Source organism: Rhizobium phaseoli (assembly GCF_003985125.1).
GTDB lineage: Bacteria > Pseudomonadota > Alphaproteobacteria > Rhizobiales > Rhizobiaceae > Rhizobium > Rhizobium phaseoli.
On the sequence record NZ_ML133579.1, the window covers coordinates 56,260 to 113,930 of the forward strand.

Here is a 57,671-nt window from a genome sequence, read left to right on the forward strand (position 1 = left end):
ACGACGGCCGATTCCAGGAAGATGAAGGATTCCGGCGAGACGAAACCCTGGCGCGCGGCGAAGAACGAGCCAGCGAAGCCCCCGAACATCGCACCCGTTGCAAAGGCCGTGAGCTTGGTCGTCACCGTGTTGATGCCGAGCGAACGGCAGGCGATCTCGTCTTCGCGCAGCGCTTCCCAGGCACGCCCGATCGGCATGCGGCGCAGCCGGATGGTGACGTAGGCCGTCAGCATGCAGAGTGCCAGGATGAGATAGAAGAGGAAGATCTTGTAATAGGCGGACGACATCGGCAGGTGGAAAAGCTTGGCAAAGCCGCCGGCTGTCGCGTCGAAGGGGATGCCGAACAGCGTCGCCTTCGGAATGCTCGAGATACCGAACGTCCCCTTGGTCACGTCAGTCCAGTTGATGAGGACGAGACGGATGATCTCGCCGAAGGCAAGCGTGACGATTGCGAGGTAGTCACCGCGCAGGCGCAGCACCGGAAAGCCGAGTATGACGCCCCAGAGCGCCGCCAAGGTGCCGGAAAGCGGCAGCAGCACCCAGAAGGACAGGCCGAAGTAGCTCGACAGCAGCGCGTAGGAATAGGCGCCGACCGCATAGAAGGCGACGTAACCGAGATCGAGCAGGCCGGCGAGACCGACGACGATGTTCAGCCCCCAGGCGAGCATCACGTAGATCAGGATCTGGATGCCGAAATTGTCGACCCATTTGAGCGAGCCCTGAGCACCGACGAGCGCCACGATCACGACAGGATAGAGCACCAGCGCGAGCAGCGCGAACTTCAGGAAATGGCGATGGAAGAAGTTCTTCTCGGTCGAGATGTCGAGATCGCCTTCTCGTGCCTTCCTAAGCTTGCGGCGGTCGATGTTCGGCTTGATGAAAACGACCATGAGGAAACGGCCGATCGCGGCGACAGCGACGAAGATTGCAAGCAATCCCCAGCGCTGCACGATGATCAACTCGTTGTTGATGTTCTGGTCGGTCTTCAGACCGACATAGAGGACGAACATGCCGAGTGACAGGACGGCGGCGAAAAGGGCTTCGGTAAGGCCTTTGCGGACAAGTCCGGCGTCGGGCTTGCCTGCAGAATTCTCGATGTTTGCCATGACGTTATACCTTCTCGACTTCCGGCCGTCCGAGGATACCCGTCGGCTTGAAGATCAGCACGAAAGCGAGGATGGCGAAGGTCGCCACATCCTTGTACGCGATGGTGAAATAGGCCGACCACAGCGATTCGATCAGGCCGATCATCAGCCCGCCGAGAACGGCGCCCGGCAGCGAACCGATGCCGCCGAGAACGGCCGCAGTGAATGCCTTCACGCCCGGCGTGAACCCGTCGGCGAACGACGCGACACCATAATACATCAGATACATCGTGCCGGCGACGGCAGCCAGCGCCGCACCCATGACGAAGGTGATCGAGATCGTCTGGTCGACGTTGACGCCGAGAAGCGCCGCCATCTTGCGATCCTGCTCGGTGGCGCGCTGGGCGCGGCCGAGAGCGGTATGGTTGACGATATACCAGAAGATCGTCAGCAGCACCGCGGTGATCACGATGATGATGATCTGCTTCAGCGATACCGAGATGTTGCCGAACTGGTAGACCGAACTCACCATCGGCGGGATCGGCTTATTGCGCGGACCTTGCGTCACCTGGATGAAATTGGACAGCACGATCGACATGCCGATCGCGGTAATCAGCGGCGCCAGGCGGAATGAACCGCGCAAAGGCCGATATGCGACGCGCTCGATCGTCCAATTCCACAAACTCGTCATCAGCATCGCGACGACAAGCATCGCCAGCAGCAGAATTGCCACCGGGAGACCTGCGAAGATGGATGTGAGGACGAGGAAGACGATAAGAGCGGCGAAACCACCGAGCATGAAGATGTCGCCATGGGCGAAATTGATCATGCCGATAATGCCATAAACCATCGTATAGCCGATAGCCACAAGGCCATAGATGGATCCGAGCGTCAGCCCGTTGAAGAGCTGCTGGACGAAATACTCCATATGTCGTTTTCCCCTGGATGCGAGCCGAATATGCTGCATCTCTTTTTGGTTCTTCGGTCGCCCGTTTCAGGCAACCTCATGACCGCAATGCATAGCGGTTTCGCTGCAAATGTGAAGACAAAAAGGATTTTCTCCGGCAGATTCTTGTTCGAACAGGGCTAAATGGCGCATTTTGCACCAAAATCCACAGAAAATCGGCGAAGCACGTCCTGTTTTTAGCCAAAAACCGGCGTCGAATTAACCATCCGATGATTTCGTCTTGAAATTTCGTGAAGACCTTGCGGCGTAAGCTATTCCACAGAATTGGAAGATGGAGCAAATTCGGACCCGAAGCGCGCCGCTTTTGCGAATCCCATTCCAGTGAACGGGCTGCCAACTTCGTCTGACAAGACCGAAAGCTTATGGTAGCATCGCAGACTGCGTTATCGGGGTGCGGAGCGCGGGGCGAAACACCATATTAGATTGAGTATGGTGACAGGGATGGTTTGCGGACGAGCGACAAGGGATGCTCGCCGCGCGGCGAACGGCAAAGGACAATGCTGAGGACATTCGAAAGGGCGGCGCTCGAAGCCGGCAAGGCCATCATAGCGGTCTTGCGCGAAGGCTTTCCCGTCGCCATGAAGGCGGATGCAAGTCCGGTCACGGTCGCCGACGAGGAGGCCGAACGCATCATCCTTGCGCATCTTGCCCGAGACTTTCCCGAAATACCCGTTGTGGCGGAAGAGTCGGTCGCCGCCGGCCGGGTGCCTGACATCAGCGGTCGGGGCTTCTTCCTGGTCGACCCTCTCGACGGCACGCGGGAATTCGTCGACGGGCGGCAGGAATTCACCGTCAACATCGCATATATCGAGAACAGCGCTCCGATGGCCGGGATCGTCTACGCGCCGGCACTCGGGCTTGCCTTCTCGGGAGAACGCGGCCACGCCGAAAGACTCGTGGTGACGGAGGATTTCACCGTCGGCGCACGCAGTGCAATCACCGTGCGCGAACAACCGGCCGACCGGCTGGCGCTCGCGAGCCTTCGCCACAACAGCCCGGAGACCGGAACCTTTCTCGCCGACCATGCGATTTCCAAGTGCACCAACATCGGTTCGTCGTTGAAATTTTGCCTGCTGGCTGAAGGCAAGGCCGACGTCTACCCCCGTTTCACCCGCACGATGGAATGGGACACGGCGGCCGGCGATGCAGTGCTTCGCGCCGCCGGCGGTTCGACCGTGACGCTCGACGGAGCGCCGCTGACCTACGGCAAGACCGGAACGGCGGCTGATTTCGATTTCGCCAACCCGAACTTCATTTCCTGGGGCGGCAGGAAACGCGTCCTCGAACCCGCGTGACCGCCCGCAAGGACCGCTGAAAGCGCCGCAGGCAGATTTCTTCACCGCGACAAGGTTGGTGCTTTCTCGGCCCCCTCCCCCGTGCCGACTATCTCAGCTCCGCCGGCCATCGACTGATTCGCTTGGCCGGGTGACAGAGGTGATTCTGTGGGAATCGCCCGCTTCCCCACACCTTCTACCTGCAAAACCTCGTCGATCCCGCCTTGGTTTTGTCACATTTTGGCACTGTTAGATAACCAGCCGACCGTTCTCGCGGAAAAATTTCGCCCCGGTTTCTATTAAGAATTGGCGCTTTTGGGCGATGCGGTACGTGCCGAAAAGGCACGTCCGGAGCACCCCGGAAGCCCCTGTCAAAGGCCTAAAAACCTTGATGAAATTCCAATTCTTAACGAAATATCATGAGTTTGCCTCAACTTAACGCAAGTGCGAAAGATTTATTGCGATGCGATATTTCTCTGGACACCATTACACAATTGTCGCATTTTTCCGTTTTAGTAGGGTTACCAACACCTGAGTGCAGCCCTGGTGACAGGGTAAACCATTGATCGCCTATTGCCGCCGCGCCCCTCGAAGACAACAGAGTACGATCCTTGAGCATCACGGAACTAAACAACACCATTTCGACAGAGTCCTTCCGGCCGAGCCGCCGCCAGCAGCCGAGCCTGAAGATCCAGACCCCTGTAATCCACAGCGATGCGCCGCAGGCGCCGTGGGTGGATCTTGTCCTGAAGCGGGCGTTCGACATTGTTTCGTCGTTGAGCGCCCTCCTCGTCCTTGCGCCTTTGCTTCTCCTCGTCGCCCTCTTGATCAAGCTGGACAGCCCTGGACCGGTGCTGTTCAAGCAAACCCGTTGGGGTAGGAACTGCAAGGCCATCAAAGTCTACAAGTTCCGCTCCATGCGGACCGATCTCTGCGATGTCTCGGGCGTTGCTCAGACGGTGAAGAATGACCCGCGCGTTACCCGCATCGGCGCCATCCTGCGCCGTACGAACATCGACGAATTGCCGCAGCTGTTGAACGTGCTGTTGGGCGACATGTCGGTCGTCGGTCCGCGCTGCCACGCGATCGGCATGCGCGCGGGTGGCATGCTGTACGAAGAGCTTGTGCCGGAATACCACCAGCGCCACGCAATGCGTCCGGGCATGACGGGTCTGGCCCAGATGCGCGGCCTGCGCGGCCCGACCGATCGTCCGGCCAAAGCCCGCGCCCGCATTGCCAGCGACCTCTATTACGTCGGAAATTTCTCGATTTTGATGGATATGCGCATCATTGTCGGAACCGTCCTGTCGGAACTGGCCGGCGGAAAAGGCTTCTAGGCTTTTTGTGAGAAAGGACCGGCTGCTCGGAGCAGCCGGTACCGGAATGCTCGGGCCGTTGCCTGCAGGTGGTCGAGCGAATCGAGCTTACCATGCGCTCCTTCCGGATATCCCCGCGATCCGTTCGACGACAGATCGAGAAGAATCGCGTCGCGCCCCCTCTCTTGCCGTCAGCCAACTCAGCGCCGCGCGTCTCCTCTGCGGCGCGAAGAACGCTGCGGCACTTTGGGTAACCTACGCATCCGATTTGCCGGCGGAGAGCCTGGGGCCATAGAGCGTCGCCATTTACCGGCTGCGCTACCGCGTGGACCGCTGCCCGACAAAGGTGAAAATGTATTGTTTCAGGTCACCATCATACGATGCGAAGGCGACCGCATTCGTCACCGCATCCTGGAAGAACATGTCGAGATGGCGATTTCCTGATCGGCCGCCCTCCTCGTAAATGCGCCCTCCGTACGGCAGATCGGCAGGATCGTCCGCTTCATTACCATCCCGGCCTGCAGCAATAAAAGAGGTCGGCGATCTCCTAAGCTGGCGAGGTTTTGCGGTGGCTCGTGTGCGTCGCATGAATCAAATTTGCTGCGACGCGCATTGGAAATCGAAGCCTGTAAGCCCCCCCGTCGTCAAAGCGCGCTTCATCTTTCTGACCTCGCCTGACCGCTTACGGTTCGGCCTCGCTGCCGGTGACGAGAAGCTCGTGCCGAGATGTCGCTGAAGGCAGCTTGGCTCACGGCAGGGACAGGAAGCGTCAAAATCATACGAATTGGACCGATGCAGCAAGATCGGCGATGAAGACTTGCGGGGCAGACACTCATTCATCCGCCACTCCCGGGCATCTAAATTTGTTATCAAAGTCTTACGGTGGGCTTAGGCAATTTTTAAATGTGGCAGGCTAGAGTGGCGCTCGTGGTCTTGCGTTGTGTAGAGAGTCCAATGACCGAAATGATACGTCCCCGAGTGAAATATGTCATCGGCCCCGATGGCAGCCCCCTGACTATCGCGGACCTTCCGCCGCCGAATACGCGGCGCTGGGTGATCCGCCGGAAGGCAGAGGTTGTCGCGGCTGTTCGCGGTGGCCTGTTGAGCTTGGAAGAGGCCTGCGAGCGTTACACGCTTACGGTCGAAGAGTTCCTGTCCTGGCAGTCATCGATCAACAGCCATGGCCTCGCCGGCCTGCGCACCACGCGCATTCAGCAGTATCGCCACTGATCGCACCCATCATCGACGATCATTTCGGGCCGGACGCATCTCCCGTCAGGGAGTGCAGAAGGCCCGAAATCATTGACGAGGCCGCATAGCACCACAGGCCAGGCTGTGTGAAAGCATTCGCCAGCCCCCTCGTCTTCGCCGCCGCAATGACGATCGCGACCAGCAGCACGTCCATCATTGACCACTTGGACAGATGCGGCACGACGCGATGATAAAAGAAACTGCCGGCCCCGCCGCCGGCACCTGTCGCTTCAGCAGCGATCCCAACCATCTTCAGAATGGGCAGCACGATCGAGACCAATGCGACGATCGCCGCCAGCGGCCCATCCCCGCCCTGCCAGAGCGAGACGACGATGTCGACAAGCGACGAGGTCCGATCGAAGAAATACAATGTCTCGAAATGGACCAGCGGCAAGAGCAGGCCGAGCGCCAGGAGGAACGGCGCCGCCACGAGAAGAACGGGGCGGATCATCGGAAGCGCCTTCATCCACGCGAACCTCGCACCGATCCGACCCTTTTTCATGAACACTCCGTCTCCTCCGGGAATTGTCTCGCCGGCTTGGCATGATCGCCACGCCGTGTCACCGTCGCCGGCGACAATATCCCCATCCCTTGCGAGGAAAGACAATGGACATTCGAAACGAGGAAAGCGCCTCCGGCGGCCGTTATGCGGCCGAGGTAGAGGGGCATGAGGCGGAGATGACCTATTCGCGCACATCGCCGAAGCTCGTGATCATCGATCACACCGCCGTTCCCGATGCCCTGCGCGGCAAAGGCGTCGGCCAGGCATTGGCGTTGCACGCCGTGGAGGCCGCCCGCACCGGCGGCTGGAAGATTATTCCGCTCTGCCCCTTTTTCAAGGCGCAGGCGCAGCACCACCCGGAATGGCGCGATGTCGTGAACTGATTGCTATTGCTTTCTTGGCTGGCGCCGCGCGTCTTTTCAAACGCGCGGAGGATGCCACGACTTCCGCGCATCTTGGCGCCGATGCGCCAGTCGGGCGATAGGGAGATGGAAACGGCAAACACCAAAAGCCATGTATGACGGACCAGCGCGCCCATCATACATGGCTTCTCTGTGGCGATCCCCGGGGCGCCGAACCCGGCGCCCGACGTTTTCTCTTACGCCCTGGCTCGGGCGCCGCTGTCACGTTCTTCCAGCGCCGACGCCCTTGCATATTCCGCCTGCATCTCCTCAAGCGCCAATTCCAGCGCCTCTTCCTGCATTTTCAATTCCTTGATCGAAACCTGCAGGTTGTCGGCCCGCTGACGCGCGGCCTTGGCGAAGGTCGGATAAGCAAAGTGATTCGGGTCTGATATACCGGACTTCTTTTCCTCGACGACGATCTGGCTCTCCAGATCCTTCGTCATCCGTTCGAATTCGGACATCATCATCTGCAACTGCTGCAATTGACGTCGTTTTTCGTTCACCTGAAACTCTTTCAGGCGAACGAGACTTTCTCGCGACTTCATACGCATTACTCCCGTGATGCGAGACCCCGGCTCAACTTGAAACCGCCCTGCGCGCCGCTTTGACACGGTTTGCTGAAAAATTTCCTGCGATATTAACAAAAACCTACCGCTGGTAACCTTTCGTTTACGGGCATCGTTAATGATAGGCCCGATGATTTAAGGGTCGGTAAATGCCGCGGCATGAAGTTCGAACCTTTTCATTGGCGAGTCGGATGAATCACTTAGCGCTGTTTCCTAATGTTAAAATTGAGGAAAGCCTTTTTGAGATTCCTATTGGAAAACAGAGAAATGGAAAAATTATTTAATAAATTCGATACTCCTTGCCAGAGTGAATCAGAATTTGTTAACCATTTCGTGGCAGCTTCCAAATCACGTAGCTTGTTCGGTAGCGTGTAGGGGGCCAGACCACCTTTCGGCGGCGGTAAAGGGGATAATTATGCGGGTACTTCTCATCGAGGACGACAGCGCTACGGCGCAGAGCATCGAGTTGATGCTGAAATCAGAGAGTTTCAATGTTTATACCACCGATCTCGGTGAAGAAGGCGTCGATCTGGGAAAGCTGTATGATTATGATATCATCCTTCTCGATCTGAACCTGCCCGACATGTCCGGATATGAAGTGCTCCGCACTCTCCGGCTGTCGAAGGTCAAGACACCAATTCTCATTCTGTCGGGTATGGCCGGTATCGAAGACAAGGTTCGCGGCCTCGGCTTCGGCGCCGACGACTACATGACCAAGCCGTTCCACAAGGACGAGCTCGTCGCCCGCATCCACGCCATCGTCCGCCGCTCCAAGGGCCATGCCCAGTCGGTGATCATGACCGGCGAACTGATCGTCAATCTCGATGCCAAGACCGTCGAAGTCGGCGGCCAGCGTGTCCACTTGACGGGCAAGGAATATCAGATGCTGGAGTTGCTTTCGCTGCGCAAGGGCACCACGCTGACCAAGGAAATGTTCCTCAACCATCTTTACGGCGGCATGGACGAGCCGGAACTGAAGATCATCGACGTCTTCATCTGCAAGCTGCGCAAGAAACTCGCCAACGCCGCCGGCGGCGCCAACTACATCGAGACCGTCTGGGGCCGTGGTTACGTTCTCCGCGAGCCGGACGGCACCGAATATGCGGAAACCGCCTGAGCTTCCGACGCTTCCGATCCCCCTTATCGGATGACGAAATCCCGCCCTTTCGGCGGGATTTTTCGTTTTGGGCTGGCAACGTGAATGAAAGGGCCTGAGACCTTGCTCGACCTGAAGTCGGTCCTCTCGGTGAGGGAAGCGAAATCGCAGCGTCAACGGGCATCCGCACTTTTTGGCGGAACGCTCCGGGATTGGATGATGTCGGCGGAATGCGCCTGCCGTCAGGCAGCGATCGCGCGGTTCCCGAAAACGGCGGTCAGGATCTTGCGATCGAAGGGTTTGAGCAGGAAATCCGTGGCGCCGGCCCGTTTGCCGGCCATCAGTTTCTTCAGATCCGCTTCGATGACGCAGTAATAGATCTTGACGTCCTTGCCCCCGTCCATGGCGCGGATGGCGGCAATGAGGTCGAGCGCGCCTTCCATGCCGGAATCGACGATTAGATATTCGGGCAGTTCCGCCTGGCAGCGCTGCAGCGCCTCGCTGGCATTGGAAGCCTCGCTGACGAGAAAGTCGAGTTCGGAGAGAATGCGCTTGCCGACCTTGCGAACGATGTCCGAATTATCGGTGATCATGAACCTTTGCATGGTCGCTCCTTTTCCCCCGCATTCGTCGCAACGGTGGGCCTCTTACAACCTTAGAGAATAGGTCCATCAGGCTAAGGAATCGTTACCGGATGGCTGAACACGCCTCTCGCGGAGCGAATTCAGTCAGCGGCAATCACCGCCTTGAACACCAATTCGTCCGGGCTTGCGCTGTGATCGAGCGTCATTCCGCACTCTTCAGCCAGCAGCACGGTGTAATAGGGCTGTATCGAATGGGCGTCGATTGCCTCCTCGATCGTGCCGGTCGATATCTCGACGAATTTCGGCGGCAAGCGCATCATCTTGCCCTTGGCCGTCAGCGTGAACTTGGCGTCGAATTCGGGATTTTCGAGCGTCACCTCGAGCACGCCGCCGCGCGGAATGGAGGAATAGGCGACGAGGAAGAGATTAAGCAGCAGCTTGACCCGGTTCTTGGCAACGATGGCGCGCGGTCCGTTCCAGATCACCTCGGTTTTCTTCTCCGCCAGCGCAAAATCCTTGGCGGCCCGCTCGGCCTCGCCGGTATCGATCGAGGCACCGACCGAACCGGAAGCGCCAAAGGCGAGGCGCGCGAATTTCAGCCGGACGGAAGCATTGAGCGCGCTGGTGCGGATCAGGTCCATCGCATCGGAATCGGCGCCGCCTTCATCCAGCAGTTCCAGACCGTTGTTGATCGCACCGACGGGCGAGATGACGTCGTGGCAAACGCGGCTGCAGAGGAGCGCGGCCAGATCCGGGCCGGACAGGGTAAGGTTCGGGTTCTTGGACATCATCGTCTCCTGAAGGGCGGCAATCTCATCGCGCCCGTAATATGCGTCATCTAAATTGCGCGAAGTTTGCGATCGTATTCGGTGCCATAATGACACCATATTTGGTAAACCGATTGTTAAGATCATCGGCGCAAAATGCAGCAATTGACGCGAGCGGTTGTCCGCTCCCGACCAACGACGAACGGATGACACCATGCGCCCTCGATTTCCGCACCGATTCATCGGCTTCTGCAGGTTGCTCTCGGCCCTCGTCTTCTCCTCGATGATGGTCGCCGGGCCGGCCGCCGCTCAGAACAACGGTCAGTATACGATGCAGGAAATCATCGATACCGGCCACTCCTTCTTCGGCTCCGCCAGCGGCGGTCTTGCCAAGGTGGTGGAAAGCGCCTTCCAGAAATACGGCCTGCCGAACGGCTATATTCTCGGACAGGAAGGCGGCGGCGCCTTCATCGCCGGTCTCACCTATGGCGAAGGCCAGCTGAACACCAAGAATGCCGGCGAGCATCCGCTCTACTGGCAGGGCCCCTCGCTCGGCATCGACTATGGCGGGCAGGGCTCGCGCGTCATGATGCTGGTCTACGATCTGCCCTCCATCGATGGCATCTATGCCCGTTTCGGCGGCGTCAGCGGCTCGGCCTATGTGATTGCCGGCTTCGGCATGACGGTGCTGAAGAACAACGACGTGCTGGTCGTGCCGATCCGCACCGGCGTCGGCGCCCGACTTGGCGTCAATGTCGGTTATCTCAAGATCACCCAGGCGCCGACCTGGAACCCCTTCTGAAGCCGCAGGACCGTTGGAAACTGCCGCCACCCGCATCGGCGGCCTTGCCCCGATGCGCCATGCATGCTTAATCATGACGGATGACCCGGAATAGGACGCCGAACGCGCAATCGGTTTTCGGATGTCACGTTCCGGCCAACGGAGAACGGGATTGAGATCTTAGGCCGACTGGGCTGAAATCCTGTTCTAGTATCAACGTCGAATCGATGGCCCCGCCGTGATCGAATACGCTCTCTTGTTCGGACTGGGCTTCCTGACCGCGGCCTTCCTCGTCTTTCTGATTTCGCCGGCCGTGCACCGCCGCATCGTCTGGTATACCGAAAACCGGCTGAAAGCGACGATGCCGCTGAGCCCGCAAGAGGTCCGCGCCCAGAAAGACATGGTGCGTGCCCTGTATGCCGCCGAAAACGCGCGCACCACCCAGGACCTTCTGCGTGAACGCGAAAAATCCCTCTCGCTTCAGCTGCGCCACGATGCCCTTGCCGTCGATGCCGGCAGGCTTGCCGCCGATATCGCTGACTTGCAGGCCCAGATCGGCGAGATGCATGTCGAGGCGGCCGAGCAGCGCTCGCGCCTGCGTAAGGACGAGAACTATATCAGCCAGTTGAAGACCAATCTGCATATTGCCGAACAATCCGCTGCCAACAAGGAGAGCGAACTGGCGGCAATGCGGACGCGGCTGAGCAAGCTCAGCGAACAAACCGACAGCCTGAGGATCGACCTGGCCGCGCGCGACACAGAGGCGGAAAGCCTGAAATTCCGCGCCAACGCACTGCGTGACGAACGCGACACATTACGCCAGGATGTCGCCCTGCTGCAGAAGCGGGCCAAGGATGCCGAGCAGAAACTGACGCAGCAGCAGCATATGGTAATCCGTCTGGAAGATAAGGCCGCGCGTGAGAGCGCTTCCGCCGCAGAGAAGGAAACCCTGCTCGCCCGCCGTCAGCAGGAAGTCGCCAAGCTGAAGGAGCAGTTGAAAGCCGCCAATGCCGAGATCCGCAAGATCAACCGGGTGCTGCGCGAGGCCGGCCTGGCCAAAATGGCGGCGGACCTGCCGGCGGAACTGACAGCTGAAGACACAATCGCGCCCATGCTCGATACCGCCGCGCTGACGGCTGAGATGGGCGAGGATGCCCGCAAGCGCAGCGCCGCCCTTGCCGAGCGTCTGCAGAAGGCAAAGTCCGTCCCCGGACGTGATGGTGCGATCCGCGAAGAGATCGCCTCGATCGCCGCCAATATGGTGGCCCTGACCGCACTCAACGAAGGCCCCTCCTCGCCGATCCGCACGCTGCTGCCGGATGCCGGGACCAAGAACCCGAACGACCGTGTCAGCCTTGCCGACAGGGCGGCCGCCATCATCGCCAATCCGGTGCGTTAAAGCATGTCGCGCAAAAGCGGGCGGCGGCTTTGCGATAACTTCATGCGAGAAAATAAAGACCTAAAGCGCGGGGAACGAATCTGAAAGATCGCGACGTGCTTTAGGGTCAGATCCGTCCCATGGCCGAGGCCATCGAAAACAAGGCGATTCCCGTCGCCGTCGCCGCGTTAAGGCTATCGAGCTCGTCCGATTGCGGGATGCGCGCGCTTTGAAAGCGGGCAAGCAGCGCCTCCGGCAAGCCCTCCCCCTCCGTGCCGACGACGAGTGCCATGCGTGCGGCAGCCGGAATGGCGCGAATGTCCGTTTTCCCATGCGGTGAAAGCGTCCAGATGGCAAAGCCCCGTTCGGCAAGCGCCAGGAGCAGATCCAGTGCCTTGCCGCCACGCCGGTGTGGAACGCGCAGCACCGATCCGACGGAGACACGCAGGGCTTTGCGATAAAGAGGGTCACAGGAAGTTTCGTCGAGCAGGACGGCGTCTGCCCGGAAGGCGGCGGCGTTGCGGAACATCGAGCCGGCATTGTCGTGATTGGAAATGCCGCAGCCGACGAGGACCAGCGCCCTCTCCGGCAGGGCGTCAACGAGTGCTGCCCCGTCACGCTCCTCCCGCCGGCCAAGCGCGAGTACGCCGCGATGCAGGTGAAAACCGACGATGCCGGCGAGTGCGTCAGCCTCGGCAACATAGACAGGCACGTCGGCCGGAAAGCGGTCCAGGATCGGCAGGATGCCCGCGACGCGGTTGCGCAGCAGCAGGATCTTTTCGGCGCGAAAGCCGCGGCCTTCCGCATGCGCCTCGGCGAGCATTCTAAGCACGACGGTCCCCTCTGCGATGAAGCGGTTTTCACGCCCGGTCAGATCGCGCTCTCGGATGTCGCGGAATTCCGCGACGCGCGGATCGTCGGCATTCGCGATGGCGATCGGGGGAGCGGCCATGGCGGCCTCAATTGCCCGTGACGGTCAGGTCAGCGACCGTGCGGCCGGTCCGGAGATCGAAGATCAGCGCCTTGCCCTTGCCCTCGACGGTCTCGCCGTAAAACAGGATCTGTCCCGCCGAGAATGAGGTCGACTGCACCTTGAAACCCAGCGGCAGCGAAACGGTCGCCGCAAGCGGCGCATCCGCGGGCACACCGGAGGCGGCGGCAGTGGGAGCCGTCTCCTTCGGCTCGCGCATCGTCTTGTAGACAACCGCGCCGAAGACCGCCATAAGGCTCACGAACATGATGGCGCCGGAAACGATCTGCAGGCGGACCATCTTGCGCCGGACACTTTCCATCGCCGGATCAAGGGGCTTCTCTTCCTGGTCGTCTGGCTCGATTGCTGTCATCTGTGCGTCCCGTTCTAAAAATACGTCGGAGAAGAAGCGTCTTGAGCGACCCCTTTAAACAAGCAGTTGGCATTAGAAAAGTCCTGACCGCCGATGAAACCGCCGAAGGCCGGCTCGACGCCTGGCTGACGGCGCAGCTCGGCGAGGAGTTTTCCCGCAGCCGGATCAAGGTCCTCATCAAGGACGGCCAGGTTTCTATGCGCGGCCAGCTCATCACCGATCCACAGCGCAAGGTGCGCGTCGGCGACAGTTTCGAGATCACCCTGCCCGAGCCGGAAGACCCGACGCCGCGGGGCGAGGATATTCCGCTCGATATCCTCTATGAGGACGATGACCTTATCGTCATATCGAAACCGGCCGGCCTGGTCGTCCACCCCGGCTCCGGCAACTGGACGGGAACGCTGGTCAACGCGCTGATCCATCATTGTGGCGCAACACTCTCCGGCATCGGCGGCGTGCGCCGCCCCGGCATCGTCCACCGTCTCGACAAAGACACGACAGGCGTCATGGTCGTCGCCAAGAACGACGTTGCCCATCGCCACCTCTCACTCCAGTTTGCCGACCATGGCCGCACCATGCCGCTGGAGCGGGCCTATCAGGCCATCGTCTGGGGCCGGCCCCGGTCGCTGACAGGCACGGTCGACGCGCCGCTCGGCCGCGCCACCGGCGATCGCACCCGCCGCGCCGTCAAGCGCCGCGACAGCCAGGACGCCGACGAGGCAATCACCCACTATGAGGTGATCGAGCGCTTTCACGAAACCCCGGACGCGACGGCGCTCGCCTCGCTGGTCGAGTGCCGCCTCGAAACCGGCCGCACCCATCAGATCCGTGTGCACATGGCCCATATCGGCCACCCGCTGCTCGGCGATACGGTCTATGGAGCCGGCTTCAGGACGAAGGCCAATCTGTTTCCTGAAGAGATCCGTGAGGTGGTCAACAGGTTCGACCGCCAGGCGCTGCATGCCTTCATGCTGCAATTCGAGCATCCACGCAGCGGCGAACTCATGCATTTCGAGGTACCGCTGCCGGACGACATGGTGGAACTTGTCGAGGCATTGCGGAGTTAGAGGGGACCGCGGAATTCCGCCTCCCCCGTCTCACACCTGCGTGAGCGGCGCCTTGAACCGCCGTTTCGCCATACTTATCTGTATATGGACTTAGTGCGGGCTTGGGTAGAAAGCCGCACGTCCCGGTTTGCCTTTTCGACGCGGGGACGCGTTTTCATCGGGAACCGGAATTCACTTTAGGAGGGTGCACTATGGCCCGAAATACCTTGCCGTCCATTACCGCCGGCGAAGCCGGCCTCAATCGTTATCTCGACGAAATCCGCAAATTTCCGATGCTCGAGCCGCAGCAGGAATATATGCTGGCCAAGCGTTATGCCGAGCATGGCGACCGCGACGCCGCCCACAAGCTCGTCACCAGCCATCTGCGCCTCGTCGCGAAGATCGCCATGGGTTATCGCGGCTACGGCCTGCCGATCGGCGAAGTCGTCTCCGAAGGCAATGTCGGCCTGATGCAGGCTGTCAAGAAATTCGATCCGGAGCGCGGCTTCCGCCTCGCCACCTATGCCATGTGGTGGATCAAGGCCTCGATTCAGGAATATATCCTGCGGTCGTGGTCGCTGGTGAAGATGGGGACGACCGCAAACCAGAAGCGTCTGTTCTTCAACCTGCGTCGGCTGAAGGGCCGCATTCAGGCGATCGACGATGGCGACCTGAAGCCGGAGCACGTATCGGAAATCGCCACCAAACTGAACGTCTCGGAGGAGGAGGTCATTTCGATGAACCGCCGCCTCTCCGGCGACGCCTCGCTGAACGCGCCGATCAAGGCGGCCGAAGGCGACAGCGGTCAGTGGCAGGACTGGCTTGTGGATGATCACGACAGCCAGGAAGACGTGCTGATCGAGCAGGACGAGCTCGAAACCCGCCGGCGCATGCTGAGCAAAGCAATGAGCGTGCTGAACGAACGCGAGCGCCGCATCTTCGAGGCCCGCCGCCTCGCCGAGGAGCCGGTGACCCTGGAAGACCTTTCGGCCGAGTTCGACATCAGCCGCGAACGCGTCCGCCAGATCGAGGTTCGCGCCTTCGAGAAGGTGCAGGACGCTGTCCGCAAGGAAGCCCTCGAACGCGCCAAAGCCGTCCGCGTCGTCGAAGCCACGGCCTGATAAGGTCAATCTAAGAATTGGAACGCCATCTCCTTACGCGGGAGATGGCGTTTTTGTGTCTGAGGTGGATGCACCGAGAGGAAGCGGGTGACCGGATGAAGGGGAGCGCGAGCGAGGGCAAGGAAGAACTCCCTTGCCCATAACCACCTCACTGGCTCGTCGAAACATCCCCAAGCGCGGTCCATTCCTTGATCGCGGTATTGAAGGCATCCGTTCCCGTGCCGCCCTTGTCCATCGTCAGCAGCGCGCGGCGGCCGTTGCGGTAGGTGATCGGGATATCAATCCAGTTGCGGGTCGACATCAGGTCGAGATTGGCCTTGCGCGCATCGGGATAATCGTTGAGCGCGATCATGTGGAAATCGTCGGTGATCTTGGCCGGAACCGCAATCAGCGCGTCGCCGCGATCTTGTTCCGTGCGCTTCATCGAGATGCGCTGGACGCTGTCGATGCTGCCGCCTTCAAAATTGGGCGGCACCGAGAAGACGATCTCGACAAGATGGCTTGCCGGCAGCGACGGATCGGAGTTGCGCTTGAAGGTGACGAGAGCCGAGAGATTACGCTCGGGAACGGTGACATTGCCCTGCACCGTCGCCTCCTGCCGGCCACCCTGCCCGGCCTCGTGCTGGACGCTCCAGACGACCGTTCCCTCGATCGCCGTCGGCGAGCTCTGACCGATACGCTCCTCGTAAAGGAACATCTTTTCCGACGAGCCAACCGGGGCGGTCTGCTGCGGCGATGCCGCAGGACCGTTCGGCGTCAGCGTTTCCGGCCGGGCCGCATCGCCTTGCGCGCTGGCAGCCGGCGTATCCGCAGCCGCGACATTCTGCTCGGCCACCGATTTCCCTTCGGCGGTCGGCGTTCCCGGCACGGCCGCCGGGCCGCTGTCGACTTCGCTTCCATCGGAAAGCAGTCGCTGGGTGAATTTGGAATTGGCCGCCGCGCCGTCATTGTTCAATGATGCCACTTGCTGGTTCGGCTGTGCCGGTGCTGGTGCTGGCGCCGCTGGCGTATTCTGCGCTTCAGGCGTAGTTGGCTGGGCTGGCGGCGGCGTGCTCGGCGAAGCTGGCGTTTCGGAGCTCGCCGGCGTCATGGCCGCCTCGTTCTTCGTGGCCTGCGACGGCGCAGAGCTGACAAGCCCGTCGACCATTGCCACCAGCGCCTCTCTGTTCATCCAGCCGGCATAGGCGCCGCCGCCGATCAGGATAAGCGCGAAGATGAGGGTGATTATCGTGCCGATGCCGAAACGCCGCCGCTTCGGTTCCATGCGGAAATTCTTGCCCTGCAGCTTGGCGGCGACAATCTGGTCGATATCCATCGCCGGATTGGCGTCGTCATCGTCAGCGGCGACCGAACCGCGGCGGTCATAACCACGCAGTGCCTTGGCTTCGCGCCATGCCTCGGCCGGCGCGGCGGCGGGCGCAGCCTTGCCATCGTGCACTTCAGCAAAGATGTCGACGCCGTCGAAATGCGAGGAAACCGGTGTCTTCTTGTTGCTGCCGGCCTCGATCGGCGGCAGATCGTCGAAGGCGGCCGTTTCCCAGGAGAAACTTTCCTTGGCAGCCGGCATGACGGCCGCCGGTGCAATTTTCTCGAGGCTCGATATCACCTCTTCGAAGGCGCGCGCCGAGGTGTCGGCGGCGACCGGAGCAGTTTCCGAATAGTGCCGAAGCTCCTCTTCCGCCCATTCGGTCTCGGCATCCTTCGGCGCCGGAGCCGGTGCTTCGGCAGCCGGCTCTGTCCAGACCGGGTCAAAATGCGCAGCCGCATCCGCCTGCAGCGGCGCCTCTTGGCTATGTTCGACGAATTCCTGCGCGCGACTGAAATCGGCGACCGGCTCGACCAGCCGGTTGGACGCGTGCTCTATGCCGCGCGTGACCGGCTGAAACGATTCGATGGGCTCGTAAGCCGCCTCGGCCTTCGGCTCGTGGCTTTCAATGGTCGCCGGTTCGGCCGCGACCTCCTCGGCTTCCGCCGGATGCTGCTCGTCGGCACGATCTTCGTCGGCTTGCTCGTAGCCATGCCCGGCAGGCGACGGTTCGAAGCCGCCATGGTCAGACACCACCTCTTCGGCAGCGACCTCACGCACCTCGCCGGCATGCCACTCCTCGGCCGGCGCCTCCTCCTCATGGGAGGGATGCCAGTATGGCTCAGGAGGCGCTTCCGTCTCGGTGGAAACTGGTATTTCAACGAACGCGGGCTCTGCAGGCTGCGGTTCGGCAGGCTCGACATCCTCGGCCACGACCTCTTCCGCAGCTTCCTGCGGTGCGGCGGGTTCGACGCGATCGGGCTCATCGACGACCTCGGCCGCCGGCGGCTCTGTATCGGCTTGATCGACCGGCTCGTCGACGGCCGGCTGCGCCACAGGCGCCGGTTCGCTTTCACCGTGAGCCGCGTGTTCCTCGACGGGCTCGGGCGCGGCGATGGCCACAGCCGCCTCATCGAGCGACAGCGCCTCGGAGTGTTCACCCTCCACTTCGCGGATGGCGGCCTCGAGCTTTTCGAGCTGGCGTTGCAGCATGGCTTCCGGCGGACGCGGCTTCATGTTCTCGAGCTGCCGCTGCACTGCGCCGCGAGCACGTTCGTAGACCTTTACCCGCATCTCGGGGGTATTTTCGGCCAGGCCGTCGACGGCTCGCCGAATAACTGCAATAAAATCCGCCATCAGTACTTTCTCAAGAAGTCCGGTACTCTCCCGAACCTATCCTCCGCAGTGACCGGTGACCTTAATCCTCAAACGGATCGGTCACAAGTATCGTGTCGTCCCGCTCCGGGCTGGTGGACAGGAGCGCGACAGGCGCCCCGATCAACTCTTCGACCTGGCGAACATATTTGATCGCCTGTGCCGGAAGATCTGCCCAACTGCGGGCGCCGACGGTCGATTCCTTCCAGCCCTCCAGCGTGATATAGATCGGTTCGACCCTAGCTTGCGCTCCCTGGCTTGCGGGAAGATGATCAATCTGTTCGCCGTCGAGCATATAGCCGATGCAGATCTTCAGTTCCTCGAGGCCGTCGAGCACATCGAGCTTGGTGAGCGCGATGCCGGTGATGCCGTTGGTGGCGACCGACTGGCGAACCAGGGCAGCGTCGAACCAGCCGCAGCGGCGCTTGCGCCCTGTCACGACGCCGAACTCATGACCCTTTTGGCCGAGAAACTCTCCGATCTCATCCTTCAGTTCCGTCGGGAACGGGCCTTCGCCGACACGGGTCGTATAGGCCTTGGTGATGCCGAGGATATAACCCAGTGCGCCCGGCCCCATGCCGGAACCGGCCGCGGCCTGACCAGCCACAGTGTTCGAGGAGGTGACGAAAGGATAGGTGCCGTGATCGATATCGAGCAGACTGCCCTGTGCACCTTCGAAGAGGATGCGGGCGCCTCGGCGGCGCTCCTTGTCGAGGAAAAGCCAGACCGTATCGCGGAACGGCAGCACCCGTTCGGCGACCGAGGTCAGTTCGTCCATGATGGTCTGGTGGCTGACTTCGGCGACACCGAGGCCGCGGCGAAGTGCATTGTGATGAGTGAGGATCCGATCGACCTTGCCGGGGAGGCTGTCGAGATCGGCCAGATCCATCACACGGATCGCGCGGCGGCCGACCTTGTCTTCGTAGGCCGGGCCGATGCCGCGGCGCGTCGTTCCGATCTTGGTGCCGCTGTTGGACGCCGCGTCCTCGCGCATCGCGTCCAGCTCCCGGTGCAGCGACAGGATGAGCGTCGCGTTGTCGGCCACGCGCAGATTGTCGGGGGTGATCGTCACACCCTGGCCGGCGAGCTTTTCGATCTCGGCGATCAGCGCATGCGGGTCGACGACGACGCCGTTTCCGATCACCGCCATCTTGCCTGGACGCACGACACCGGACGGCAGCAGTGAGAGCTTGTAGCTCGTGCCGTCGATGACGAGCGTATGACCGGCATTGTGGCCGCCCTGATAGCGCACGACGATATCCGCGCGCTCCGAAAGCCAGTCGACAATCTTGCCTTTGCCTTCGTCACCCCATTGCGAACCGACCACGACTACGTTCGTCATCCAACTCTTCCTGTTACCGGCGCGGAACCGCGCACCTGCTCAAACCCGCGCATCTATAAAGCTTTGTTTTTGGGAAAGCGACCCTGTTGTCACAGACGATTGGGCTTTTTACGTGACAAATCAGCAGTCGGCAGGCTATTTCCCCTGGGAAAACGCCGCTTGTTGATCACCAAAAGACGAGGAACAAACGCTCTTGCAAGCCATGGCCTATATTTGCCTCGTCATCGCCACCCTCTGTTGGGGCGGCAACTCCGTCGCCGGCAAGCTCGCGGTCGGCCATATCAGCCCGATGATGCTCACCTTCCTGCGCTGGTTTCTTGCCGTTGCGCTGATCGCGCTGATCTCGGTGCCGCAACTCAAGAAGGACTGGCCGATCGCCAGGAAAAATCTGCCGCTGCTGCTGTGCTACGGGGCCATCGGCTACACCCTCTTCAACGCCATGCTGTACTCGGCGGTGCAGTATACGACGGCGATCAATGTCGCCATCGAGCAGGCCGGCATTCCCATGCTGATCTTCCTGCTGAATTTCGTCTTTTTCCGCACCGGCATTTCGTTGGCGCAATGCTTCGGCTTTGCAATCACGCTGGTGGGCGTGGCGCTGACCGCCGCCCATGGCGACCTCGCCACGCTGCTGCAGCTGCAGCTCAACCGGGGCGACGGGCTGATGCTGATCGCCATCGTCGCCTATTCGCTCTACACGATCTTCCTGCGCTGGAAACCGCGGGTCGACTGGCGAACGCTGATGGCCTTCCCGGCCTTTGCCGCCATGCTGACATCGCTGCCGCTCCTCCTCTGGGAGGCAGGCCGAGACGCGGCGCAATGGCCCGATCAGGCCGGCTGGGGCATCACTCTCTACACGGCGATCTTCCCCTCGCTGCTGGCGCAGATTCTCTACATCAAGGGCGTCGAGGCAATCGGCGCCAACCGGGCCGGCCTGTTCATCAATCTGGTGCCGGTATTCGGAACCCTGCTCTCCGTCGCCTTGGTCGGCGAGACGCTGCAGTCCTTCCATATGGTCTCGCTGGCCCTGACGCTCGGCGGCATCGCCATCGCCGAAAAAGGCCGTCCGAAAGCGTCGGCTCCAACGGTGCCCGCCTCGCCGGTGGATTAGACGATCTAGCCAAGCTCCAGCGTCGTCACGCCGAAGACGTGTTTCAATGGGATCGCCGGAGCCGCCCCGCGATACATGCGCATGGTCTCGAACACCGGCTGAAGACCCATGCCTTCGGCAAGTGCCACCGCCTCGCGGTTTTCTGCGGGAATATCGATGAAGACCGTTGCCCCTTTCGCCTCGGGGACCAGTTCGGCAAGCAGTGCTGCGGCGCTATCGGCATCATTGGCAAAGAGCGGGCCGATCTTGTAGCCCTCATAGCAGCGACGGATCGTGCCGTAGCCGCGGATTTTGTGGCTCTTGCGTACGACAGCGGTGCGCCGTCCCTTGCGGCCGGTGCACCAGGCGGCAAGGAAGGCTTCCCGAGGCTGCGGAAAGATCGCCGAATCATAGCGCAGCAGCCCTTCCAGGCGCGAATCCAGCACCGGATGCGCAACGAGAGCCGAGGCCGGCAGCGCGCTGGCGACGCCGCCATAGCGAATGGTGAGGTAAGCGGGTTCGAAGCCGGCCCTGCGGTAATTCTGCTGCTGCGCGGCGACGCCGTCGAGACCGATCGTCCGGCCTTCCGCGGTGGCAATCCCCGCTTCCCAGATCGCCTTGCCGTACCCTTTGCCGCGGAAATCGGGGTGGACGATGTAGAGACCGAGAAAGGCAAAGCTGTCGCCATATTTGACGACCGAGATCGAGCCGACAGGGACTTCGCCGATGGCGCCGACGAAGAATCCCGACGGATCCGCTTCGAGGAATGCCAGCGAATCGTCGAGGCCGGGATTCCATCCCTCCTGACGCGCCCATTCGAGCACGAGCTCCAATTCGCCGGGCCGCATCGAACGAACGGCAAATTCCGAATTCATGCGATCTTCCCAGATTGAATGTCCCGCAAGTCCATCCCGCCAACGGCAAAGCAATTGTCAGGTCACCGCTCCCCCGATCGCAGCCGCGAATGATGGAGAAGCCGCACTGATGGTCTTGACGACGCGTATAATCATTTTCGTTGCAATGCAGAAAGCTTCATTTCCGCATTACCATGAAACAATGCCGTTGCAAGCTCAAGAAAATTACTTGCCGCTCAATTATCGTCCAGCCGGTAAACAGCACGCAATTCCACCGACATTAGCCGCCTATCGCTGCCTTGTGTTTTCCGGCCCCGCCCGCCGCCGACGAGAACAGCCGGTCCGTCTCGATTGCCGGCATGGGATAGCCAAACGCATAGCCCTGCAGGCCATCGCAGCCGAGCTGCGCCAGCACCGTGGCATGCGCCTCGGTCTCAATGCCCTCGGCGATCACCTCGACATCGAGCGCCTTGGCGATTTCGACGATCGAACCGACCACGCGCCGCTGCTCATCCGAGCTGACAACCTCGGCAACGAGTTGCCGGTCGATTTTCAGCCGCTTCGGCCGCAGCTTGACGAGACCGATGAGCGAGGCGTGGCCCGATCCGAAATCGTCGATTTCGATGTCGATGCCCAGCTGTTTGATATCATCGATATGATCGAGCAGGGTCTCGTCGCTGTCGTCGAGGAAAATCGTCTCGACCAGCTCGAAGACAATTGCGCCGGGCGGAATGTCGAGTTTTTTCAGCTTGCCGAGCAGCGCCGGATCGGCAAGCCGCGACGCCGAAATGTTGACGGCGATGCGCGGAACCGCAAGGCCAAGCAACTGCCAGATCTGTCGGTCCTCGAGAACACGTTTCAAGATCGCTGCATCGATTTCCGCCGCAAGCCCGTGTTCGTCGGCAATCTTCAGAAATACGCCGGGGGCGAGCACACCCTTCTCAGGATGTTTCCAGCGCGCCAACGCTTCGAAGCCTATAACCTGACGCGTTGTGGCGCAGAGTTGCACTTGATAATAGGGAATGATCTCGCCGCGCTCCAGCCCGAGCTTCAGCTCTTCGACCAGTCGACGCTTGGCTCGCAGATCCTCCTGCAGTTGCCGCGTGAAGAATTCGATGCGGTTTCGCCCAAGCTGCTTGGCTTGGTAGAGCGCCAGGTCGGATTCGGCCAGCAGGTTGCGCGCCCGCCGATCACCGCTCCACGATACGCCGATCGAAGCCCCGGATTGCAGCATCTCGTGGCCGAAACGGATCTTTTTCCGCAGCCGCCGCTGAACATCCTCCGTGATCCGTTTCAGCTCGGCGAGATCGGTGAAATTGACCAGCACGACGACGAACTCGTCACCGCCGACACGGGCGACCATGCCGTTTGCGGGAATGGCGGCGGCGATGCGAAGGGCTGCGGCCTTGAGCACCGCGTCGCCGGCCGCATGGCCGTGGCTGTCGTTGATCTGTTTGAACTGGTCGATATCGAGATGCAGCACGCCAAGCGTCGCGACGCTCCTGTCCGCCGGCAGCTCCGCCAGCCGCTTGTCGAGAAGGCGCCGGTTCGGCAAGCCGGTGAGATAATCGTGATCGGCCACGTGCTCGATACGCGCATTGCTTTCCGCAAGCGCCAGCGCCCGCGCCTCTGCCATCATCTTCTGTCGTGCAAGCTCGGCGTTGAGCTGCACGTCGGCCGTCACATCCCACTCGGCGCCGATGAAGGAGGGCGCCCCCTCCGCATCCACATAAAAATGCGCCCGCGAGCGAAGATGCCGGATTTCGCCGCTCGGCAACACGATCCGGAATTGCGAGTCATAGGCGCCGCGCGCGGCGATGGCCTGCTCGAAATCACGTTCGGCCCGTTCGCGATCGTCGGGATGGATCGCATCCGACCAGAACCATGCCGGCACTTGCCGACACGTTTCGCCGGTCGCGTAGAGGCGGTGCATCTGTGCGTCCCACAAGATCCCGTCCTTGGCGATGCAGTGCTCCCAGACACCGATCCGGGATGCGTCGAGAGCGAGTTCGAGCCGGCGCAGAAGATCCTGAAACTCTTGTTCGGATCGTGTGGCTTTTTTTTCTGGCAACACGGCCTCAGCCTTAGAAGCTTGCATAATTGCAATATGGTCTTCAGCCGGCATTAAGGAAGCCTTGTCTTATAGACCGAACAAATGACGAGGTGAAATCTTCGTTACGGCTTTCCCCTTTTGGATCAACGGACTTGCGATCTGCTGCGGCTTCGGGATCAATGATTATGTCTCGGTGGTTTTTTCGCGATCTGGCGGAATTCCGCCGCCCCTTCCAGAACGGCGCCGTCCGCCAACTGCGTGACGGAACGACGGTAGATTTGTTGCCACGGCGTCGCATCTGCCGGCACCGGCGGAATGCCCTCGCCTTTGCGCCGCTCGATCTCGGCGCCATCCACCAGCATGTCGCAGCGCCCGTGGTTGAAGTCGATGCGGATCGTGTCGCCGCTGCGAAGCCAGGCAAGGCCGCCGCCGGCAGCGCTCTCCGGCGAAGCGTTGAGGATCGAGGGGCTGTCCGCCGTACCCGATTGACGGCCGTCGCCGATCGTCGGCAGGCTGCGGATGCCACGTTTCAGAAGATGGTCCGGCGGTTGCATATTGACGACCTCGGCCGACCCTGGCCAGCCGAGCGGCCCGGCACCGCGGATCACCAGGATGGTATTCTCGTCGATGCCGAGTGCGGGATCATTGACGCGACGATGATAATCTTCCGACCCGTCGAAGACGACCGCCTTGCCCTCAAAGACGCCTTCTCGCCCCGGCTCCTGGAGATAGCGCTGGCGAAAATCCTCTGACACCACGCTCATCTTCATGATGGCGAAGTCGAAGAGATTGCCCTTGAGAACGAGGAAACCCGCCCGCTCCTTCAGCGGCGCATCGAATGGCCGGATGACCTCGCGGTCGCTCGCCTCCCGGCCATTTAGGTTCTCGGCCATCGTCCTGCCCGTCACCGTGCGACAGTCGCCGTCGAGTTTTCCGGCCTGCAGCAGCTCCCACATGATCGCCGGCGTGCCGCCGGCGCGGTGATAACGCTCGCCGAGATAGGCGCCGGCCGGTTGGACATTGGCCAGCAGCGGGATATCGAAGCCATGCACCTGCCAGTCATCGGGATAGAGCTCGACGCCGGCATGTTTGGCCATCGCCGCAAGATGCGGCTGCGCATTGGTCGAGCCGCCGATCGCCGAATTGGTACGGATGGCATTGAGGAAAGCCGCGCGTGTCAGGATATCCGACGGCTTCAGGTCCTCGAACACGATCTCGACGGCGCGCCGTCCGGTGCGGTAGGCCATCTGGCCGCGCTCGCGATAAGCAGCCGGAATAGCGCCGCATCCGGTGAGCGACAGACCGAGCGCTTCGGCGAGCGCATTCATCGTCGAAGCAGTGCCCATCGTATTGCAATGGCCGACGGATGGAGCCGAATCGAGGGCCGCCTGCAGGAATTCCTCGCGATCGATCTCGCCTGCTGCATATTTCCGCCGCATCCGCCAGATCACCGTGCCGGAGCCCGCCAGTTCCCCCTCGTGCCAGCCGTCGAGCATCGGTCCGCCGGAGAGCACGATCGCCGGAATATCGACCGTCGACGCCGCCATGATCGCCGAAGGCGTGGTCTTGTCGCAGCCGGTGGTCAGCACCACGCCATCGAGCGGGTAGCCGTAGAGGATCTCGACGAGACCGAGATAGGCGAGATTGCGGTCGAGCGCGGCCGTCGGGCGCTTACAGTTCTCGAAGATCGGATGTGTGGGAAATTCGATCGGAATGCCGCCGGCATCGCGAATGCCGTCGCGCACTCGCTTGGCGAGTTCGATATGCACCCGATTGCAGGGTGTAAGATCGCTGCCGCTCTGGGCAATCCCGATGATCGGCTTGCCGGAGCGCAATTCTTCCGGCGTGATGCCGTAATTCATGAAACGCTCGAGGTAGAGCGCTGCCATATCGATATGGTCGGGATTGTCGAACCAATCCTGCGAACGCAGGCGGCGTTTCCTGGTTTGGCTGTCCGTCATTACCATCCTCCCGATCGGCCATACTTCTCCTCGAAGTCGAGAAGCGAAGGCTTCAGCCCGTCCCACCATCTCCCGCAAGCGCTCCGGCCTTGCCGGCGTTGCCTATCCAGATGGCAGAGGTAAGGCTCGCGCCGATCCTCCCAGCTGTTATCCGTCTTTGATAGTCCCCTCGTCCATGGTTGCAACCGTTTTGATGCACGTAACGCATTTTTGTCGGATGGCCGAAAAACGATACGGGCGAGAACCGAAGTTCCCGCCCGATTTACTCGACAAAGGAAGGTTGAATTCCGTTTATTCGGCCGCGAGCCGGATGACCTCGGCCTCTTCCTCCTTGTGCTCGTCCGGCTTGTGTTGGACCAGCGGGCGGTTGCCCGTCATCCGGCGCAGCAGCACGTAGAACACCGGCGTCATGAAGATGCCGAAGAAGGTCACGCCGATCATGCCCGAGAACACCGCGACACCCATGGCGGCGCGCATTTCCGAGCCGGCGCCGGTGGAGGCGACGAGCGGCACGACGCCCATGATGAAGGCCATGGAGGTCATGAGGATCGGCCGAAGACGAAGGCGGCTGGCCTCGACCGCGGCCTCGCGCGGCGTCCTGCCTTCGAACTCCAGTTCGCGGGCGAATTCGACGATGAGGATCGCATTCTTCGCCGATAGGCCGACAAGCACCACGAGACCGATTTGGGTGAAGATGTTGTTGTCTCCACCGGTCAGCCAGACGCCCGTCAGCGCCGCCAGCACACCCATCGGCACGATCATGATGATCGCAAGCGGCAGCGTCAGGCTCTCATACTGGGCGGCCAGCACCAGGAAGACGAGCAGCAGCGCCAGCGGGAAAACGACCACGCTCGAATTGCCGGCGAGAATCTGCTGGTAGGTCAGATCCGTCCACTCGAAGTCGATGCCCGAGGGCAGGGTCTCGTGCAGGATCTTCTCGATTGCCGCTTGCGCCTGGCCGGAGGAGAAGCCCGGTGCCGGACCGCCGTTGATATCGGCGGCGAGGAAGCCGTTGTAACGGTTGGCGCGCTCCGGACCGGTGCTCGGTTCGACCTTCAACAGGGCCGAAAGCGGGATCATCTCGCCCGACGCCGAACGGACCTTCAACTGGCCGATATCTTCCGGCTGGGCGCGGAATTTGGCATCGGCCTGCACACGGACGCTGTAGGTGCGGCCGAAGGCGTTGAAGTCGTTCACATAGAGCGAACCGAGATAGATCTGCAGCGTCTGGAAGACATCGGTGACGGAAACTCCGAGCTGCTCGGCCTTCGCACGGTCCAGATCGGCATAGAGCTGCGGCACGTTGATCTGGAAGCTGGAGAACAGCCCGGCAAGTTCAGGCGTCTGATAGGCCTTGGCAAGCACGGCCTTGGTCGCCTCGTCGAGCGCCTGGTTGCCGAGACCGGCGCGATCCTCGATCTGCAGCTTGAAACCGCCCGTCGTGCCGAGACCGTTGACCGGCGGCGGCGGGAACATGGCGATGAAGGCGTCCTGGATGGCGCCGAATTTCTGGTTCAGCGCCATGGCGATGGCGCCACCCGAGAGATCCGGCGTCTTGCGCTCCTCGAAGTCCTTCAGCGTCACGAAGACGATGCCCGCGTTCGAGGAATTGGTGAAGCCGTTGATCGACAGGCCCGGGAAGGCGATGGCATTGGCAACGCCCGGCTGGGCGAGCGCAATATCGGTCATCCGTTTGATGACGTCTTCTGTACGGTCGAGGCTTGCGGCATCCGGCAGCTGGGCAAAGCCGATCAGATACTGCTTGTCCTGCGAGGGCACGAAGCCACCCGGAACGGTGGTGAACATGCTGTAGGTCGCGCCGACCAGCGCCAGGTAGACCACCATGACGATGCTCTTGCGCGACACCAGGCCGCCGACGCCCTTGCCATAGGCATTCGAGCCGGCGCCGAAGACACGGTTGAAGCCGCGGAAGAACCAGCCGAAGATGGCATCCATGAACCGCGTCAGCCAGTCCTTCGGCGCGTGGTGACCCTTCAGGAGAAGGGCAGCGAGCGCTGGGGACAGGGTGAGCGAGTTGAAGGCCGAGATGACGGTCGAGATCGCGATCGTCAGCGCGAACTGGCGATAGAACTGACCGGACAGGCCGGAGATGAAGGCGAGCGGCACGAAGACCGCGACGAGAACCAGGGCGATCGCGACGATCGGACCGGAGACCTCCTTCATCGCCTTGTAGGTCGCCGCCCGCGGCGACAGGCCGTGCTCGATATTGCGCTCGACATTTTCGACCACGACGATCGCGTCGTCGACGACGATACCGATCGCCAACACCAGTCCGAACAGGCTGAGCGCGTTGATCGAGAAGCCGAAGACATACATGACCGCAAAGGTGCCGATGATCGAGACCGGAACCGCGATCAGCGGAATGATCGACGCGCGCCATGTCTGCAGGAACAGGATCACGACGAGGACAACGAGCGCGATGGCTTCGAGCAGGGTATCGATGACCTTCTCGATCGAGGCGCGCACGAACTTCGTCGTATCGTAGACGATCTCGTATTTGACGCCCTCGGGCATGGCGAGCTGCAGCTGGTCCATGGTCGCGCGCACATTGTCGGCGATCTCGATGGCGTTCGAACCGGGCGCCTGAAGAACGGCGACGGCAACGGCCGGCTTGCCGTCGAGCAGCGAGCGCAGCGTATAGTCGGCCGCCCCGAGCTCGATGCGGGCGACATCGCGAAGGCGGGTGATCTCGCCGCTGGCGCCCGTCTTCACGATGATGTTGCCGAACTCTTCGGGCGTGCGCAGGCGCCCTTGCGCATTCACGTTGAGCTGCAGATCGACGCCCGGCTGGCTGGGCGACGCGCCGATGATGCCGGCGGCGGCCTGGACGTTCTGCGAACTGATGGCATTGCTGATATCGCTGGCGGCGAGATCATGCTCGGCCGCCTTCTGCGGATCGATCCAGACGCGCATCGAATAGTCGCCGGCGCCGAAAACCTGCACCTGGCCAACGCCCGGAATGCGGGCGAGCCGGTCCTTGACGTTGAGGGTCGCGTAGTTGCGCAGATAAGTGATGTCGTGACTATCGCCGTCCGAGACGAGATTGACGACCATGATGAAGTCGGGCGAGCTTTTGACCGTCGTAATGCCCAGTGCGCGCACTTCCGCGGGCAGGCGCGGTTCGGCCTGGCTGACGCGGTTCTGCACGAGCTGCTGCGCCTTGTCGGGATCGGTGCCGAGCTTGAAGGTGACGGTGACGTTGAGCACGCCGTCCGACGTCGCCTGGCTCGACATGTAGAGCATGCCCTCGACGCCGTTGATCTGCTCTTCGAGCGGTGTCGCCACCGTTTCGGCGATGACGCTCGGGTTGGCGCCGGGATAGGTGGCGCGCACGACAACCGATGGCGGCACGACTTCAGGATATTCGGAAATCGGCAGCGCCCTGAGGCCGATCAGGCCGGCAACGACAATGAGGACCGAAAGCACGCCGGCAAAAACCGGGCGGTCGACAAAGAATCTGGAGATGTTCATATCAAAGCCCTCTCCGGGGTGAACATGGATGCAAAATCCCTGTCCGGCAGCTTGGGAGCCACCGGCAGGTCATATCATTTCGGGCATAGACCCTCCCCGGGCGAGGCATCGCTTGCCCCGGGAACGGCGCAGTCTTACTGAGCGGTCGCGACCTTCTCTTCCATCTGCGGGATGACGACGGCGCCCGGACGGATACGCTGCAGACCGTTGACGACGATCTTCTCGCCGGCGTTCAGGCCGCTTTCGACCACCCGCTGACCGTCTGATAGCGTGCCGAGCTGTACCTGCCGGTAGGCCACCTTGTTCTCGCCGTCGACGACGAAGACGAACTTCTTGTCCTGGTCGGTGCCGACGGCACGGTCACTGATGACGATCTTGTTCTCCGCCTTCGGCTGGCCCATGCGCACCCGCACGAACTGCCCGGGGATCAGACGCCCGCCCGGATTGTCGAAGACGGCGCGCACGCCGATCGTGCCGCTTGATGCATCGACCTCATTGTCGATCAGCTGCAGCTTGCCCTTGATCGGTGTGCCGCTGTCGGCCAGCGTGCCGACCTCGACCGGGATCTGTTCGACCGGCGGCAGAGCGCTGTCGGTCTGCGGCAGCTGGGCAAGGGCGCGCGTCACCATCTCTTCGCTGGCATTGAAGCTCGCATAGATCGGATCGACCGAAACGAGCGTCGTCAGCGCCGGCGAAGCCGAGCCGGCTGCAACCAGATTGCCAGCGGTCACCTCGATCTTGCCGATGCGGCCGGACACCGGCGCCCGCACCTCGGTATAATCGAGATCGAGCTGGGCCGACTGCAATGCCGCCTGCGCCGAACGCAATCCTGCCTGCGCCTCGGCCAGCGCGCTTTGGCGCTGATCGAGATCGCTCTGGGAGATGGTGCGGTTGTCGGAAAGCCTGCGGCCGCGATCGAGTTCGGTCTGCGCCAGGCTGACCTTGGCTTCGGCCGAAGCGACCTGGCCCTGCGCCTGCGCCACGCTCGCCTGATAGGGAGCGGGATCGATGGTGAAGAGCAGATCGCCCTGCTTGACCAGCGCCCCTTCGCGGAAGGCCACAGACAGGATAGCACCGGCGACGCGGGAGCGAACCTGGACACGGTCGACGGCTTCGAGGCGGCCGGAGAAACTCTCCCAGGCCGTCACGTCGCGCGCCACGACGACGGCAACTGTCACCGGCACGGCTGGAGGCTGCGCCGGCGCGGACGCGGCCGTGGCGGTCGTGCTCATCGGCAATTCGAAAAACAATGCAGCGCCGGAAACCGACGCAATAAGGCCTATGCCGGCGCCCACCAGGGCCCAGCGCTTGCTTCTGGACGTCATCAGTACTCTCCTTGCGGCCTCAAGCCGCCGAAATATCAGATCTTCTTCAATGCAATTGCGGTTGGACGCTTACGTCCTGAAGGAAACTTCCGAAATGGCGGCTGACGTGTTCCTGCCAATCGGGCATTTCCCCGGATTTCCCACCATAAATCGAGGGCCAGCCCGTCCCGGCGGGAAGGACATGCTGGCGCACACCGACACCGGCCTTTTTCAGGCGGGCGCCGTAACCAATTGTTTCGTCGTGCAGAGGATCGTCCTCGGCGGTAAAGATCAGCGCCGGAGCGACGCCTGAAAGACGCGAACAGAGGCAAGGTGCTGCGTAAGGGTGGCAGCCGCCACCGCTTAGGTAGTGACTCCAGCCTTCTGTCCAGCGCTGGCGCATGCCGATGGCTTCCGCCTTGCGGATCGAAGAGGTGCCCATGAAGGGATCGAGCAGCGGCGAGATCAGCACCTGACCGTCGAGCGCGTCGGGCAGCTGGTCACGCGCCTTCAGCGCCACTCCGGCAGCGACGTTGCCGCCTGCCTCCTCACCTGCAACGAACAGCAGCGACTTGCGGTCACCAAGACCGGCTGCGCGCTTGTTGGCGAGATAGGTGAAAACGGAAAAGGAAACTTCCAGCACTTTCGGAAACAGATTGCCGGACAGACTGCTGTAATCGACGGCGGCGACGATGGCGCCGGCCTTGGCGAGGCTGATCGCCACCGGCCGATCGACATTTGTCTCCTGATCTTGAAACGCGCCGCCATGCAGATAAAGCACGATCGGCGGCCCCTTGCCGTAATCGGCGCCCTGGTAGATGCGTGCGGAAACGGGGCCGATGGCCACCTTGTCCAGCATCATATCTTTCCATTCCACCGTCATGGCTGCGGCCTCTGTGCGCGTTGCGACAAACAGACAACGCCTGTCGCTTGCATTTTGTCTAAAAAAGATATTGTTATTCAGAAGAGGGAATAAGAAGCGATATCGCGATTACACTGTTCCGATTCTCGAATAATGGTGCAACGCAAACTGCGGACTTGAAACCGATGGATCAGCTTTCGGCAATGCGTGTCTTCATCCGCGTGGTGGAGACGGGCAATTTCACCCGCGCCGCCGACATGCTCGCCATGCCCAAGGCGACGGTGACCAATCTTATCCAGGGCCTGGAGGCGCATCTGCGCACCAAGCTTCTGAACCGTACCACGCGCCGGGTGATGGTGACCACGGATGGCGCGCTTTACTACGAACGCGCCGCCCAGCTTATCTCCGAACTGGAGGAACTCGACGGCAGCCTGTCCAATTCGCAGAGCCTGCCGAGCGGGCGGCTGCGCGTCGAGATGAGCGGCGCCTTTGCTGACGCGATCGTCGTCCCGGCGCTGTGCGACTTTTATCAGCGTTATCCCGATATCCGTCTGGACCTCGGCGTCAGCGACCGCACGGTTGATTATCTGGTCGAAAATGTCGATTGCGCGCTGCGGGCCGGCACGCCCGCCGACCAGTCGCTGATCGCCCGGCGCGTTTCAGAAATGGAACTCATCACCTGTGCTTCGCCGAGCTACATCCAGAAATTCGGCATGCCCGAACGCCCTGAGGATCTGGAGGCAGCACACTACTCGGTCAATTATTTCCGCGCTCAGAACAACCGCACGCTACCCTTCGAATTTCGCAGGGACAACGAGACGATCGAAACCAACCCGCGCTACATCGCCTCCGTCAACGACAGCCGCACCTATCTGACCGCGGCACTGACGGGGCTCGGCGTCGCGCAGGTGCCGACCTTCATGGCGCGCGAACCGATGCGGCGGGGCGAACTCGTCCGCGTGCTGCCGGAATGGCGCCGCGATCCCATCCCGCTCTATGTCGTCTATCCGCCGAACCGCCACCTCAGCAACAAGGTCCGCGTCTTCGTCGACTGGCTCGTGAAGCTTCTGGTCGAGGCCAGGCTGAACGACTATTGACCGGCAAAACAGATACGGCCCGGAAGGAGGGAACCTTCGACGGGCCGCAATATTTGAACATCGGGCCTGTCGCGCCGCAGAACGACGCGGCAGGCTCTGGAGGTTCGGAAGAGAGCGTCAGGGAACTCCACTCTCTCGCGATAAAGCAGTTATATGCACTCTCCATAAGATTGTAAGAGGGAAAACCCACAAGCACTGTTCACATAATCGCGATGACGTCGCCGTCGTCAGACCATACCGCCATTGGCGCGCAGCGTTTGGCCATTGACCCAGCCGCCATCCGGGCCGGCGAGGAAGGCGACCGCCGACGCGATGTCCTCGGGCGTGCCGAGGCGCTCCAGCGGGTTCATCTTCGCCATGCGGGCGACGAGTTCCTCCGATTTGCCGTTGAGGAAAAGATCGGTGGCGACAGGACCGGGCGCAATCGCATTGACAGTGATGGTGCGGCCGCGCATTTCCTTGGCCATGATCGCCGTCAGCGTTTCGACGGCCGCCTTGGTCGCGGCGTAGACGCCATAGGTCTCAAGCTTCAGCCCGACGATCGAGGTCGAGAAGTTGATGACCCGGCCGCCGTCGCGCAAGCGCCTGGCGGCCTCCCTCAGCGTGTTGAAGGTGCCCTTGAGGTTGACGCGGATCTGGCGGTCGAAGGTTTCGTCGTCGGCCTCGGTGAGCGAGGAGAGCATCATGATACCGGCATTGTTGACGAGCACGTCGACGCCGCCGAAGGCGGCTTCCGCGGCATCGAACATGCGACGCACGGCGTCCGCATCGCTGACATCGGCTTTCGCGGTCAGCGCCTCGCCACCGGCCTGCTCGATCTCCCGGGCGAGGTCCTCGGCCGGCGCGGCATTGCCGGAATAGTTGATGACGACGGTAAAACCGTCTCTGGCGAGGCGCTTGGCAACCGCCGCGCCGATACCGCGGGAAGCGCCGGTAACCAGTGCGACCTTGCTGCTTTGGTTGGAAGTCATTGTTCTTCTCCTTCATCTGCGCCGCAGCGCGTTTTCGATGGAAAGAAGATGCGCCTTTTGCTTGAGCGGATAATCGTGCATTCTTCGGCATCATTATCCGGGAAGGGCGAACAAACAGATGGACAGGTTCGATGCCATGCGTGTGTTCTGCCGCGTCGTCGAGCGTCGCAGCTTCACCCTTGCCGCCGAAGATACCGGCCTGCCGCGCTCGACCGTAACCGATGCGGTCAAGCAGCTCGAGGCCCGCCTCGGCGTACGCCTGCTCCAGCGCACCACGCGCCACGTCAGCCCGACGCTCGACGGCGAGGCCTATTACCAGCGCTGCCTGTCGATCCTCGCCGACATCGAGGATGCCGAAGGGGCTTTTGCCGGAGCCAGACCGAAGGGCCTGTTGCGCGTCGACGTGCACGGCACGCTCGCCCGCCACTTCGTGTTGCCAAGCCTGCCGTCATTTCTTGAGACCTATCCCGAGATCGAATTCTATATGAGCGAAGGCGACCGGCTGGTCGATCTGGTGCGCGAAGGCATCGACTGCGTGGTGCGCGTCGGTACGCCTGGGGATAGCGACATGGTCGCCCGCCGTCTCGCCATGCTCGACGAGATCACCCTCGCCTCCCCCGCCTACATCGCCGCCCACGGCCTGCCGCAGCATCCGGACCGGCTGACCGGCCACCGCATGGTCGGCTTCCGCTCCAGCAGCACCGGGACTCTGCTGCCGCTCGAATTCATCGTCGACGGCGCGGTGCGCAATATCACCCTTCCCGCGGCCGTCGCCGTCAACGCCGCCGAAAGCTATATTTCCGCAGCAAGGATGGGCCTTGGCCTGATCCAGATCCCGCGCTATCATGCGGAAAACGATCTCGCCGAGGGAAGGCTGGTTCACGTGCTCGAGAATTTCCCCCTGACCCCGACGCCGGTATCCCTGCTCTATCCCCGCAACCGCCAGCTTTCGCCGCGCGTGCGCGTGTTCATCGACTGGCTGGTGAAGGTCTTCGCTCGACAAAATCCGGAAAGCGGGCATCATTAAAACGCGCCTTGCTAATGTAAGCGCTATTTGGGGAAGGCTATGGCACTCAGCGACATCACTGTCTACCAGACGGAAGACGGTTTCGTCGTCGAATTCGGCGGCGACGGCGAAAACAGCATTGCCGTAACGCTGCGCAGCACGCCCGAATTGACCTCGGAAAATGCGGTCTCCCGCGCCAGAGCCCTGCTTGCGAAAGCGATCGAACCCGCCCATGGCGACGGCGCGCGCAGCAAGGATCCCGCCCTGCTCGAAGAAGAACTGGAAGAGGGCCTGGAAGATTCCTTCCCGGCTAGCGATCCGGTGTCGGTGACGGTCTCCTCGATCCCGATGCGCGATCCGAATGCCGGTCACTGATGCCCGCCCTTCCACTGCGAGCGGTTTTGGGATGACGGCAGCCACGTCGAATGTTATCTGCGTCGGCCATGACCGATGGTGGAACGAAAGCCGGCGCGATCGGCGCCGATGCGCTCGCCGGCGAAAGCCTCAAGGCGTTTTTCGAGCGCGACGCGATCACTGTTGCCCGCGCTCTGCTCGGCTGCCACCTAACCGTCAATGGCGCCGGCGGCCGTATCACCGAGACGGAAGCCTATTTCCCCGATGACGAGGCTTCGCACAGCTTCCGCGGGCCGACCAAGCGCAATGGCGCCATGTTCGGCCGGCCCGGTACTGTCTATATCTACCGCATTTACGGCATGTACTGGTGCTTGAACTTCGTTTGTCATCCCGGATCGGCCGTGCTGATCCGGGCGCTCGAGCCGGAGACCGGAATCCCTTTGATGATGGAGCGGCGCGGCACCGATATGTTGACGGCGCTCTGCAGCGGCCCCGGTAAACTCTGCCAGGCGCTCGGCATCGACATCGAGATCAACGACAGGCTGCTCGACCGCCCGCCCTATGCGCTGACGCCCTCCGCGCCGGTTCCGATCGTTTCGGGAAAGCGCATCGGCATCACCAAAAATGCCGAGGTGCCATGGCGCTTCGGTATCCAGGGATCGCGTTATCTCAGCAAGCCGTTTCGCTGAGCAATACCGGTAACCCTGTGCAGCAGTTTTCGAGAGCCTATTCCATCACCGCGCTATGATCGACGGCGGGCGCCGCCTTTGGCTTGCGCAGCAGCAGCACCAGCGGAATGACCGCGAGCGACATCAGCATCAACAGCTTGAAATCGTCCATATAGGCGATGATCGTCGATTGCAGCGTGATGATCTCATTGAGTGAGGCACGCCCGGCTGCCGTCAGCGGACTGAGCCCCTGCGCCGCCACCGCGTTGAAGGCGTGGTTGAACGGCGTTACATAGGCTGCGATCGATTCGTGATTGCTCTGCGTGTTCTCGACGATCAGCGCCGAGACGATCGAGATGCCCACGGACGAACCGATGTTACGCGACAGATTGTAGAGGCCGGTGCCGTCGCCGCGCATATGGGCGGGCAGCGTGGCGAAGGCGATCGTCGTCAGCGGCACGAACAGGAAGCCGAGTCCGGCACCCTGAATAAAACCGACGGAGACGATCGTCCACTGCGAGACGTCAGGCGTCCAGCCGGTCATGTCATACATCGCCCAGGCGGTGAGGCCGAGCCCCAGCACCAGCAGCCAGCGCGTATCGACCTTGCCGATCAGCCGCCCGACGACGAACATGCAGAGCATGGTGCCGAGCCCGCGCGGCCCCATGACGATGCCGGCGGTGATCACGGGATAGCCCATCAGCGTCTGCAGGTAGGGGGTCATCAGTGCCAGCGAGGCGAGATAGGTGATGCCGATCACGAAGATGAAGATCATGCTGATCGTGAAGTTCTGATCGAGGAACAGCTTCGGATTGACGAAGGATTTCTCCGCCGTCAGCGTGTGCACCAGAAGCAGATAGAAGGCAGCGGCGCAGATGATCGATTCAAGCACGATCTCGCCGGAGGAGAACCAGTCGAGCTGCTCGCCGCGGTCGAGGAAAAGTTGCAGTGAGGCGATGAACAGGCTCATCATCCCGAAGCCGAACCAGTCGAGCTTGGCGAGCGCATCCCTCTTCGTTTCCGAAACGAAGACGACGATGCCTGCAAAGGCGAGCGCGCCGATCGGCACGTTGATGTAGAACACCCAGCGCCAGCTGATATTGTCGGTCAGCCAGCCGCCGATAACAGGCCCGAGAACCGGCCCGACCATGACCGAGACGCCAAAGAGGGCCATGGCCGAGCCGCGCTCCTCGACCGTATAAATATCGAGGAGAATGCCCTGGGAAAGTGGCACCAGCGATGCGCCGAACAGCCCCTGCAACAGGCGGAAGGCGACGATCTGGTTCAGCGACTGCGCCAGGCCGCAAAGCACGGAAGCGCCGACGAAACCGGCAATCGCGACAAGCAGCACGCGCTTGCGGCCGAACTTGGCCGCGAGGAAGCCCGAGGGCGGCGTCATGATCGCCGCGGCGACGATGTATGAGGTCAGCACCCAGTTGATCTGGTCGGCGGAGGCCGACACGCTGCCCTGGATATAGGGCAGCGCCACATTGGCGATTGTTGTGTCCAACGCTTGCATGATGACCGCGAGGATGACGCAGGCGGTGATCGCGCCACGATTGGCGACCGGGCTCGCCGAAGATGCGGAGGCGTTATTCATGATCCTTGCCCTGAGTCCGCCCCAGAAGCTTGTTGACGAAGTCAGGCAGGCCACGGGCGTGGCCGGTATCGACATCGACCACCGTGCTCATGCCGACGCGAAGCGGCGGCTTGCCTTGCACATCCTCGATGCTGACCCGCATCGGTATGCGTTGGACGACCTTCACCCAGTTGCCGGTGGTGTTCTGCGCCGGCAGCAGCGCGAAGCTGGAGCCGGAAGCCGGGCTGATGCTCTCGACCTTGCCCTTCCAGGTCACGCCGGGATAGGTGTCGACGTAGATCTCGGCCATCTGCCCTGATTTGACGTAGGTGAGCTCGGTTTCCTTCGGGCTGGCGGCGATCCACAGGTGATCCGTGGCGACAAGCGAGAAGGCCTGCTGAGAGGCCTGCAGATAGGAGCCCACCTGCAGCGCGTTGACATTGGTGACGATGCCGTCGAATGGCGCCTTGACGACGCTGTGGTCGAGTTCGCGCTGGGCGTTGTCAACATTCGATTTGGCCTGCAGGTAAAGCGGGTTCTCCTCGATCGGCTGGTCGGCCGAGCCGCCGAGCTGAGCAAGCGTCGTTGCGGCTTCCGCCTTGGCAACGGTCACCTTCTGCCAGGCAGCCTCCAGATTGTGTTTGGCCTCGTCATAGGCCGACTGCGTGGCGCTGCCGTTGTTGACGAGGCTCTGCTGCCGGTCGAACTGATCCTGATAATAGGGCAGATCGGCCTGTGCTTGGGTGATCTCGGCGAGCGACTGCTGGTAGCTGGCTTTGAGATTCATGATCTGGTTGCGTTGCACGCCGAGCTGCGCCTTGGCCCCATCGAGCGCGATCTTGAAGGAATCTGCCCGCAAGCCGAAGAGCACCTGCCCCGCCTTGACCGCCTCATTCTCATGCACATTGATCTGATCGACGATGCCCGAGACATCGGTGGTGACCCCGACCATATCGGCCTGGATATAGGCGTTGTCGGTCGACATCACCTGGCCGCCATTGACGTAATAGTAACCGCCAACGCCGAGCGCCACCGGCAGCAGGGCGAAGAGGACTGGGCGCGTAAGACTGCGCCGGCGGCGGACCTTGTTGCCGCCAGGCGCAGCCACGGCGGCAGCCGGCGCTGAATTGGATGAAGGCGCTTCGGCTACCGTTTTCTGCTGTTTGACCTGGTTTTCTTCGGATGTCTTGGCATTGGCGTCGGCAACGACGCGGAGGGTGGGTTGATCAGCCATCGTTCATCTCATTTTCTTCAACTGGTTTCCGGCAAGCCTGCACCAGGTTCGTCTTCATTGCGGACAGGATCTGGTAAAGCTGCTCGCGCTGCTCGGCCGGAACGCCTTCCAGTGCCTCCCCGCGGGTCACATCGCCAAGCTCGCGCATTTCGGCGAGCAGCGGGTGGGCTGCTTCGCGCATGTAGAGCAGCCAGATGCGCCGGTCGGTCGGGTGCTGACGGCGCTCGATCAGCCCGCGCTCAGCAAGCTTGTCGAGGATGCGCACCAGCGTGATCGGCTCGATTTCGAGGATTTCGGCAAGGCCGCTCTGATGGATACCTTCATTGTTGGAGAGATAGGCCAGCGTCTGCCATTGCGAACGCGTCAGCCCGAGGCACTTCGCGCGTTGCTCGAACCGCTTGCGCAGCAGCCGTGCGACGTCGTGGAGAAGGAAACCGAGTGTGGGCGTGGCGCTCATGAAAACCTGTGTCGACTATTTATAAGCATACTTATGATATCGGTAGATATATTGAGCATGTGCGCCGCACAAGGGCAGGAGAGGAAAATATCGCAATCGCGGCCAAAATGCCGCAGCGCGGTCGGAGCCTGAACCCTTTTGTCGGCCGTCACGCGCCGGACAGTGGCCATGGGATGGCTCAGCCCTAGTTTCACGGAGGGATTGCCTCTACAGGAGGTGCACAGGAGAGCTTGAATGGCGTTCTTCGAAAGCATGCTGACGCTGCTGCTGGTGGCGATCATCTTCCTGCAATTCTCCAGGAAATTCCGTATTCCCTATCCGACCATGCTGGCGATCGCCGGCATCATCGTCGCCGCCTTCCCCTGGGCGCCCAATGTCGCAATCGATCCGCAGCTCGCCTTGGCACTCCTGATCGCGCCGGTGCTTTTTGACGCCGCCTATGATCTGCCGCCGCGGACATTAAAGCGCAATTGGCTGCCGCTCGTCTCGCTCGCCGGCATTGCCGTGATCCTGACGGCCGCCGCCGTCGCCGCCGTCGGCGTGACGATCGCCGGCCTGCCGCTTGCCGCAGCCATAGCACTCGGCGCTATCGTCGCGCCGCCGGATGCGGCCGCCGCGACCGCCATGCTCGACCGCTTCGACCTGCCGCGCCAGACCTATGTGATCCTGAAAGGCGAGAGCCTGCTGAACGATGCCGTGGCGCTGCTGATTTTCAGCGCCGCGGTTGCCGCCGTCGCAAATCCCGCCTTCTTCACCGGCGTCCTGGCCGAACTCACGCTGGCGGTACCGGGCGGCATCATCCTCGGCTATCTCCTCGGCCGTCTCTACATGGTCGTCGGCCTGAAGCTCGCCGGCACGCTCGGCGGCACCCTGCTCGAATTCGTCGCCACCTTCGGTACATGGGTCATCGCCGAACGGCTGCATCTATCGGCCATCCTGGCGATCGTCGTCTATGCGATGGTGATTGCCCGCTACATGCCCGAGCGCCAGACGGCCCGCCACCGCATTCATTCCTATTCTGTCTGGGAAGCCGCCGTCTTCCTGCTCAACGTGCTCGCCTTCCTGCTGATGGGTCTGCAGGTCCGCCAGATCGTTCTCGAACTCGAACCGGGCCGCCTGAATTTCGCAATCATCCTGGCCACCGCGGTCTTCGTCACCGTCATCGCCGTCCGCCTGGCCTGGGTGCTCTTTTATAACCGCGTGGTCACCATTCTCGCTGCACGCGGCTATACGAGACAGGCCGCCCCCTCTTTCGCCACCAGTCTCATTGCCGGCTGGTGCGGCATGCGCGGCCTCGTCACATTGGCGACGGCGCTCGCCTTGCCGATTGACTTCCCCGATCGCGACATCATCCTGCTTAGCGCGCTTGCCGTCGTCCTCGGCACCCTCGTCGTCCAGGGGCTGACGCTCGGGCCGCTGATCCGCTTCCTGAATTTCGATCCGGATACGTCGCTGGACCGCGACCTCACCCGAACACGCATCGCACTGATCGATGCGGCGCTCGCCGAGCTTCACGGCCAGGACAAATCCACTCGCATCTTGCGCGACGTCTATACCTCCGAGCGCGAGATCGCCGCGGACGGCAAACACCCGCGCGAAGTCAGCAAGCTTGATAAGCAGCGCCGCCGCGTCATCGTTGCGAAACGCCGCAAACTGGCCGCGATGCGCCGCAGCGACGAGATCGACGACGATGTCTTCCACATTCTCGAGCAGGAGCTCGACTGGGCCGAGCTTGCCGTTCTGCCGCCCGGTCGCGACGAGATCGTCGAGAGTTGACAGGGTCTCGTGAAGTCTTCGTGATTGCGAGAAAGGGGATAATTGGCGTTTGCTATTTTTCGCCGCTGCCGTTTATATCCAGTTCCGCAGTGACGATTTTTCCGACGTGCATCGCATGCCGGCTTTCCTTCCCAGGGATTGGACGCCGGGAGAAATCACGAGGGCAGCAGCCTTCGTTCCAAAACAAGACACGAATAGCATCACTTCATTTTGGATTGGGCGGCAGTCGATCGGCCGCCGAGCTTGGAGGGACCGTTATGACGGACGTGCTTCGACGGATATTGGCGTTTGGCTCCATCGCAGTGTTGATGCCCCTGGCCGCGATGGCGCAGGGCGCTCCGGCCGCCCCTCCTCCCGTCACCGTCGCAAAACCTGTTGTCCGCGACGTCATCGACAGCGACGAGTTCATCGGCCGTTTCCAGCCGGTCGACGAAGTCTCCGTGCGCTCACGTGTCGGCGGCTATCTGCAGGAAGTCCATTTTGAGGATGGCGCCCTGGTCAAGCAGGGCGACCTGCTCTTCGTCATCGACCAGCGGCCGTTCATAACCGCGCTCAACCAGGCAAAGGCCGCGCTGGAGGCTTCGCAGTCCACCCTGGTCTTCGCCGACGCTCAGTACAAGCGCGCCCAGTCGCTTGCTTCGAGCGGCAGCCAGTCCGCACAGACGCTGGACGATCGCCGCCGCGAATTTGATTCCGCCCAGGCCAATGTCCGCGGCGCTCAGGCCGCCGCCGATCGCGCAGCGCTCGACCTCGAATATACCGAGATCAAGGCGCCACTCAGCGGCCGTATCGACCGCCGCCTGATCTCGACCGGCAACCTCGTGCAGGCTGACCAGACGGTGCTCACCACCATCGTTTCCCTCGATCCGATCGATTTCTATTTCGACGTCGACGAGCGCCGCTTGCTGAATTTCGCCGACACCGCGCGCAAGATGGGCACGGACCTCCAACTGGGCGGCGGCGGCGTGGATGTCTCCGTCACGATCTCTGATCCCACTGCCAAACCCTTCAAGGGAAAACTCGATTTCGCCGAGAACCGTGTCGATAATGAAAGCGGCACTATTCGCATCCGCGCCCGCCTTGCAAATCCCGATCTCGTCCTGCAGCCGGGCCTGTTCGGTCGGGTGCAGGTCGCAGCCTCCAACACCTACAAGGCCATTCTCGTCCCCGACGAAGCGATCGGTTCGGACCAGAATGAGCGCGTCGTTTATGTCGTCGCCGACGATGGCAAGGTTTCGACAAAGCCCGTGCGGCCCGGACCGCGGCTCTACGGCTACCGTGTGATCCGTGAGGGCCTCGACGGCACGGAGACGATCATCGTCAACGGCCTGATGCGCGCCCGGCCGGGTTCGACGATCACGCCTCAGATGAGCGAACTGCCGCAGGAGCGGCAGGACACTGCGCCGGAAGCCGCCAGCGCGGAGAACGGACAATGAGATTTGCGCACTTCTTCGTGGACCGGCCGATCTTTGCGGCCGTCATCTCGATACTCTTTCTCGTCGTCGGCGGCATTGCCTATACGCAGTTGCCGGTTTCCCAATATCCGGAGATCGCGCCGCCGACCATCGTCGTGCGCACCTCCTATCCGGGCGCCGACCCGCAGACCATCGCCGACACGGTTTCGACGCCGCTCGAACAGCAGATCAACGGCGTCGAAGACATGCTTTACATGTCTTCCTATTCCAGCGCCGACGGCGCCATGTCGCTGACGATCACCTTCAAGCTCGGCACCGATCTCGACAAGGTGCAGGTGCTCGTTCAAAATCGCGTTTCCATCGCGCTCCCCCGCCTTCCGGAGGAAGTCCAGCGGCTCGGCGTCACCACCGACAAGAGTTCGCCCGACCTGATGATGGTGGTGCACCTCCTGTCGCCGTCGCATCGCTACGACCAGCTCTACGTCTCGAACTACGCCCGCAACCGCATCCGTGATGTGCTCGTGCGCCTTGATGGCGTCGGCGACGTGCAGATTTTCGGCGAACGCCAGTATTCGATGCGCATCTGGCTCGATCCGGAAAAGCTCTCCGCCTACGGCATGACATCGGACGACGTCGTCTCCGCATTGAGAGATCAAAACGTCCAGGTCTCCGGCGGCAAGATCGGCGCGCCGCCGGTGACGGGCAAGAACGCCTTCGAATATACGGTGCGAACCGACGGACGCTTCTCCGACGTGCGCGAATTCCGCTATGTCATCGTCAAATCCACGGGAGCGGGCCGGCTGGTGCAGTTGCAGGATGTCGCCCGCATCGAACTCGGCGCACAGGATTACGTCACCAACAGCTATCTCAACAACGACCCCGCGGTTGCGCTCGGCATTTTCGCCAGACCGGGAACCAATGCTCTCGACACGGCGCATCAGGTCCAGACCTTGATGAAGGACATCTCGCAGAATTTCCCGCCGGGATTGGAATATCGCATCGTCTACGACACGACCGAATTCATCTCGGATTCGATCAATGAGGTCTATAGAACCATCGCCGAGGCGGCCATTCTCGTGGCGATCGTGGTGCTCGTCTTCCTGCAATCCTGGCGAACGGCGATCATCCCGATCGTCGCCATTCCCGTGTCGCTGATCGGCACCTTCGCAATTCTGCTGGCCTTCGGCTTTTCGCTCAACATGCTGACCCTCTTCGGCCTCGTGCTGGCAATCGGTATCGTCGTCGACGATGCGATCGTCGTGGTCGAAAACGTCGAACGCAACCTGGCCCGCGGCATGACGGCCAAGCAGGCCTCCCACGTCACGATGGACGAAGTCGGCACCGCCGTTGTGGCGATCTCGCTCGTGCTGATCGCCGTCTTCGTGCCGACGGCCTTCATTCCCGGCATATCCGGCCAGTTCTACAGGCAGTTCGCGGTGACGATCTCCGTTACCACGGCGATATCGGCCTTGAATTCCCTGACCCTCTCGCCCGCCCTTGCCGGCATATTGCTGAAACCTCACGACCACGAAACCAAACGCCCGAACATCGCAACCCGGCTCGGAAGGGGTCTCGCTGACGGTTTCAACCGCGGCTTCGATAGGATGAGCTCCGGCTATTCATGGGTCGTCAGGCATCTGGTCAGCAGTTGGATAGGGTTGACCTGCTCGATGCTCGCCTTCGCTGGCCTGCTCGGTGCAACCTGGTACATCGGCACGCGCGTTCCCTCGGGCTTCATCCCGACCATGGACCAGGGTTATGCCATCGTTGTCGTACAGCTTCCCGACGGCGCTTCGCTCGCCCGCACCGACGCCGTTGTCAAACAGGTCGGCGACATCGCCCGCACCGTGCCTGGCGTCGGCAATGCCGTGCAGTTCGCCGGCTTCAGCGGCGCGACGTTTACCAACGCCTCCAATGCCGGCGTCGTGTTCGTGCCGTTAAAATCCTTCGCCGAACGCGAGGAAGGCGGTGAGAACGCCAACAAGATCATCGGCGAGCTCTATATGAAGCTGCAGAGCATCCAGGAGGCTTTCATCATTGCCATCCCGCCGCCTTCCGTGCGCGGCGTCGGCAATTCCGGCGGCTTCAAGATGCAGATTTCCGATCTTGAGAACGCAGACATGACACGCGTGCTCGGCCTTGCCCGCCAGATGATGGGGGCGGCGGCCACGACGGAAGGGCTGACCGGGGTCTTTACGACATTCTCCGATGCAAGCCCGCAATACTTCCTGTCGATCGACCGCGACAAGGCGCGTTTCCTCAATGTGCCGATCCCCAACATCTTCAATGCGCTTTCGATCAATCTCGGCGTCGCCTATGTCAACGATTTCAATGCGTTTGGTCGCGTCTACCAGGTTCGCGCCCAGGCCGACCGGCAGTACCGCATGGACAAGGAAGATATTCTCTCCTTGAAGGTGCGCTCGGCGACGGGGGCGCTGGTGCCTCTCGGAACCCTGATGGACATTCAGGACTCCAGCGGCCCGGCGCTCGTCCAGCGCTACAACATGTATGTGTCGGTGCCGCTTCAGGGCAATCCGACGCCGGGCACGTCGACGGGCGACGCCATCAAGAAGATGGAAGAGCTGGCGGCCAAGATCCTGCCGCCGGGCACAACCTTCGAATGGACCGAACTCGCCTATCAGGAGACTCACACCGGCAATACGGCCGTCTATATCTTCGCGCTTTCGGTGATCTTCGTCTTTCTGGCGCTGGCGGCCCAATATGAAAGCTGGGTGCTGCCGCTCGCGATCATCCTCATCGTTCCGCTGGCGGTGCTGGCGGCGCTGATCGGCGTTTCGCTCCGCGGCATGGACAACAATGTCCTGACGCAGATCGGCCTGATCGTGCTGATCGGTCTGGCGGCCAAGAACGCCATCCTGATCGTCGAGTTCGCGAGACAAGCGGAAGACGAAGGCAAGTCGCCGGTCGACGCCGCCATCGAGGCCAGCCACCTTCGCCTTCGCCCGATCCTGATGACAGCTTTTGCCTTCATCTTCGGTGTTCTGCCGCTTGCCATCGCCACCGGCCCCGGCGCCGAAATGCGGCAATCGCTCGGCACCGCGGTCTTCTCGGGCATGCTGGGCGTGACATTCTTCGGTCTGTTCCTGACGCCGGTTTTCTACGTCGTGCTGCGCGGCTGGCGTCGCAACCGCTCAGTTGAAAGGCCGGTCGAGGCCGTCCCGACCGAAAGGGAGACGGTCTGATCAACGCGATGGCGCAACCTTCCCGGTGGCGTGCTGTCAGGTGGAAAACAGATGCACCTGCCCCCGCCACAGGCGAGCGACGGTGAGTTTGCCGCTGCGAAAGGCGCGCGTGTCGAGATTGAGCCGCCGCGGCCGGATGTCCGGTTCGTCGTTCGGGGTATGACCATGCACGACGAGTTTCGGCAGCGGCACCCGGCTGTCGAGAAAACGGTGGCGGATGAGCACCAGATCCTCGTCCGTCTGTGCTGCAAGCGGCCGCGCCGGATCGATGCCGGCATGGACGAACAAGACGTTCGGCGTGTCCAGCATGATCGGCATCGCCCGCATGAAATCGATATGCGTGTGCGGCAGCGAATGACGGAGGAAGGCGTCGAGCTGCGCGCCCGACGGGAAGACCAGCGGCAGATGCTCCGGATCGAGCCCATAGGATTTCAACGATTGCGCCGCCCCGATCCGCATCCAGTCGTCAAAGGAAAGCCAGCCGTCGATATAATCGAGCATAGCCATCTCGTGGTTGCCGGTAAGGCAGATTCGATCGAATCCGTCCGGCGGCGGCTCCATGAGGTGATTGATGACCTGCGCCGATTCCGGGCCTCGGTCGATATAGTCGCCGAGCATCACGATCAGCTTGCGCCCTGGAAGCCGTGCCGCATCCCGCAGGATCGCCTGCTCGACCTGCACGAGCAGATCACACCGGCCGTGAATATCGCCGATGGCATAGGTTGGGATATCGGCAATATCCATTGTCAGACGCGGTCTCGGCTGGCGCGCCATTTTCGAAACCTCGCTGCGGCGAGCAAGAGAGTCGCTCATCATGTTTCCCAATCAAGGAAGCCCCCGGTTAACCATAAGTAGCGTGAAGGCCGAGGCGATCAAGTTGGTGAGAAAATTCGAGGCATCGGTTTTTTCTAGAAAAACCGTTCTTATCATCCGGAGCGAAATCCCTCACTGCTGGTGTCCGTCGAGGAAAGGGTGATCGATGGGAACCGTATCGCAATTTCGTGACCGCCTGAGACCACCAGCGCATCGCATCGAAAGCGAGGAGGCGGCAATATCGACAGCCCGTAACCTCGCCGCCGCATTCCGGCGCGAGGCGAGCGAACGCGATATCAACCGCATTCTGCCGTTTGCCGAGCTCGACGCGCTGTCGATATCGGGACTGACGGCCATCTCCGTTCCGCCCGAGCATGAGGGGCTCGACGTGCCGAACGCCCTGCTGGCCGAGATCGTTGCGATCATTGCCGAGGCCGATGCCTCGATCGGCGAGACTCTGGAGAATCATTTTTCCGCACTGGAAACGCTCCGCATTCAGGCCGGCGAGGATCTGAAGGCCTCGCTGTTTGCCCGGGTGCTGCTCGGCGACCGCTTCGCGCTCGCCACTTTCGCCGAAGGCTGCGAGCTGATGGAGGAAGGCCTGGGCTATCGCCTCAGCGGTCGCACTCGGCAGGCGGCCGGCATCCTCTATGCCGACTGGATTGCCGCTACCCTAACGCTTCCGCCCGACCGCGCGGTAACGCTCTACCTCACCGGCAGCGATGAAGACCTGAAAGTAGTCGATGATTGGGACGGCTTCGGCCAGCGCACCAATGGATCGGCAACGATCATTGCCGGCACACTCCGTGTCAACGCCGATGTAATCGCGCCGGCGTCTTCGCTTGGATATTCGACCGGCATGTCGCTCCGCCTGCTGCTCAAGGCCGGCGTAAGCCTCGGTATAGCGCGCGCAGCGTGGGCCGACCTGATGGCAGTGATCGGCGATCACGCCGCCGTCCTCTCTGACCTCGGCGGCCATGCCATCGGCATCGAAGCGACGGCGGCGGCCTTGGAACGGGCTGGCCGAAAACTCGACTTTGCCCAGGTCAACCCGGTTGAAGCTGCGATAGCGGACGCGCAATTTTCCGCTGCGGCGGCCGCGACCATTGCCGGCGAAACCGCGCTCAGCATCGCCAGCGCCCTATTCGAACTCGCGGGGCAGGCATCAGCCGGTATCGGGCTCAATCTCGACCGCCATTGGCGCAATGCCCGCGTTCACGCGCTGTCGCTGCCGCGAGATGGACTGCTGCGCAGCGTGGGCGAGTATATGTCGCAGAAAACCGAAAACTGACAGATTGCGGCAGCGCGCCGTCATGCGGAACGATATGGAACGAAGCGATGTCAGCTGGCCGCAGAGATCGGAAAATCTTCCGTCGCGCCCTCGACATGGCCGCCGGCTGCGACGAATTGTTCGAGGGTCATATTGTCGAGAATGGCGGCGATCGCGTCCCGAACATCGGTCATCGAACGCCGCACCTGACAGGTTTCCGGATCGGCGCAGTCGTCGCAGGCCTCATAGGCCGTGCGGCTGGCGCAGCGGATCGGCGCCAGCGGCCCGTCGAGCGTGCGGATGACATGGCCGATGCGGATTTCGGAGGCCGGCCGCGAGAGGGAATAACCGCCGCCGGGTCCTTTTTTCGAACGCAGAATGCCGACATTGCGCAATTCCAAGAGAATCGTATCAAGGAATTTCTTCGGAATATTGTTGCGGGCGGCAACGTCGTTGATGAAGGCAGTCTCGCCCGGCGGCAGCCGCGCCAGATCGACCAGCGCCTTCAGGCCGTATTTTCCCTTTTTCGTCAGCATTGTCTATTGCCCTGTCGAAAACGCAACATTTATCCCGCCAATAGCAGGCAAATAGCGTCGAAAGCGTGAAGATACAACAAAATAGCTATTATTTATAGCTTATATTGGCAACATCTCCAGTCCTGCCGACAGCGGTGGCGGCGTTTGAGACATTCCTCGATTGCGCCGCTCGCTCGCGATCGCCCGCGCTGTGCCGTCAGATTGTCTTGAGCATACCGCCATCGACGAAATAGGTCGAGCCGATGCAGTAGCTCGCCCGTTCCGAACTCAGGAAGACGAAGACGTTCGCCAATTCTTCCGGCGTGCCGAACCGTTTGGAAGCAGCATGCTCATTGGCGACGCTCTGCAGATAGCCTTCCCAGTTCCCGCCGTTTTCCGCGGTCAGCTGCTTGGCGGTCTTGATCCAGTCCGGCGTCAGGATCAGGCCGGCATTGACGCAGTTGACGCGAATATTGTCCGGGATGAGCTCGGTCGAGAGCGTCTTCGAAAACATCATCAGCGCCGATTTGCTGACATTGTAGATCGGCTCGTACCAGAGCGGCTGGACGGCGCAGATCGAGGCATTGTGCAGGATGACCCCGCCGCCGCGTCGCTTCATCTGCGGCGCGATCCCGCGCGCCAGCCGCCGGCGGCCATTACATGCAGATCCCAATAGGCCTGCCACTTCTCGTCAGGGGCCTCCATCACCGTCTCGTTCGAGCCGGTGCCGGCATTGTTGATGAGGATATCGGCGCCGCCCTTCTCCGCAGCCGCGGCAATGATCGCCTCCGTTCCCGCAACCGTCGCCACGTCGGCGGCGACGGCGGTGGCGCTGACGCCGTATTTCTCGCCGATGCGGCTGGCCTCGGCCTCCAATCGCTCACCGCCGCGCGCCGCAAGCACCAGGTCAGTGCCCTCCGCCGCCAGCCCTTCGGCGATCGCCAGCCCTATGCCGACCGACGCGCCCGTTATGACAGCGAGCTTACCCTTCAACCCCAAATCCATATCTTCCTCCTGAAGCCGCCGGCGGTCCGGCCCGATGTGCCGAGTGTTTCGCCAATGTTTTCGGGCGTCAAGCCTTGCGGCAAGCTCCGATCTGTCGCAGCCTGCGGCCGCACATGGGAGGATCTTCATGCGACGTTATTCAGCCTGCATAGAATGGCTGTTTGCCGAAGAAGGCGACAGCTTTGCCGATCGCATCCGCCGTGCCCATGCCGGCGGCCTGACGGCGGTCGAGTTCTGGCGCTGGACCGACAAGGATCTCGACGCAGTCGAGGCCGCGCTTGATGAAACCGACCTTGAGGTCACCAGCCTCGTCGCCGAGCCGATGATCGCGCTGACCGACGCCGCCAACCGGCAGGCTTGGCTGGCTGGCCTTGCCGAATCCGTCGCTGTCGCCAGACGCCTCGGCGCACCGGTGCTGATCGCTCAGGCCGGTGACGACCTCGCGGGCCTCAGCCGCGAAGAACAGCGCCGGGTGCTCACCGAAACGCTGAAAGCCGGCGCCGATATCCTCAAAGGCAGCGGCGTGCGCCTCGGCGTCGAGCCGCTCAACACCCGCATCGACCATATCGGCTATTTCCTTGATTCCACCCGCGAGGGCCTCGATATCGTCGATGACGTCGCCCGCCCGGAGATCGGCATCGTCTACGACATCTACCACTCCGCCGTGATGGACGAACGCACCGAAGACGTGCTGAAGGACCGTCTCGACCGTGTCTTCCACGTCCATGTCGCCGATCATCCCGGCCGCAACGAGCCGGGCTCCGGCGGCATCGATCTCTCGCACCGCCTCAACTGGATCTTCGCCAACGGTTACGACGGCGCCGTCGGCCTCGAATACCGTCCGATCAGACTGGGCGCCGACGCGGTCAGGGCGGCGATTGCTTCGCTGGACGGCTAGCTCAAGTTTGCGCCTTTGGCAAAGGCTTCAAGCTCGGGGTCGAAATCGACTTCGACGACATTGTTAAAGACAGCGGTCGCCAGCATGATGCCGGCGAAGGCGACGAGATCGACGAGCACCTTTGTCTTATAGCGCGTCTTCAGCTGCGCCCAGAGCTCGCCCGGAACGGCGTTAGAATTGGCGACAATCGCCCTGCCGAAGGCGTCGAGCAGCGCCTCCGTCTGGGAAAGCTCCAGCGCGTCGGGATCGAATCCCTTGTTGATCAGCGCCCGGCGAAAGAAGGTGATGGCGATCTTCGATTTCGCCGCCTTCGAGATTGCATGCGAGAAGATCCAGATCTCGCGATCGCTGATGATTGGATCGAGCTCGGCCCGCAGCGTGAACCATTCGGCATAGATGCGATGGGCGACCGGCGAATGCAGGAGCGTCCGCTTCATGTTGGTCATCCGCCCGCGCAGCCTGACTTCTTCGTCATGCGCTGCCCGAAGCTCTTCCGAGGCCGTATCGTAATCGATCTGTGGCAGGTGGCTCATCGGGTGCCTCTTTCTGATGCGCGAAGATAAATCCGCTTGGCCGTCGCGCCGCGTCTACCTAGATTGTCTGCATCGAAGGTGGAGGCAAGGCATGAGCGACGATCACGAGCATTACCACATCGACTGGCGGGAACATGGCGTCAAGGTCATCCCCGGCAATTCGCTCGATCCCAACACTGCGCAGACGCCGGGCATGAACCGCGCGACGGCGATCAACAATGCGCGCGCCGGCGCCGAGAAGATCTGGGCGGGCACGGTGACGATCCATGCCAACGCCAAGACCGGCGCCCATCATCACGGCGATCTCGAAAGCATCATCTACGTCGTCAAGGGCAAGGCCCGCATGCGCTGGGGCGAGCATCTGGAATATACCGCCGAGGCCGGCCCCGGCGATTTCATCTATGTTCCGCCCTACGTGCCGCACCAGGAGATCAATGCCAGCCGCGACGAGACGCTGGAATGCGTGCTCGTCCGCTCAGGCCAGGAACCCGTCGTCGTCAATCTCGACATCGAGCCGGTCGAAAAGCCGGAAGACGTTCCCTGGATCGATCCGATCCATCGCTGATGTCAGCCAGCCATGAGGTCGTCAGGCGTGGACGGCACCGGCGCTGCTCATGGCGGAATTCTCGATGATCCGGCCGGTATCGGCGGCATAGAGGTGAATCGCATTGTGATCGATCGCGATGCCGATCGGATCACCCGATTTCACCGTCACGGCCTCGGTCAGCGCCACGGCAAAGGGCAGCCCGTCGAAATCGGCATGAACAACGCGGCTTGCGCCGAGTTCTTCGATGAAATCGGCCGTTGCGACCAATGCGCCGGGCGCATCCGGGGCCACCAGCCGAGCTGCCTCGGCGCGTATGCCGAGCACGACGCGTTTGCCCTTCAGCGGCGCGGCGCGTTCGCGTGGCAGCGCAATTCTGCGGCTCTGATCATAGACGAAGACGCCCTCGTCGTTGATCGTGCCTTCGAGCAGGTTCATCGCCGGCGTGCCGACGAAGCCCGCAACGAAACGCGAGACCGGATGATGATAGACCTCTTCCGGTGTACCGACCTGCTCCACCCTGCCGCCGTTCATCACCACCAGCCGGTCAGCCAACGTCATCGCCTCGGTCTGGTCATGCGTGACGAAGATCGAGGTGGCGCCGAGGCGGCGATGCAGGCGGCGGATTTCGGCGCGCATGGCAATGCGCAGCTTGGCGTCGAGGTTCGACAGCGGTTCGTCGAACAGGAAGACCTTCGGCTCGCGGATCATCGCGCGGCCCATGGCGACGCGCTGGCGCTGGCCGCCGGAAAGGGCGGCCGGTCTGCGGTCGAGGAAGGGCTCGAGGCTCAGCGCCTTGGCGACCTCGGCGATTCGCCGGCTGCGCTCGGCCTTCGCCACACCCGCCACCTTCAAGGCGTAGCCGATATTCTCGGCGACCGTCATATGCGGATAGAGTGCGTAATTCTGGAACACCATGGCGCAGCCGCGCTCGCGCGGCTCCATCTGGTTGACGACGCGTCCGTCAATGGCGATTTCACCGCCGGTGATTTCCTCGAGGCCGGCGATCATGCGCAGGAGCGTGGACTTGCCGCAGCCGGATGGGCCGAGGATGACGATGAATTCGCCGGATTGGATCTCCAGGTCGACGCCGTGAACGACTGGATGCTTGCCGTAGCTCTTCTTCACATCACGGATTGAGATCGGTGCCACAGGACTGCTCCTTCACTTCTCGGTGGAGATAAGGCCGCGCACGAACCAGCGCTGCATCAGGATGACGAGCAACAGCGGCGGCGACATGATGATAAGTGTCCCGGCCATGGCGACGTTCCAGTCGGGCAGGCCGAATTCGGACGGAATAAGGGTCTTCAACTGCGTCACCGCAATGCCGAAATTCGGATCGGTGGTGACCAGCAGCGGCCAGAGATACTGGTTCCAGGCCCAGACGAACATGATCGTGAACAGCGCGATCATGTTCGAGCGCGACAGCGGCAGCAGTATGTCGATGAAGAAGCGGACGGCGCCTGCGCCATCCATCTTCGTCGCCTCGGCAAGCTCGTCCGGAACGGTCAGATAGAACTGGCGGTAGAGGAAAGTGCCGGTGGCAGTGGCAACGAGCGGCGCCACGAGGCCGGTATAGGAATTCAACAGGCCCCATTCGAGCTTGATCTGGATGCCGGAGACCCAGGCGACGAGCGCGGTGATTCCAGTAAGGTCGAGGATCGTCTGAAATGGCTGCAATGCATTCGCCGCAATCGAATAGGTCGGCACGATGCGGACTTCCAGCGGCAACATCAGCGTGATGAAGATGATCCAGAAGATCAGATGCCGCCCGCGGAAACGGAAGTAGACGATCGAGAAGGCCGCCATGGCGGAAAGCATGACCTTGCCGGCGCCGACCGCTGTCGCGAAGATGATGCTGTGGATCAGCTTGTTGCCGAGATCGGCGCGGATCCAGGCAGCCTGTGCATTTTCCCAGAAATGCGAACCCGGGGTCAGCGGCAGCGGCACCCGGTTGACCGTCTCCAGATCGAGCGTCGATGCGATGATGACGATGACGAAAGGCAGAAGCGCGATCACCATGCCGAGCGCGAGTATCGTGTAGCAGATGAAGTTGAATATCGGCGTGCGTTCGATCATGCCCGCAACCTCACTTGTAGTGCACGCGCCGCTCGATGAAGCGGAACTGGAAGATGGTGAGAAGGACGACGAGCGCCATCAGGATGATCGACTGGGCGGCAGCACCGGAATAATCGAGCCCCCTGAAACCGTCGAAATAGATCTTGTAGACCATCAGCTCGGTCGCGCGCGCCGGTCCGCCCTGGGTCATGACGTCGACGATGCCGAAGGAATCCTGGAAGCTTTCGGTGATGTTGATGACGAGCAGGAAAAACAATGTCGGCGTCAGCAGCGGCAATTGCAGGTCCCACATGCGGCGCAGCGGCCCCGAGCCGTCCATGGCCGCGGCCTCGATCAGCGAGCGCGGAATGCCCTGAAGGGCCGAAAGGAAGAAGATGAAATTATAGCCGATATATTTCCAGGAAAAGGCGATGATGACGGCGATCATCGCGTCCTTGCCGTCGAGTGCCGGGTTCCAGAGGCCGGGCCAGACATGATTGATGACGGAGAGAAGACCTGCTTCCGGCGCCAGGATGAAGCGGAAGGCGAGACCGAGAGCGGGCGCGGCAATCGCATAGGGCCAGATAAAGACCGACCGGTAGATTTTGTGGCCGCGCAGTTCACGGTCCGTCAACAGCGCCAGGATGAGGGCCATCCCCATGGCGATCGCCGTCGAGCTGAAGCCGAAGATCATGCTGCGGGTGATCGACTCCCAATAGATGGGATCGCCGAGCAGTTGCTTGAAATTGTCGAAACCGACCCAGGCGTTGCCGCCGCCCCATGGCTGCTCGAGCGTGAACGCCCAATAGAGCGCCTGCGCACTCGGCCAATAGAAGAAGACGAAGATCAGCAGCAGCATCGGAAAGGCGAAGAGCAGTCCGATTGTCGTCGAGGAGAAAGTGACGCGCTTTTCCATGAGTGGTCGTTTTCGCCTGGTTTGTTTGGGCGCGGGCGACAGTGCGCATCCGCGACTGATGAGGAGAGCTTACAAAGACGCACCCGGCGCGCGCAAGGCGGCCGGGTGCGGCGCATGTCAGGCGATCAAGGAAGCTGAACGTTCTTGTAAGTCTGCTGGAAGCGGCGCAGCAGCTGGTTGCCGCGATCTGCAGCGCCATCGAGCGAAGCCTGGACGTCGGCATTGTTGACGAAGATCGCCTGCAGGCCGTTGGCGATTTCGGTGCGGACCTGCAGCAGGCCGCCGAGGCGGATGCCGTGCGGAGCCGTATCGCCGGCAGGCGATGCGGTCAGGCTCTGGATGGCCAATTCACGGCCGGCATAGGGAGCCTTGTCGTAGAAGCCCTGCTTCTTCAGATATTCGAAGCCGGAATTACGAACCGGGATGTAGCCGGTGACGGTCGACCAGGTCAGCGCTTCTTCCGGCTTGGCGATGAAGTTGAAGAAGGCGGCCGCAGCCTTGTATTCGGCGTCGGTGTGGCCCTTCAGAACCCAGAGCGAAGCGCCGCCGACGAATGAGCTGTGGCGGGTTGCGTTGCCGTAGGTCGGGAGCATCGAAACGCCCCAGTTCATGCCCTGCTTGGCGGTACGGCCGATATTGCCGTGGTCGCCGACCGAGGTCAGGATGACCTGGCAATCGCCGGCAGCGAAGGCTTCGACGAAGGTCTGGCCGACGGCCTTGTTCTTGATGACGGCGAGCTTGTTGTCGTACCAGGACTTGAGGTCCTTGATGTAGCTGACGAGAAGCGGATTCTTGTTGAACACCAGCTCGGCGTCGAGGCCTTCGAAGCCGTTCTTCTTCGTGGCGATCGCTTCGCCGTTGACGGCTTCGAACTGCTCGACGTACTGCCAGACTTCATTGTTGGAGATGTCAAAGGCGAGCGGGCAGGCGTAGCCGGCGTCCTTCAGGGCCTTGAAATCTTCGCCGGCTTCCTGCCAGGTGGCGGGAGCATGGTCCTTGCCGATCTTGGCGAAGGCATCCTTGTTCCAATAGAGCAGAGCGGTCGACGAGTTGAAGGGGAAGGAATACATCTCGCCCTTGGACGTCGCATAATAGTTTGCAATGCCGGAGAAGTAATCTTTCCAGTCGACCGTGTAGCCCATGTCGGTCATCAGCTGGTTTGCCGGATAGAAGGCGCCGGAGAGCATGATGTCGAGGGTGCCGGCGTCGGAGACCTGAGCGATCGTCGGCTGCTTGCCGGCGCGGAAAGCGGCAATCGTATTCTGCAGGGAAGCATCGTAGCTACCCTGGCTGGTGCAGACGACTTCGTAGTCGCCCTGCGACTGGTTGAAGCGATCGCACTGTTCCTGGACACGCTTCGCGATATCACCGGAATTGCCGAACCAGAAGTCGATCTTGGTCTTATCGGCGGCGGCAGCGGGACCAGCAAGAAACGCTGAAGCGAGAAGGGCGCCAACGGCGCCGAGAAGCTTGGCTTGCATGAGAACCTCGAACGGAAAAGAGACGCGCACTTTCAGCGCACGCCCTATTAGCTGGTCCAAATTGCCGCGGCCAATGAATATTCCATGACATGAAACAACCGAAATCGTACCGTCACGAAACCTTCATGCGGATGTTATTTGCCACGGCTGAAGGCTATATTGAGAGAAGCCTCGCCAACCACCCCAGCGCACTGCCGAATAGTTATATCTATACCAGAATTCCTATAAATTTCAATGATTTTCAATATTTGACTATACTTCGATCGCTCCTCTTTATTCGCTGGCAATGGTCGCTTGAAACTTACAAAGAGCGCCATTTTTCTGCCGCTGCACTGCTGTGCAACGCCCGGTTTCAAGCTCGAAATCAGCGGGAATCCTTCAAAATTGCAGCAAAATGCGGATCGAATGCCCGACCGATTGGTCCAGCGGCCGCCCCGAGCGCCACCGACCAAGGATCGGCCATGCCGGACTGCAGCCGCGGCAGCGTCCGGCCGCGCCGTTCGGCGATCGAGGGCAGCAGCGGGCCGATGGCCGCAATCAACCTGTTGACCAATGCCTCGGGCGCGCTGCCGCAGAGGATCACCGTCTGCGGATCGAAGATCGTTTCGATCAGATGGATGCTCCAGCGCAGGTCAGCAGCCGCCGTTTCGATCCAGGTGTCGATGCCTGGATCGCCCCCGGAGGCGAGGTCATTGATGTGTGCATGCAGATCGGGATCGGCGGGATCGGCCGAGAGATATTGGTAGAGCGAGGCGAGCGAGGCGCGGTGTTCGAGCGGGGTCGATTTGCCATCGGCAAAGAGCAGTGCCATGCCGATCTCGCCGGCATTGCCGTTGGCGCCGCGATAGAGTTCGCCGTTCAGGATGAGACCGGCGCCAATGCCGTAGCCGACGAACAGGCAGACGGCATGGTCGAGGCCATGCGCGGCCCCCACCATACGCTCCGCAGTCGCGGCCGCTGCCGCATCGTTCTGCAGACCGACATCGAGCCCGGTGCCGGCGGTCAGCGTGTCCAGCAGCGGAAACTTCTGCCAAGCCTCCATCATCCACGGATCGTCGCCGCTGCCGTCGATCCCGAAGGGACCTGGCATCGCGACGCCGAGGCCGACCAGCCGCTTCTCGGATTGCCGGACGATCCCGGCGAGCTTTAACCGCACACTGGCGACGAGATCGAGAATGACCTTCGTTCCTGTCGACGGGCCTCCCGGTGGCAGAACGGCCTCGGCGCGCACGAGAACGCGGCCGACGAGATCAACGGCGACCGCCCGCGTCACGTGCCGGTCGATCTGCAGGCCGATCGCAAAGGCGCCCTCGGGAACGAGCCGATACGGCGTCGAGGGCTGGCCCCTGCCCTTTCGCACCGCCTCCTGCGAACTGACGAGACCGTCGCGCTCGAGTTCCTCGATGATATTCGACACAGTCTGCTTGGTCAGCCGCGTCGCGCGCGCCAGATCGGCGCGCGAGAGCGCACCGTTGATCCTCAAGGCATCGATCATCACGCGCCGGTTATGCGCGCTGGTGCCTTCGTGATTGGTGCCGCTCTTGGCCCTGATGGGCCTGCTGTCATTCATGTGCAATTGCCTCTTGACTCCAGTAGAATGTTGAAGAAGTAATAAGTCAAGACAATTGACTTAATAAGGGACCGAAGAGTTCCAGGGAACGCAGGAAGCCGCACAGGGCCTCCAACGACGCTCCGAGATGACCAACCGGCACGTTTTGTTTCACGCGTGCCTTGTCGAAAACCGATGGCGGAAAATCCGCCCTCGGCAATGCGTAAATGTCAAAAACTGGAGGCTGCAATGCTGAAATCCCTTACCAAGACGCTTCTGGGTGCGGCCTTGATCGGCGCATCTCTTGCACCGCATGCTTTCGCCGAAACGACGCTGAACGCGCTGTTCATGGCGCAGGCCGCTTACAGCGAGGCCGATGTGCGCGCCATGACCGACGCCTTCGCCAAGGCAAACCCTGACATCAAGGTCAATCTCGAATTCGTTCCCTATGAGGGGCTGCATGACAAGACAGTGCTGGCGCAGGGTTCCGGCGGCGGTTATGACGTCGTCCTCTTCGACGTCATCTGGCCGGCCGAATACGCCACCAACAAGGTGCTGGTCGACGTCTCCTCCCGCATCACCGAGGAGATGAAGAAGGGCGTGCTGCCGGGTGCATGGACCACTGTGCAATATGACGGCAAATATTACGGCATGCCGTGGATCCTCGACACAAAATACCTGTTCTACAACAAGGAGATCCTCGAAAAGGCTGGCATCAAGGCGCCGCCGAAAACCTGGGACGAGCTGACCGAGCAGGCAAAAGCGATCAAGGACAAGGGTCTGCTCGCCACCCCGATCGCCTGGAGCTGGTCGCAGGCCGAAGCGGCGATCTGCGATTACACCACCCTCGTCAGTGCCTATGGCGGCGATTTCCTGAAGGACGGCAAACCTGCCTTCCAGAGCGGTGGCGGTCTTGACGCCCTGAAATATATGGTGGCCAGCTATACGTCCGGCCTGACTAATCCGAACTCCAAGGAGTTCCTGGAAGAGGACGTCCGCAAAGTCTTCGAAAACGGCGATGCCGCCTTCGCGCTCAACTGGACCTACATGTACAACATGGCCAACGACCCGAAGGACAGCAAGGTCGCGGGCAAGGTCGGCGTCGTGCCGGCGCCGGGTGTCGCCGGCAAGAGCGAGGCTTCGGCCGTCAACGGCTCGATGGGCCTCGGCATCACTTCCGCCAGCCAGCATCCCGACGAGGCCTGGAAAT

At 61.6% G+C, this 57,671-nt stretch carries 50 protein-coding genes and 1 pseudogene (2 of these 51 only partly in view); 21 read left to right on the top strand and 30 right to left on the bottom strand.

Features of this window, described 5'->3' with window-relative positions; genetic code table 11:
• Together livM and EFD56_RS22125 are read right to left on the bottom strand one after the other, a co-directional pair.
• Positions 1-1,106: the 5' portion of a high-affinity branched-chain amino acid ABC transporter permease LivM gene (gene livM / locus EFD56_RS22120; protein ID WP_004675681.1), read on the bottom strand. 286 nt of this gene lie to the left of the window's left edge; 1,106 of the gene's 1,392 nt are visible here — the first part of the coding sequence; the start codon lies at positions 1,104-1,106; its stop codon lies beyond the left edge, outside the window.
• 4 nt (positions 1,107-1,110) lie between these two features.
• Complete coding sequence (locus tag EFD56_RS22125; protein ID WP_012484986.1) at positions 1,111-2,013, bottom strand: branched-chain amino acid ABC transporter permease; 903 nt, start codon at positions 2,011-2,013, stop codon at positions 1,111-1,113.
• Between the two features lie 536 nt (positions 2,014-2,549).
• On the opposite strand from EFD56_RS22125, the gene cysQ reads away from it, so the two are divergent.
• Both cysQ and EFD56_RS22140 read left to right on the top strand, forming a co-directional pair.
• Positions 2,550-3,347: a 3'(2'),5'-bisphosphate nucleotidase CysQ gene (gene cysQ / locus EFD56_RS22135; protein WP_012484988.1), complete on the top strand. Its 798-nt coding sequence runs from the start codon at positions 2,550-2,552 to the stop codon at positions 3,345-3,347.
• Between the two features lie 590 nt (positions 3,348-3,937).
• Positions 3,938-4,663: a sugar transferase gene (locus EFD56_RS22140; protein ID WP_037141015.1), complete on the top strand. Its 726-nt coding sequence runs from the start codon at positions 3,938-3,940 to the stop codon at positions 4,661-4,663.
• Between the two features lie 297 nt (positions 4,664-4,960).
• On the opposite strand, the gene EFD56_RS22145 is transcribed toward EFD56_RS22140, so the two are convergent.
• Complete coding sequence (locus EFD56_RS22145; RefSeq protein WP_126906287.1) at positions 4,961-5,230, bottom strand: hypothetical protein; 270 nt, start codon at positions 5,228-5,230, stop codon at positions 4,961-4,963.
• 366 nt (positions 5,231-5,596) lie between these two features.
• Between EFD56_RS22145 and sciP the strand changes: the two genes are divergently transcribed.
• A complete protein-coding gene (sciP, locus tag EFD56_RS22150; RefSeq protein ID WP_007533628.1) occupies positions 5,597-5,872 on the top strand; it encodes a CtrA inhibitor SciP in 276 nt (91 codons plus the stop codon).
• Positions 5,873-5,891: 19 nt separating this feature from the next.
• On the opposite strand, the gene EFD56_RS22155 is transcribed toward sciP, so the two are convergent.
• Complete coding sequence (locus tag EFD56_RS22155; protein WP_126906323.1) at positions 5,892-6,359, bottom strand: paraquat-inducible protein A; 468 nt, start codon at positions 6,357-6,359, stop codon at positions 5,892-5,894.
• 140 nt (positions 6,360-6,499) lie between these two features.
• Here EFD56_RS22155 and EFD56_RS22160 point away from each other — a divergent pair, with 140 nt between their 5' ends.
• The gene (locus tag EFD56_RS22160; RefSeq protein ID WP_037141019.1) at positions 6,500-6,778 is read left to right on the top strand and encodes a GNAT family N-acetyltransferase; all 279 of its coding nucleotides are present in this window, start codon (positions 6,500-6,502) and stop codon (positions 6,776-6,778) included.
• A gap of 215 nt (positions 6,779-6,993) precedes the next feature.
• On the opposite strand, the gene EFD56_RS22165 is transcribed toward EFD56_RS22160, so the two are convergent.
• Positions 6,994-7,344, bottom strand: a complete 351-nt coding sequence (locus EFD56_RS22165; protein WP_009991379.1) for a hypothetical protein — start codon at positions 7,342-7,344, stop codon at positions 6,994-6,996.
• Between the two features lie 436 nt (positions 7,345-7,780).
• Here EFD56_RS22165 and ctrA point away from each other — a divergent pair, with 436 nt between their 5' ends.
• Positions 7,781-8,482, top strand: coding sequence for a response regulator transcription factor CtrA (gene ctrA, locus EFD56_RS22170; RefSeq protein WP_007533606.1), 702 nt, complete (start codon positions 7,781-7,783; stop codon positions 8,480-8,482).
• A gap of 221 nt (positions 8,483-8,703) precedes the next feature.
• Here ctrA and EFD56_RS22175 read toward each other — a convergent pair whose 3' ends face one another.
• Together EFD56_RS22175 and chpT are read right to left on the bottom strand one after the other, a co-directional pair.
• A complete protein-coding gene (locus tag EFD56_RS22175; protein WP_004675721.1) occupies positions 8,704-9,066 on the bottom strand; it encodes a response regulator in 363 nt (120 codons plus the stop codon).
• A 119-nt stretch (positions 9,067-9,185) separates the two neighbouring features.
• Positions 9,186-9,833 (bottom strand): histidine phosphotransferase ChpT, encoded by a 648-nt coding sequence (gene chpT, locus EFD56_RS22180; protein ID WP_037141023.1) that lies wholly within the window; start codon positions 9,831-9,833, stop codon positions 9,186-9,188.
• Between the two features lie 193 nt (positions 9,834-10,026).
• On the opposite strand from chpT, the gene EFD56_RS22185 reads away from it, so the two are divergent.
• Positions 10,027-10,614 carry a DUF1134 domain-containing protein gene (locus EFD56_RS22185; protein WP_004675728.1) on the top strand — a complete coding sequence of 196 codons (588 nt, stop codon included), beginning with the start codon at positions 10,027-10,029 and terminating at the stop codon, positions 10,612-10,614.
• Positions 10,615-10,831: 217 nt separating this feature from the next.
• The gene (locus tag EFD56_RS22190; protein ID WP_037141025.1) at positions 10,832-11,992 is read left to right on the top strand and encodes a coiled-coil domain-containing protein; all 1,161 of its coding nucleotides are present in this window, start codon (positions 10,832-10,834) and stop codon (positions 11,990-11,992) included.
• 106 nt (positions 11,993-12,098) lie between these two features.
• Here EFD56_RS22190 and EFD56_RS22195 read toward each other — a convergent pair whose 3' ends face one another.
• Together EFD56_RS22195 and EFD56_RS22200 are read right to left on the bottom strand one after the other, a co-directional pair.
• Entirely contained in the window at positions 12,099-12,923 is an 825-nt protein-coding gene (locus EFD56_RS22195; RefSeq protein WP_037141027.1) for a TrmH family RNA methyltransferase, read from the bottom strand.
• Positions 12,924-12,930: 7 nt separating this feature from the next.
• The gene (locus EFD56_RS22200; RefSeq protein ID WP_004675735.1) at positions 12,931-13,314 is read right to left on the bottom strand and encodes a hypothetical protein; all 384 of its coding nucleotides are present in this window, start codon (positions 13,312-13,314) and stop codon (positions 12,931-12,933) included.
• 41 nt (positions 13,315-13,355) lie between these two features.
• On the opposite strand from EFD56_RS22200, the gene EFD56_RS22205 reads away from it, so the two are divergent.
• Positions 13,356-14,381, top strand: coding sequence for an RluA family pseudouridine synthase (locus EFD56_RS22205; protein ID WP_126906288.1), 1,026 nt, complete (start codon positions 13,356-13,358; stop codon positions 14,379-14,381).
• Positions 14,382-14,572: 191 nt separating this feature from the next.
• The gene (gene rpoH, locus EFD56_RS22210) at positions 14,573-15,481 is read left to right on the top strand and encodes an RNA polymerase sigma factor RpoH (protein WP_012484996.1); all 909 of its coding nucleotides are present in this window, start codon (positions 14,573-14,575) and stop codon (positions 15,479-15,481) included.
• Positions 15,482-15,629: 148 nt separating this feature from the next.
• Here the strand turns inward: rpoH and EFD56_RS22215 are convergent, their stop codons facing one another.
• Positions 15,630-18,143 (bottom strand): hypothetical protein, encoded by a 2,514-nt coding sequence (locus tag EFD56_RS22215; RefSeq protein WP_126906289.1) that lies wholly within the window; start codon positions 18,141-18,143, stop codon positions 15,630-15,632.
• Positions 18,144-18,204: 61 nt separating this feature from the next.
• Complete coding sequence (locus tag EFD56_RS22220) at positions 18,205-19,503, bottom strand: adenylosuccinate synthase (RefSeq protein ID WP_004675740.1); 1,299 nt, start codon at positions 19,501-19,503, stop codon at positions 18,205-18,207.
• Between the two features lie 193 nt (positions 19,504-19,696).
• Here EFD56_RS22220 and EFD56_RS22225 point away from each other — a divergent pair, with 193 nt between their 5' ends.
• The gene (locus EFD56_RS22225; RefSeq protein WP_126906290.1) at positions 19,697-20,614 is read left to right on the top strand and encodes a DMT family transporter; all 918 of its coding nucleotides are present in this window, start codon (positions 19,697-19,699) and stop codon (positions 20,612-20,614) included.
• 5 nt (positions 20,615-20,619) lie between these two features.
• Here EFD56_RS22225 and EFD56_RS22230 read toward each other — a convergent pair whose 3' ends face one another.
• The 6 genes from EFD56_RS22230 to EFD56_RS22255 form a co-directional block, all read right to left on the bottom strand.
• Positions 20,620-21,468, bottom strand: a complete 849-nt coding sequence (locus EFD56_RS22230; protein WP_126906291.1) for a GNAT family N-acetyltransferase — start codon at positions 21,466-21,468, stop codon at positions 20,620-20,622.
• Positions 21,469-21,727: 259 nt separating this feature from the next.
• Entirely contained in the window at positions 21,728-23,545 is a 1,818-nt protein-coding gene (locus EFD56_RS22235) for a putative bifunctional diguanylate cyclase/phosphodiesterase (RefSeq protein WP_126906292.1), read from the bottom strand.
• Between the two features lie 131 nt (positions 23,546-23,676).
• Entirely contained in the window at positions 23,677-25,461 is a 1,785-nt protein-coding gene (locus tag EFD56_RS22240) for an IlvD/Edd family dehydratase (RefSeq protein WP_126906293.1), read from the bottom strand.
• 291 nt (positions 25,462-25,752) lie between these two features.
• On the bottom strand, positions 25,753-28,953 hold the full coding sequence (locus tag EFD56_RS22245) for an efflux RND transporter permease subunit (RefSeq protein ID WP_126906294.1): 3,201 nt from the start codon (positions 28,951-28,953) through the stop codon (positions 25,753-25,755).
• A gap of 134 nt (positions 28,954-29,087) precedes the next feature.
• Complete coding sequence (locus tag EFD56_RS22250; protein WP_126906295.1) at positions 29,088-30,278, bottom strand: efflux RND transporter periplasmic adaptor subunit; 1,191 nt, start codon at positions 30,276-30,278, stop codon at positions 29,088-29,090.
• A 46-nt stretch (positions 30,279-30,324) separates the two neighbouring features.
• Entirely contained in the window at positions 30,325-31,140 is an 816-nt protein-coding gene (locus tag EFD56_RS22255; protein WP_126906296.1) for an alpha/beta hydrolase fold domain-containing protein, read from the bottom strand.
• 164 nt (positions 31,141-31,304) lie between these two features.
• Here EFD56_RS22255 and EFD56_RS22260 point away from each other — a divergent pair, with 164 nt between their 5' ends.
• The gene (locus tag EFD56_RS22260; RefSeq protein ID WP_004675751.1) at positions 31,305-32,216 is read left to right on the top strand and encodes a LysR family transcriptional regulator; all 912 of its coding nucleotides are present in this window, start codon (positions 31,305-31,307) and stop codon (positions 32,214-32,216) included.
• Positions 32,217-32,443: 227 nt separating this feature from the next.
• Here EFD56_RS22260 and EFD56_RS22265 read toward each other — a convergent pair whose 3' ends face one another.
• Positions 32,444-33,187, bottom strand: a complete 744-nt coding sequence (locus EFD56_RS22265; RefSeq protein WP_126906297.1) for an SDR family oxidoreductase — start codon at positions 33,185-33,187, stop codon at positions 32,444-32,446.
• A 118-nt stretch (positions 33,188-33,305) separates the two neighbouring features.
• Between EFD56_RS22265 and EFD56_RS22270 the strand changes: the two genes are divergently transcribed.
• The 3 genes from EFD56_RS22270 to EFD56_RS22280 are packed head-to-tail and all read left to right on the top strand — an operon-like array spanning position 33,306 to position 35,236.
• A complete protein-coding gene (locus tag EFD56_RS22270; protein WP_064818876.1) occupies positions 33,306-34,214 on the top strand; it encodes a LysR family transcriptional regulator in 909 nt (302 codons plus the stop codon).
• Positions 34,215-34,253: 39 nt separating this feature from the next.
• A complete protein-coding gene (locus EFD56_RS22275; RefSeq protein WP_010004432.1) occupies positions 34,254-34,568 on the top strand; it encodes a hypothetical protein in 315 nt (104 codons plus the stop codon).
• 50 nt (positions 34,569-34,618) lie between these two features.
• The gene (locus EFD56_RS22280; protein WP_126906298.1) at positions 34,619-35,236 is read left to right on the top strand and encodes a DNA-3-methyladenine glycosylase; all 618 of its coding nucleotides are present in this window, start codon (positions 34,619-34,621) and stop codon (positions 35,234-35,236) included.
• A 37-nt stretch (positions 35,237-35,273) separates the two neighbouring features.
• Here the strand turns inward: EFD56_RS22280 and EFD56_RS22285 are convergent, their stop codons facing one another.
• From EFD56_RS22285 to EFD56_RS22295, 3 genes are read right to left on the bottom strand one after another with little or no spacing between them, the layout of a single operon-like run.
• Positions 35,274-36,815, bottom strand: coding sequence for a DHA2 family efflux MFS transporter permease subunit (locus EFD56_RS22285; RefSeq protein ID WP_126906299.1), 1,542 nt, complete (start codon positions 36,813-36,815; stop codon positions 35,274-35,276).
• Positions 36,808-38,028: an HlyD family secretion protein gene (locus EFD56_RS22290; protein WP_126906300.1), complete on the bottom strand. Its 1,221-nt coding sequence runs from the start codon at positions 38,026-38,028 to the stop codon at positions 36,808-36,810. Before EFD56_RS22290 ends, EFD56_RS22285 begins: the two co-directional genes overlap by 8 nt.
• Positions 38,021-38,485: a MarR family winged helix-turn-helix transcriptional regulator gene (locus EFD56_RS22295; RefSeq protein WP_126906301.1), complete on the bottom strand. Its 465-nt coding sequence runs from the start codon at positions 38,483-38,485 to the stop codon at positions 38,021-38,023. The genes EFD56_RS22290 and EFD56_RS22295 overlap by 8 nt, the downstream gene beginning before the upstream one ends.
• 234 nt (positions 38,486-38,719) lie before the next feature.
• On the opposite strand from EFD56_RS22295, the gene EFD56_RS22300 reads away from it, so the two are divergent.
• The 3 genes from EFD56_RS22300 (at position 38,720) to EFD56_RS22310 (ending at position 44,879) form a co-directional block, all read left to right on the top strand.
• Positions 38,720-40,261: a cation:proton antiporter gene (locus tag EFD56_RS22300; RefSeq protein WP_126906302.1), complete on the top strand. Its 1,542-nt coding sequence runs from the start codon at positions 38,720-38,722 to the stop codon at positions 40,259-40,261.
• A 257-nt stretch (positions 40,262-40,518) separates the two neighbouring features.
• Complete coding sequence (locus EFD56_RS22305; RefSeq protein WP_012485012.1) at positions 40,519-41,697, top strand: efflux RND transporter periplasmic adaptor subunit; 1,179 nt, start codon at positions 40,519-40,521, stop codon at positions 41,695-41,697.
• On the top strand, positions 41,694-44,879 hold the full coding sequence (locus EFD56_RS22310; protein ID WP_126906303.1) for an efflux RND transporter permease subunit: 3,186 nt from the start codon (positions 41,694-41,696) through the stop codon (positions 44,877-44,879). The genes EFD56_RS22305 and EFD56_RS22310 overlap by 4 nt, the downstream gene beginning before the upstream one ends.
• A 36-nt stretch (positions 44,880-44,915) precedes the next feature.
• Here the strand turns inward: EFD56_RS22310 and EFD56_RS22315 are convergent, their stop codons facing one another.
• Positions 44,916-45,692: a metallophosphoesterase gene (locus tag EFD56_RS22315; protein ID WP_183819929.1), complete on the bottom strand. Its 777-nt coding sequence runs from the start codon at positions 45,690-45,692 to the stop codon at positions 44,916-44,918.
• A gap of 166 nt (positions 45,693-45,858) precedes the next feature.
• Between EFD56_RS22315 and EFD56_RS22320 the strand changes: the two genes are divergently transcribed.
• Positions 45,859-46,983: a monooxygenase gene (locus tag EFD56_RS22320; RefSeq protein ID WP_126906304.1), complete on the top strand. Its 1,125-nt coding sequence runs from the start codon at positions 45,859-45,861 to the stop codon at positions 46,981-46,983.
• Between the two features lie 50 nt (positions 46,984-47,033).
• On the opposite strand, the gene EFD56_RS22325 is transcribed toward EFD56_RS22320, so the two are convergent.
• Together EFD56_RS22325 and EFD56_RS22330 are read right to left on the bottom strand one after the other, a co-directional pair.
• Complete coding sequence (locus EFD56_RS22325; protein ID WP_012485016.1) at positions 47,034-47,498, bottom strand: RrF2 family transcriptional regulator; 465 nt, start codon at positions 47,496-47,498, stop codon at positions 47,034-47,036.
• Positions 47,499-47,694: 196 nt separating this feature from the next.
• Positions 47,695-48,482 (bottom strand): annotated as a pseudogene (locus EFD56_RS22330) (SDR family NAD(P)-dependent oxidoreductase).
• A gap of 127 nt (positions 48,483-48,609) precedes the next feature.
• On the opposite strand from EFD56_RS22330, the gene EFD56_RS22335 reads away from it, so the two are divergent.
• The gene (locus tag EFD56_RS22335) at positions 48,610-49,380 is read left to right on the top strand and encodes a TIM barrel protein (protein ID WP_126906305.1); all 771 of its coding nucleotides are present in this window, start codon (positions 48,610-48,612) and stop codon (positions 49,378-49,380) included.
• On the opposite strand, the gene EFD56_RS22340 is transcribed toward EFD56_RS22335, so the two are convergent.
• Positions 49,377-49,913 carry a carboxymuconolactone decarboxylase family protein gene (locus EFD56_RS22340; protein ID WP_126906306.1) on the bottom strand — a complete coding sequence of 179 codons (537 nt, stop codon included), beginning with the start codon at positions 49,911-49,913 and terminating at the stop codon, positions 49,377-49,379. The genes EFD56_RS22335 and EFD56_RS22340 overlap by 4 nt on opposite strands.
• A 91-nt stretch (positions 49,914-50,004) precedes the next feature.
• Between EFD56_RS22340 and EFD56_RS22345 the strand changes: the two genes are divergently transcribed.
• Positions 50,005-50,478, top strand: a complete 474-nt coding sequence (locus EFD56_RS22345) for a cupin domain-containing protein (protein WP_126906307.1) — start codon at positions 50,005-50,007, stop codon at positions 50,476-50,478.
• Between the two features lie 21 nt (positions 50,479-50,499).
• Here the strand turns inward: EFD56_RS22345 and EFD56_RS22350 are convergent, their stop codons facing one another.
• The 5 genes from EFD56_RS22350 to EFD56_RS22370 form a co-directional block, all read right to left on the bottom strand.
• Positions 50,500-51,609, bottom strand: coding sequence for a sn-glycerol-3-phosphate import ATP-binding protein UgpC (locus EFD56_RS22350; RefSeq protein ID WP_064828318.1), 1,110 nt, complete (start codon positions 51,607-51,609; stop codon positions 50,500-50,502).
• Between the two features lie 12 nt (positions 51,610-51,621).
• Complete coding sequence (locus EFD56_RS22355) at positions 51,622-52,536, bottom strand: ABC transporter permease subunit (protein WP_016733961.1); 915 nt, start codon at positions 52,534-52,536, stop codon at positions 51,622-51,624.
• Positions 52,537-52,546: 10 nt separating this feature from the next.
• Positions 52,547-53,431 (bottom strand): carbohydrate ABC transporter permease, encoded by an 885-nt coding sequence (locus tag EFD56_RS22360; protein WP_064828319.1) that lies wholly within the window; start codon positions 53,429-53,431, stop codon positions 52,547-52,549.
• A 125-nt stretch (positions 53,432-53,556) separates the two neighbouring features.
• Complete coding sequence (locus tag EFD56_RS22365) at positions 53,557-54,912, bottom strand: extracellular solute-binding protein (RefSeq protein ID WP_064828320.1); 1,356 nt, start codon at positions 54,910-54,912, stop codon at positions 53,557-53,559.
• Between the two features lie 364 nt (positions 54,913-55,276).
• Positions 55,277-56,482 (bottom strand): ROK family transcriptional regulator, encoded by a 1,206-nt coding sequence (locus EFD56_RS22370; protein ID WP_126906308.1) that lies wholly within the window; start codon positions 56,480-56,482, stop codon positions 55,277-55,279.
• A 228-nt stretch (positions 56,483-56,710) separates the two neighbouring features.
• On the opposite strand from EFD56_RS22370, the gene EFD56_RS22375 reads away from it, so the two are divergent.
• A protein-coding gene (locus EFD56_RS22375) for an extracellular solute-binding protein (protein ID WP_126906309.1) crosses the window boundary here: on the top strand, positions 56,711-57,671 show its 5' portion. 278 nt of this gene lie beyond the right edge of the window; the window shows 961 of its 1,239 coding nt (coding positions 1-961); its start codon is at positions 56,711-56,713; the stop codon falls past the right edge of the window.

Coding starts and splice junctions, on each gene's coding strand:
- EFD56_RS22125 (WP_012484986.1), bottom strand. CDS start 2,013: ATGGAGTATTTCGTCCAGCAGCTCTTCAACGGGCTGACGCTCGGATCC.
- cysQ (WP_012484988.1), top strand. CDS start 2,550: ATGCTGAGGACATTCGAAAGGGCGGCGCTCGAAGCCGGCAAGGCCATC.
- EFD56_RS22145 (WP_126906287.1), bottom strand. CDS start 5,230: ATGCGACGCACACGAGCCACCGCAAAACCTCGCCAGCTTAGGAGATCG.
- sciP (WP_007533628.1), top strand. CDS start 5,597: ATGACCGAAATGATACGTCCCCGAGTGAAATATGTCATCGGCCCCGAT.
- EFD56_RS22155 (WP_126906323.1), bottom strand. CDS start 6,359: ATGAAGGCGCTTCCGATGATCCGCCCCGTTCTTCTCGTGGCGGCGCCG.
- EFD56_RS22160 (WP_037141019.1), top strand. CDS start 6,500: ATGGACATTCGAAACGAGGAAAGCGCCTCCGGCGGCCGTTATGCGGCC.
- EFD56_RS22165 (WP_009991379.1), bottom strand. CDS start 7,344: ATGAAGTCGCGAGAAAGTCTCGTTCGCCTGAAAGAGTTTCAGGTGAAC.
- ctrA (WP_007533606.1), top strand. CDS start 7,781: ATGCGGGTACTTCTCATCGAGGACGACAGCGCTACGGCGCAGAGCATC.
- EFD56_RS22175 (WP_004675721.1), bottom strand. CDS start 9,066: ATGCAAAGGTTCATGATCACCGATAATTCGGACATCGTTCGCAAGGTC.
- chpT (WP_037141023.1), bottom strand. CDS start 9,833: ATGTCCAAGAACCCGAACCTTACCCTGTCCGGCCCGGATCTGGCCGCG.
- EFD56_RS22185 (WP_004675728.1), top strand. CDS start 10,027: ATGCGCCCTCGATTTCCGCACCGATTCATCGGCTTCTGCAGGTTGCTC.
- EFD56_RS22195 (WP_037141027.1), bottom strand. CDS start 12,923: ATGGCCGCTCCCCCGATCGCCATCGCGAATGCCGACGATCCGCGCGTC.
- EFD56_RS22200 (WP_004675735.1), bottom strand. CDS start 13,314: ATGACAGCAATCGAGCCAGACGACCAGGAAGAGAAGCCCCTTGATCCG.
- rpoH (WP_012484996.1), top strand. CDS start 14,573: ATGGCCCGAAATACCTTGCCGTCCATTACCGCCGGCGAAGCCGGCCTC.
- EFD56_RS22215 (WP_126906289.1), bottom strand. CDS start 18,143: ATGGCGGATTTTATTGCAGTTATTCGGCGAGCCGTCGACGGCCTGGCC.
- EFD56_RS22220 (WP_004675740.1), bottom strand. CDS start 19,503: ATGACGAACGTAGTCGTGGTCGGTTCGCAATGGGGTGACGAAGGCAAA.
- EFD56_RS22230 (WP_126906291.1), bottom strand. CDS start 21,468: ATGAATTCGGAATTTGCCGTTCGTTCGATGCGGCCCGGCGAATTGGAG.
- EFD56_RS22235 (WP_126906292.1), bottom strand. CDS start 23,545: ATGCAAGCTTCTAAGGCTGAGGCCGTGTTGCCAGAAAAAAAAGCCACA.
- EFD56_RS22240 (WP_126906293.1), bottom strand. CDS start 25,461: ATGACGGACAGCCAAACCAGGAAACGCCGCCTGCGTTCGCAGGATTGG.
- EFD56_RS22245 (WP_126906294.1), bottom strand. CDS start 28,953: ATGAACATCTCCAGATTCTTTGTCGACCGCCCGGTTTTTGCCGGCGTG.
- EFD56_RS22250 (WP_126906295.1), bottom strand. CDS start 30,278: ATGACGTCCAGAAGCAAGCGCTGGGCCCTGGTGGGCGCCGGCATAGGC.
- EFD56_RS22255 (WP_126906296.1), bottom strand. CDS start 31,140: ATGACGGTGGAATGGAAAGATATGATGCTGGACAAGGTGGCCATCGGC.
- EFD56_RS22260 (WP_004675751.1), top strand. CDS start 31,305: ATGGATCAGCTTTCGGCAATGCGTGTCTTCATCCGCGTGGTGGAGACG.
- EFD56_RS22265 (WP_126906297.1), bottom strand. CDS start 33,187: ATGACTTCCAACCAAAGCAGCAAGGTCGCACTGGTTACCGGCGCTTCC.
- EFD56_RS22270 (WP_064818876.1), top strand. CDS start 33,306: ATGGACAGGTTCGATGCCATGCGTGTGTTCTGCCGCGTCGTCGAGCGT.
- EFD56_RS22275 (WP_010004432.1), top strand. CDS start 34,254: ATGGCACTCAGCGACATCACTGTCTACCAGACGGAAGACGGTTTCGTC.
- EFD56_RS22280 (WP_126906298.1), top strand. CDS start 34,619: ATGTTATCTGCGTCGGCCATGACCGATGGTGGAACGAAAGCCGGCGCG.
- EFD56_RS22285 (WP_126906299.1), bottom strand. CDS start 36,815: ATGAATAACGCCTCCGCATCTTCGGCGAGCCCGGTCGCCAATCGTGGC.
- EFD56_RS22290 (WP_126906300.1), bottom strand. CDS start 38,028: ATGGCTGATCAACCCACCCTCCGCGTCGTTGCCGACGCCAATGCCAAG.
- EFD56_RS22295 (WP_126906301.1), bottom strand. CDS start 38,485: ATGAGCGCCACGCCCACACTCGGTTTCCTTCTCCACGACGTCGCACGG.
- EFD56_RS22300 (WP_126906302.1), top strand. CDS start 38,720: ATGGCGTTCTTCGAAAGCATGCTGACGCTGCTGCTGGTGGCGATCATC.
- EFD56_RS22305 (WP_012485012.1), top strand. CDS start 40,519: ATGACGGACGTGCTTCGACGGATATTGGCGTTTGGCTCCATCGCAGTG.
- EFD56_RS22310 (WP_126906303.1), top strand. CDS start 41,694: ATGAGATTTGCGCACTTCTTCGTGGACCGGCCGATCTTTGCGGCCGTC.
- EFD56_RS22315 (WP_183819929.1), bottom strand. CDS start 45,692: ATGAGCGACTCTCTTGCTCGCCGCAGCGAGGTTTCGAAAATGGCGCGC.
- EFD56_RS22320 (WP_126906304.1), top strand. CDS start 45,859: ATGGGAACCGTATCGCAATTTCGTGACCGCCTGAGACCACCAGCGCAT.
- EFD56_RS22325 (WP_012485016.1), bottom strand. CDS start 47,498: ATGCTGACGAAAAAGGGAAAATACGGCCTGAAGGCGCTGGTCGATCTG.
- EFD56_RS22335 (WP_126906305.1), top strand. CDS start 48,610: ATGCGACGTTATTCAGCCTGCATAGAATGGCTGTTTGCCGAAGAAGGC.
- EFD56_RS22340 (WP_126906306.1), bottom strand. CDS start 49,913: ATGAGCCACCTGCCACAGATCGATTACGATACGGCCTCGGAAGAGCTT.
- EFD56_RS22345 (WP_126906307.1), top strand. CDS start 50,005: ATGAGCGACGATCACGAGCATTACCACATCGACTGGCGGGAACATGGC.
- EFD56_RS22355 (WP_016733961.1), bottom strand. CDS start 52,536: ATGATCGAACGCACGCCGATATTCAACTTCATCTGCTACACGATACTC.
- EFD56_RS22360 (WP_064828319.1), bottom strand. CDS start 53,431: ATGGAAAAGCGCGTCACTTTCTCCTCGACGACAATCGGACTGCTCTTC.
- EFD56_RS22365 (WP_064828320.1), bottom strand. CDS start 54,912: ATGCAAGCCAAGCTTCTCGGCGCCGTTGGCGCCCTTCTCGCTTCAGCG.
- EFD56_RS22370 (WP_126906308.1), bottom strand. CDS start 56,482: ATGAATGACAGCAGGCCCATCAGGGCCAAGAGCGGCACCAATCACGAA.